The organism is Streptomyces sp. NRRL F-4489 (assembly GCF_001509485.1).
In the GTDB taxonomy this organism is placed as follows: Bacteria; Actinomycetota; Actinomycetes; order Streptomycetales; family Streptomycetaceae; genus Streptomyces.
In genome coordinates this window covers 1-50483 of the sequence record NZ_LLZI01000236.1, presented here as the reverse complement: position 1 = coordinate 50483, position 50483 = coordinate 1, and the positions used below count along the sequence as shown (strand labels likewise).

43 protein-coding genes and 1 pseudogene are annotated in these 50483 nt (G+C 71.2%); 13 read left to right on the top strand and 31 right to left on the bottom strand.

Going from position 1 to position 50483, the window contains the following annotated elements:
* Nucleotides 1-293: 293 nt before the first annotated feature.
* The 3 genes from ADL22_RS21795 to thyX all read right to left on the bottom strand — a co-directional run bounded on the left by ADL22_RS21795 (nt 294) and on the right by thyX (nt 3966).
* Nucleotides 294-1979 (bottom strand): ribonuclease J, encoded by a 1686-nt coding sequence (locus ADL22_RS21795; protein ID WP_066982274.1) that lies wholly within the window; start codon nt 1977-1979, stop codon nt 294-296.
* Nucleotides 1980-2093: 114 nt separating this feature from the next.
* The gene (gene dapA / locus ADL22_RS21790) at nt 2094-2993 is read right to left on the bottom strand and encodes a 4-hydroxy-tetrahydrodipicolinate synthase (RefSeq protein WP_066982271.1); all 900 of its coding nucleotides are present in this window, start codon (nt 2991-2993) and stop codon (nt 2094-2096) included.
* Between the two features lie 226 nt (nt 2994-3219).
* Complete coding sequence (gene thyX / locus ADL22_RS21785) at nt 3220-3966, bottom strand: FAD-dependent thymidylate synthase (protein ID WP_066982269.1); 747 nt, start codon at nt 3964-3966, stop codon at nt 3220-3222.
* Between the two features lie 231 nt (nt 3967-4197).
* On the opposite strand from thyX, the gene ADL22_RS21780 reads away from it, so the two are divergent.
* Both ADL22_RS21780 and ADL22_RS21775 read left to right on the top strand, forming a co-directional pair.
* Nucleotides 4198-4440, top strand: coding sequence for a hypothetical protein (locus tag ADL22_RS21780; RefSeq protein ID WP_066982267.1), 243 nt, complete (start codon nt 4198-4200; stop codon nt 4438-4440).
* A 114-nt stretch (nt 4441-4554) separates the two neighbouring features.
* Nucleotides 4555-5106, top strand: coding sequence for a phage holin family protein (locus tag ADL22_RS21775; protein WP_066982264.1), 552 nt, complete (start codon nt 4555-4557; stop codon nt 5104-5106).
* A gap of 138 nt (nt 5107-5244) precedes the next feature.
* Here ADL22_RS21775 and ADL22_RS21770 read toward each other — a convergent pair whose 3' ends face one another.
* The 6 genes from ADL22_RS21770 to eccD form a co-directional block, all read right to left on the bottom strand.
* Nucleotides 5245-5721, bottom strand: coding sequence for a hypothetical protein (locus tag ADL22_RS21770; RefSeq protein ID WP_066982261.1), 477 nt, complete (start codon nt 5719-5721; stop codon nt 5245-5247).
* A gap of 49 nt (nt 5722-5770) precedes the next feature.
* Complete coding sequence (gene dapB, locus ADL22_RS21765) at nt 5771-6523, bottom strand: 4-hydroxy-tetrahydrodipicolinate reductase (RefSeq protein ID WP_066982257.1); 753 nt, start codon at nt 6521-6523, stop codon at nt 5771-5773.
* 55 nt (nt 6524-6578) lie between these two features.
* A complete protein-coding gene (locus ADL22_RS21760; RefSeq protein ID WP_066982254.1) occupies nt 6579-7958 on the bottom strand; it encodes a M16 family metallopeptidase in 1380 nt (459 codons plus the stop codon).
* Nucleotides 7955-10177, bottom strand: coding sequence for a polyribonucleotide nucleotidyltransferase (locus ADL22_RS21755; protein WP_066982238.1), 2223 nt, complete (start codon nt 10175-10177; stop codon nt 7955-7957). The genes ADL22_RS21760 and ADL22_RS21755 overlap by 4 nt, the downstream gene beginning before the upstream one ends.
* Before the next feature lie 295 nt (nt 10178-10472).
* Complete coding sequence (rpsO, locus tag ADL22_RS21750; protein ID WP_030624900.1) at nt 10473-10760, bottom strand: 30S ribosomal protein S15; 288 nt, start codon at nt 10758-10760, stop codon at nt 10473-10475.
* A gap of 154 nt (nt 10761-10914) precedes the next feature.
* On the bottom strand, nt 10915-12381 hold the full coding sequence (gene eccD / locus ADL22_RS21745; protein WP_066982235.1) for a type VII secretion integral membrane protein EccD: 1467 nt from the start codon (nt 12379-12381) through the stop codon (nt 10915-10917).
* 254 nt (nt 12382-12635) lie between these two features.
* On the opposite strand from eccD, the gene eccCa reads away from it, so the two are divergent.
* Nucleotides 12636-16601 (top strand): type VII secretion protein EccCa, encoded by a 3966-nt coding sequence (gene eccCa, locus ADL22_RS21740; RefSeq protein WP_066982233.1) that lies wholly within the window; start codon nt 12636-12638, stop codon nt 16599-16601.
* Nucleotides 16602-16693: 92 nt separating this feature from the next.
* Here the strand turns inward: eccCa and ADL22_RS21735 are convergent, their stop codons facing one another.
* Nucleotides 16694-17470, bottom strand: coding sequence for a WXG100 family type VII secretion target (locus ADL22_RS21735; RefSeq protein ID WP_066982229.1), 777 nt, complete (start codon nt 17468-17470; stop codon nt 16694-16696).
* Nucleotides 17467-17775, bottom strand: coding sequence for a hypothetical protein (locus ADL22_RS21730; protein ID WP_066982283.1), 309 nt, complete (start codon nt 17773-17775; stop codon nt 17467-17469). The genes ADL22_RS21735 and ADL22_RS21730 overlap by 4 nt, the downstream gene beginning before the upstream one ends.
* A gap of 238 nt (nt 17776-18013) precedes the next feature.
* On the opposite strand from ADL22_RS21730, the gene ADL22_RS21725 reads away from it, so the two are divergent.
* From ADL22_RS21725 to ADL22_RS21715, 3 genes are all read left to right on the top strand, one after another.
* The gene (locus ADL22_RS21725) at nt 18014-18415 is read left to right on the top strand and encodes a hypothetical protein (protein ID WP_066982221.1); all 402 of its coding nucleotides are present in this window, start codon (nt 18014-18016) and stop codon (nt 18413-18415) included.
* 552 nt (nt 18416-18967) lie between these two features.
* The gene (locus ADL22_RS21720; RefSeq protein ID WP_107116360.1) at nt 18968-21214 is read left to right on the top strand and encodes a hypothetical protein; all 2247 of its coding nucleotides are present in this window, start codon (nt 18968-18970) and stop codon (nt 21212-21214) included.
* Nucleotides 21211-22260, top strand: coding sequence for an SUKH-4 family immunity protein (locus ADL22_RS21715; RefSeq protein ID WP_066982216.1), 1050 nt, complete (start codon nt 21211-21213; stop codon nt 22258-22260). The genes ADL22_RS21720 and ADL22_RS21715 overlap by 4 nt, the downstream gene beginning before the upstream one ends.
* Nucleotides 22261-22405: 145 nt before the next feature.
* Here ADL22_RS21715 and ADL22_RS21710 read toward each other — a convergent pair whose 3' ends face one another.
* Both ADL22_RS21710 and ADL22_RS36330 read right to left on the bottom strand, forming a co-directional pair.
* The gene (locus ADL22_RS21710) at nt 22406-22963 is read right to left on the bottom strand and encodes a hypothetical protein (RefSeq protein ID WP_159048701.1); all 558 of its coding nucleotides are present in this window, start codon (nt 22961-22963) and stop codon (nt 22406-22408) included.
* Between the two features lie 170 nt (nt 22964-23133).
* Nucleotides 23134-23577, bottom strand: a complete 444-nt coding sequence (locus ADL22_RS36330; protein WP_066982211.1) for a hypothetical protein — start codon at nt 23575-23577, stop codon at nt 23134-23136.
* 525 nt (nt 23578-24102) lie between these two features.
* On the opposite strand from ADL22_RS36330, the gene ADL22_RS21700 reads away from it, so the two are divergent.
* Both ADL22_RS21700 and ADL22_RS21695 read left to right on the top strand, forming a co-directional pair.
* On the top strand, nt 24103-24459 hold the full coding sequence (locus ADL22_RS21700; RefSeq protein ID WP_234430796.1) for a WXG100 family type VII secretion target: 357 nt from the start codon (nt 24103-24105) through the stop codon (nt 24457-24459).
* Nucleotides 24460-24614: 155 nt separating this feature from the next.
* Entirely contained in the window at nt 24615-25622 is a 1008-nt protein-coding gene (locus ADL22_RS21695) for a PE-PGRS family protein (RefSeq protein WP_066982206.1), read from the top strand.
* A gap of 128 nt (nt 25623-25750) precedes the next feature.
* On the opposite strand, the gene ADL22_RS21690 is transcribed toward ADL22_RS21695, so the two are convergent.
* The 3 genes from ADL22_RS21690 to ADL22_RS21680 form a co-directional block, all read right to left on the bottom strand.
* Nucleotides 25751-26113 carry a hypothetical protein gene (locus tag ADL22_RS21690; RefSeq protein ID WP_066982203.1) on the bottom strand — a complete coding sequence of 121 codons (363 nt, stop codon included), beginning with the start codon at nt 26111-26113 and terminating at the stop codon, nt 25751-25753.
* Between the two features lie 14 nt (nt 26114-26127).
* Nucleotides 26128-27216 carry a hypothetical protein gene (locus tag ADL22_RS21685; protein WP_066982201.1) on the bottom strand — a complete coding sequence of 363 codons (1089 nt, stop codon included), beginning with the start codon at nt 27214-27216 and terminating at the stop codon, nt 26128-26130.
* 73 nt (nt 27217-27289) lie between these two features.
* Entirely contained in the window at nt 27290-27634 is a 345-nt protein-coding gene (locus ADL22_RS21680) for a hypothetical protein (protein WP_066982198.1), read from the bottom strand.
* Nucleotides 27635-27888: 254 nt separating this feature from the next.
* On the opposite strand from ADL22_RS21680, the gene ADL22_RS36325 reads away from it, so the two are divergent.
* Nucleotides 27889-28578 carry an RDD family protein gene (locus tag ADL22_RS36325; protein WP_234430795.1) on the top strand — a complete coding sequence of 230 codons (690 nt, stop codon included), beginning with the start codon at nt 27889-27891 and terminating at the stop codon, nt 28576-28578.
* Between the two features lie 285 nt (nt 28579-28863).
* Here ADL22_RS36325 and ADL22_RS21670 read toward each other — a convergent pair whose 3' ends face one another.
* The 7 genes from ADL22_RS21670 to ADL22_RS21640 all read right to left on the bottom strand — a co-directional run bounded on the left by ADL22_RS21670 (nt 28864) and on the right by ADL22_RS21640 (nt 36520).
* Nucleotides 28864-30213, bottom strand: coding sequence for a S8 family serine peptidase (locus ADL22_RS21670; protein WP_066982193.1), 1350 nt, complete (start codon nt 30211-30213; stop codon nt 28864-28866).
* Nucleotides 30214-30301: 88 nt separating this feature from the next.
* Nucleotides 30302-31837, bottom strand: a complete 1536-nt coding sequence (locus ADL22_RS21665; RefSeq protein WP_066982190.1) for a hypothetical protein — start codon at nt 31835-31837, stop codon at nt 30302-30304.
* A gap of 50 nt (nt 31838-31887) precedes the next feature.
* Entirely contained in the window at nt 31888-32196 is a 309-nt protein-coding gene (locus ADL22_RS21660) for a hypothetical protein (protein WP_066982184.1), read from the bottom strand.
* Nucleotides 32189-33466 (bottom strand): S8 family serine peptidase, encoded by a 1278-nt coding sequence (locus ADL22_RS21655; protein WP_066982182.1) that lies wholly within the window; start codon nt 33464-33466, stop codon nt 32189-32191. The genes ADL22_RS21660 and ADL22_RS21655 overlap by 8 nt, the downstream gene beginning before the upstream one ends.
* Nucleotides 33467-33726: 260 nt before the next feature.
* On the bottom strand, nt 33727-34020 hold the full coding sequence (locus ADL22_RS21650) for a WXG100 family type VII secretion target (protein WP_066982170.1): 294 nt from the start codon (nt 34018-34020) through the stop codon (nt 33727-33729).
* A gap of 129 nt (nt 34021-34149) precedes the next feature.
* Nucleotides 34150-34470, bottom strand: a complete 321-nt coding sequence (locus ADL22_RS21645; protein WP_066982168.1) for a WXG100 family type VII secretion target — start codon at nt 34468-34470, stop codon at nt 34150-34152.
* A 385-nt stretch (nt 34471-34855) separates the two neighbouring features.
* Nucleotides 34856-36520, bottom strand: coding sequence for a type VII secretion protein EccB (locus ADL22_RS21640; protein ID WP_066982167.1), 1665 nt, complete (start codon nt 36518-36520; stop codon nt 34856-34858).
* A gap of 184 nt (nt 36521-36704) precedes the next feature.
* Between ADL22_RS21640 and eccE the strand changes: the two genes are divergently transcribed.
* The 3 genes from eccE (at nt 36705) to ADL22_RS21625 (ending at nt 41792) form a co-directional block, all read left to right on the top strand.
* On the top strand, nt 36705-38078 hold the full coding sequence (gene eccE / locus ADL22_RS21635; protein ID WP_234430794.1) for a type VII secretion protein EccE: 1374 nt from the start codon (nt 36705-36707) through the stop codon (nt 38076-38078).
* On the top strand, nt 38078-38920 hold the full coding sequence (locus ADL22_RS21630; RefSeq protein WP_066982166.1) for a hypothetical protein: 843 nt from the start codon (nt 38078-38080) through the stop codon (nt 38918-38920). Before eccE ends, ADL22_RS21630 begins: the two co-directional genes overlap by 1 nt.
* Nucleotides 38921-39233: 313 nt before the next feature.
* Nucleotides 39234-41792 (top strand): SCO5717 family growth-regulating ATPase, encoded by a 2559-nt coding sequence (locus ADL22_RS21625; protein ID WP_066982165.1) that lies wholly within the window; start codon nt 39234-39236, stop codon nt 41790-41792.
* 80 nt (nt 41793-41872) lie between these two features.
* Here the strand turns inward: ADL22_RS21625 and ADL22_RS21620 are convergent, their stop codons facing one another.
* The 8 genes from ADL22_RS21620 to rimP form a co-directional block, all read right to left on the bottom strand.
* The gene (locus ADL22_RS21620) at nt 41873-42826 is read right to left on the bottom strand and encodes a bifunctional riboflavin kinase/FAD synthetase (RefSeq protein ID WP_079064322.1); all 954 of its coding nucleotides are present in this window, start codon (nt 42824-42826) and stop codon (nt 41873-41875) included.
* Between the two features lie 189 nt (nt 42827-43015).
* Nucleotides 43016-43942: a tRNA pseudouridine(55) synthase TruB gene (gene truB / locus ADL22_RS21615; RefSeq protein WP_066982158.1), complete on the bottom strand. Its 927-nt coding sequence runs from the start codon at nt 43940-43942 to the stop codon at nt 43016-43018.
* Nucleotides 43939-44391: a 30S ribosome-binding factor RbfA gene (gene rbfA, locus ADL22_RS21610; RefSeq protein WP_066982155.1), complete on the bottom strand. Its 453-nt coding sequence runs from the start codon at nt 44389-44391 to the stop codon at nt 43939-43941. The genes truB and rbfA overlap by 4 nt, the downstream gene beginning before the upstream one ends.
* Before the next feature lie 67 nt (nt 44392-44458).
* Complete coding sequence (locus tag ADL22_RS21605; RefSeq protein ID WP_066982152.1) at nt 44459-44752, bottom strand: DUF503 domain-containing protein; 294 nt, start codon at nt 44750-44752, stop codon at nt 44459-44461.
* A 124-nt stretch (nt 44753-44876) separates the two neighbouring features.
* Nucleotides 44877-47942, bottom strand: a complete 3066-nt coding sequence (gene infB, locus ADL22_RS34110) for a translation initiation factor IF-2 (RefSeq protein WP_079064321.1) — start codon at nt 47940-47942, stop codon at nt 44877-44879.
* A 179-nt stretch (nt 47943-48121) separates the two neighbouring features.
* Complete coding sequence (locus ADL22_RS21595; RefSeq protein WP_079064320.1) at nt 48122-48400, bottom strand: YlxR family protein; 279 nt, start codon at nt 48398-48400, stop codon at nt 48122-48124.
* A 126-nt stretch (nt 48401-48526) separates the two neighbouring features.
* The gene (gene nusA / locus ADL22_RS21590) at nt 48527-49519 is read right to left on the bottom strand and encodes a transcription termination factor NusA (RefSeq protein WP_066982146.1); all 993 of its coding nucleotides are present in this window, start codon (nt 49517-49519) and stop codon (nt 48527-48529) included.
* 2 nt (nt 49520-49521) lie between these two features.
* Nucleotides 49522-50064, bottom strand: coding sequence for a ribosome maturation factor RimP (gene rimP, locus ADL22_RS21585; RefSeq protein WP_066982143.1), 543 nt, complete (start codon nt 50062-50064; stop codon nt 49522-49524).
* A gap of 160 nt (nt 50065-50224) precedes the next feature.
* Here rimP and ADL22_RS21580 point away from each other — a divergent pair.
* Nucleotides 50225-50483: pseudogene (locus ADL22_RS21580) on the top strand (hypothetical protein); the annotation flags it as partial.

Sequence of the window (50483 nt, the reverse complement as noted above, 5' to 3'; positions counted from 1 at the left end):
TTTCTCGCGGTTCCGACTTTATCAGATCCTTTTTCGTTCCCGGTCCGCCGCTCGGTGAGCCGCGGGTGGTTCGAATTCGGTTCCGATTTTCGTCGGAGGGGGTTTGTCTTTCGGCTGATCCGACTTTATCAGATTGCTCCGGGTCGGAATTCCGCCTGGCTGGGAGGAGCGGTCCGTACGCACAGGCGTGCGGGGCTTCCCGTTCTGGCGGAGCCGTAAACGTACTGGAGCGGGGCGCCTGGATGCAAATCCGGGCGCCCCGCTCGTGGTTCAAGCGTCGTACGACGCGTCCGTCAGACCTCGACGACCACGGGGAGGATCATCGGGCGGCGGCGGTAGTTGTCCGACACCCACTTGCCGACCGCGCGGCGGATCAGCTGCTGGAGCTGGTGCGGCTCGGCGACGCCGTCCTGGGCGGCCCTGGCCAGCGCCTCGTCGATCTTCGGGACGACGCCCACGAAGGCGTCGTCGTCGATACCGGAACCGCGGGCGTGGATGTTGGGTCCGCCGACGGTCTTGCCGGTGCTGCTGTCCACGACCACGAAGACCGAGATGATGCCCTCGTCGCCGAGGATGCGGCGGTCCTTGAGGTGCGTCTCGGTGACATCGCCGACCGAGAGGCCGTCGACGTAGACGTAGCCGGCCTGGACCTTGCCGCTGATCCTGGCGATGCCGTCGATCAGGTCGACGACCACGCCGTCCTCGGCGATGACGATGCGGTCCTTGGGGATGCCGGTCAGGGCGCCCAGCTCGGCGTTGGCGCGCAGGTGGCGCCATTCGCCGTGCACCGGCATGAGGTTGCGCGGCTTGCAGATGTTGTAGAAGTACAGCAGCTCGCCGGCCGAGGCGTGGCCCGAGACGTGGACCTTGGCGTTGCCCTTGTGGACGACGTTGGCGCCCCAGCGGCTGAGGCCGTTGATCACGCGGTAGACCGCGTTCTCGTTACCGGGGATGAGCGACGAGGCCAGGATGACCGTGTCGCCCTGGACGATGCGGATCTGATGGTCGCGGTTGGCCATCCGGGACAGCGCGGCCATCGGCTCGCCCTGGGAGCCGGTGCAGACCAGCACCACTTCCTCGTCGGGGAGGTCGTCGAGGGTCTTGACGTCGACGACCAGGCCCGCGGGGACGTTGAGGTAGCCCAGTTCGCGGGCGATGCCCATGTTGCGGACCATCGAGCGGCCGACGAAGGCGACCCGGCGGCCGTACTCGTGGGCGGCGTCGAGGATCTGCTGGATGCGGTGCACATGGCTGGCGAAGCTGGCCACGATGATCCGCTTGCGGGCGCCGGCGAAGACCTGGCGCAGCACGTTGGAGATATCGCGCTCGGGCGGGACGAAGCCCGGGACCTCGGCGTTCGTGGAGTCGGTGAGGAGGAGGTCGATGCCCTCCTCGCCGAGCTTGGCGAAGGCCGGGAGGTCGGTCAGCCGGCGGTCCAGCGGGAGCTGGTCCATCTTGAAGTCGCCGGTGTGGACGACCATGCCCGCGGGGGTGCGGATGGCGACCGCGAGGGCGTCCGGGATGGAGTGGTTGACCGCGACGAACTGGCAGTCGAAGGGCCCGAGCCGCTCGCGGTCGCCCTCGGCGACCTCGAGGGTGTACGGGCGGATCCGGTGCTCCTGGAGCTTGGCCTCGATGAGCGCGAGGGTCAGCTTGGAGCCGATCAGCGGGATGTCCGGCTTCTCCCGGAGGAGGAAGGGGACACCGCCGATGTGGTCCTCGTGGCCGTGCGTGAGCACGATGCCGTCGATGTCGTCGAGGCGGTTCCTGATGGACGTGAAGTCGGGCAGGATCAGGTCGATTCCGGGCTGCTCCTCCTCGGGGAAGAGCACTCCGCAGTCGACGATCAGCAGCCGGCCGCCGTATTCGAAGACCGTCATGTTGCGGCCGATCTCGCCCAGGCCGCCGAGCGGGGTGACCCGGAGGCCGCCCTCGGGAAGCTTCGGCGGGGCGCCGAGCTCGGGGTGCGGATGACTCAAAAGACTCTCCTCACCATGCGCGCCACGCTGCCTTCGGGGCACGTGGCGCGCATGACATTCGTGCACTTGCTTGTGTGGCGGTTGTTGGTCCGTATGCAGTTATGAAGTCTGTGTCTACAGCTGTACCCCGCCGGCGGCGAGATCGCGCTTGAGCTGCTCGGTCTCCTCCGGGGAGAGCTCGACCAGCGGGAGCCGCAGCGGTCCGGCGGGCAGGCCCTGGAGGCCGAGGGCGGCCTTGGTGGTGATCACGCCCTGGGTGCGGAACATGCCGGTGAAGACCGGCAGCAGCTTCTGGTGGATCTCCGTGGCCTTGGTGACGTCGCCGGTGAGGTGCGCGTCGAGCAGGGCGCGCAGCTCCGGGGTGACGACATGGGCCACGACGGAGACGAAGCCGACCGCGCCGACCGAGAGCAGCGGGAGGTTGAGCATGTCGTCGCCGCTGTACCAGGCCAGGCCGGAGCGCGCGATGGCCCAGCTGGCGCGGCCGAGGTCGCCCTTGGCGTCCTTGTTGGCCACGATCCGCGGGTGCTCAGCGAGCCGCACCATGGTCTCGGTGTTGATCGGGACGCCGCTGCGGCCGGGGATGTCGTAGAGCATCACGGGCAGGTCGGTGGCGTCCGCGATCGCCGTGAAGTGGCGGTGCAGGCCCTCCTGCGGCGGCTTGTTGTAGTACGGCGTGACGGCGAGGAGGCCGTGCGCGCCGGCGTCCTGCGCGGCGCGGGCCAGCTCGACGCTGTGCCGGGTGTCGTTCGTGCCGGCTCCGGCGACGACGAAGGCGCGGTCGCCGACGGCGTCGACCACGGCGCGGACCAGCTGGGCTTTCTCCGCGTCACTGGTGGTCGGGGACTCTCCGGTGGTGCCGTTGAGGACGATGCCGTCGTTGCCGGCGTCCACCAGGTGGGCGGCGAGCCGCTGCGCGCCGTCGAGATCGAGAGCGCCATCCGCCGTGAACGGCGTGACCATGGCGGTCAGCACCCGCCCGAAGGGGGTCTGCGGTGTGGAAGTCGGAGCCATGGGTCCCACGCTACTCGTAGGGCGCCGCGGGGTGTGCCTCTGGGGAGCCAAGGATGTGGACTCCGGCACTGCCTGCTCGGGGGTTCAAGCAGTGCCGGGTCCGTTTGTTCAGCGTAGATGAACTTCTCAAAATGCCGCAATCCGGACACTTCGGATGGGTATTGCGGGTGCCCCGGCCGGAGCGCGCCCCGGCCGGGAATTCCCGGCGGGGCGGCGCGGCGGCACCCTACGGGGCGATGCGGCCGTTCGCGTTGAAGGCCGCGTAGGTGAGGGGCATCAGCCGGGCCCAGTGGGCCTCCATCTGCTCGCCGACCATCTCGATCTCGCGCTGCGGGAAGGACGGCACCTTCGCCTGCTCGTGCTGGGTGCGCAGGCCGAGGAAGTGCATCAGGGAGCGGGCGTTGCAGGTGGCGTACATCGAGGAGTAGAGGCCGACGGGCAAGACGGCGCGGGCGACCTCGCGGGCCACGCCGGCGGCGAGCATCTCCTGATACGCGGCGTACGCCTGGCGGTAGGAGTCCTCCATGGCGCGGCTGGTGAGCTCGTGCTGCGCGGGGGTGCCCTCGACGAACTCGTACTTGCCGGGGCGGCCCTGCTGGACGAGCTTGCGGGACGCGCCGGGGACGTAGAAGACCGGCTCCAGCTGACGGTAGCGGCCGGACTCCTCGTTGTACGACCAGCCGACGCGGTGGCGCATGAACTCGCGGAAGACGAAGATCGGCGCGCTGATGAAGAAGGTCATGGAGTTGTGCTCGAACGGGCTGCCGTGCCGGTCGCGCATCAGGAAGTTGATCAGGCCCTTGGAGCGCTCCGGGTCCTTCTGCAGCTCCTCCAGGGACTGCTCGCCGGCCGTGGAGACCCGGGCCGCCCACAGCACATCGCTGTCCGCGGCGCTGTGCTTGACCAGCTCGACCGTCACCTCGCCGCGGAAGCTGACGGGTGCGCTCTCGGCGCTGTCGGGGGTGTGGGTCACCGGCGGTTCCTTCCGTTCGATCCTCGTGCGCGTCCAGCCTACGGCCCGCCACTGACAGGCCGGGAAATGCCAGCTGATGCGGCGTTAGCGACAAAACGGACCCCGGTCGCCGCCGTGCGGACGGCGGTTGATATTTTTCACAGAAGTAACGGAAAACGGGCACCAAACGGGCGGCTCAACCGTCTCTACCTGTGACAGTGCCCACTTCGAGGTTCCTAGGAGAGCCACCTCATGTTCCGCCGGCGAGAGCCCGTCCCGTTCGCCTTCGTTGCCGAGGCAGACCGGTTCCGCAGCAATGTCACTCCGCCGCCGCGCCCGCGTCCCTCGCGTGCGCAGCTCGTCGGCCAGTCCCTGATCACACTCACCGTGGTGGGCGGCCTGACGGGCGCCCTGCTGTTCGGGCTGCCCGCCCTGCAGCAGGACACCTCCGGCTCGACCGGGGTGCACCAGTCCGAGGCGGCGCAGCACCGCTGAGCGGCCGGCGGAGCGGGCCACCGGGTGGTTCCGCTCCGCCGCTCCCGATAGCCTCACCGCTCACGTCCGCCGGCACGCCGTTCCGTGCCGGCCAGCCGCGAGTGAGGACCCGCCGTGCCCCTGCCCTTCCTGACGGCCGACCGCGCCCTCAAGGCCGACGGCCGCGCCGACCCCGTCCCCCCGCCGTACGACGGCCCCGACACCTGGCGCCGCCCCTACCGCCCCGGACCGTGGCGGGTGGGGGCGGCGGCGGTGTTTCTGCTGCTCGCGTCCTTCGTGCTGCTCTCCGCGCTGATCATCGCGCTGGCCGGGTCGCCGGACGGTGCCGCGGTCTGCGCCGCGGTGGGGCTGCTGGTGATCGCGCTGGCCCTGCGGCTCGTACGGGCCGGGGTGTGGGTCAGCTCCCAGGGGCTGCGGCAGGCGCGGCTGCTGCGCACCACCACATGGCCGTGGTCGGCGGTCGGCGCGGTCCGCACCGTGCAGCAGCCGGTGCGCTGGCTGGGGCTGCCGCGGACGGTGCAGGGCCAGGCGCTGCGCGCCGAGCCGGTGCGGGGCGAGCCGCGCGAGCTGCTCACCGACCGCGGCGCGGACTTCCTGGGCCGTCCGGAGGGGTTCGCGCGGGCCGCGGACGTCCTGGCGGCGTGGGCGGACGAGTACCGCCCCTGAGGCCCCGGCGCGCCCGACGCCCCTGACGCTACGCACACGACCGCCCGGGCCCGTACGGCTAAAAGCCTGCGGGCCCGGGCGGTCGTCGTCTGCGCTCCGGGAGTCGTACGGGGCCGTCAGCCGGACCCGGTGGGGCCGTCAGCCGGTCCGGGCGGGCCGGCGGTCGCCGGGCACCGGCCGGCCGTCGTGCAGGGCGATGGCGCGCTGCATCGCCTTGCGGGCGCGCGGGGTGTCCCGGGCGTCCCGGTAGGCGACGGCGAGCCGGAACCACGTGCGCCAGTCGCCGGGCGCCTCCTCGGTCTCGGCCCGCCGCCGGGCGAAGACCTCGTCGGCCGCGTCCCGGTCGATCCGGCCGCCGGGGGTGCGGGCGAGGTCGTCGGCCGGCAGGCCGCCCTCCGCCGCCAGCTCCCGGGCGAGGCGGTTGGCGTCGCGCGCGAAGCGGGTGTTGGCCCACAGGAACCACGCGCCCAGGCACGGCAGGACGAAGGCCACCGCGCCCATGCCCATGGCCGCCGGCTCGCCCGTCAGCAGCAGCAGGACGCCCTCCATCGCCACCACGCCGAAGACCAGCACCAGCACGGTGGCGAGGAAGATGTAGGTGATCTTTCCGCCCATGTCCGTCAGTCCGTCCTGCTCGTCAGTCCCGTCGGTCCCGTCGATCCCGTCAGTCCAGATCGAGGAAGTTCTCCAGGCCCACCGTCAGGCCCGGGGTGTCCACCACGCGGCGGACGCCGAGCAGGATGCCCGGCATGAAGCTGCTGTGGTGCAGCGAGTCGTGGCGGATGGTGAGGGTCTCCCCCACCCCGCCGAGCAGCACCTCCTGGTGCGCCAGCAGGCCGCGCAGCCGTACCGAGTGCACCGGGATGCCCTCCACGTCCGCGCCGCGGGCGCCGTCCAGGGCGGTGGCGGTGGCGTCCGGCTGGGGCGGGCAGCCGGCCTCGGCGCGGGCCTTGGCCATCAGCTGGGCGGTGCGGGCGGCGGTGCCGGAGGGGGCGTCGGCCTTGTTCGGGTGGTGCAGCTCGACGATCTCGGCGGACTCGAAGAAGCGGGCCGCCGCCTGCGCGAACTTCATGGTGAGCACCGCGCCGATGGAGAAGTTCGGGGCGATCAGCACGCCCGTGCCGGGGGCGGCGTCCAGCCAGGTGCGCAGCCGCGCGAGGCGGTCGTCGGTCCAGCCCGTCGTACCGACGACTCCGTGGATGCCGTGGCGCAGGCAGAAGCCGAGGTTGTCCATCACCGCGTCGGGCGTGGTGAGTTCGACCGCGACCTGGGCGCCGGTCTCGACCAGCGTGTCCAGGGAGTCGCCCCGGCCCAGGGCCGCGACCAGCTCCATGTCGTCGGCGGCCTCGACGGCCCGTACGGCCTCGGAGCCGATGCGCCCCTTGGCGCCCAGGACGGCCACGCGCAGCTTGCTCATCGTTTTCCGTTCTCTCTCGGGGTGGGCGGCAGCCCGCTGGCGCCGTTCCGCCGGCCTAGGCGACGGCGTCGTCCAGGCGGGCCGCCTGCCGGTCCTTCAGGGGGCCGATGACGGACAGCGAGGGGCGTGCGCCCAGGACATCACGGGCCACCGCGCGGACCTCGTCCGGGGTCACCGCCGATATCCGGGCCAGCATCTCGTCGACCGACATGTGCTCGCCCCAGCACAGTTCGCTCTTGCCGAGCCGGTGCATCAGCGCGCCGGTGTCCTCCAGGCCGAGGACGGTGGAGCCGCGCAGCTGGCCGACGGCGCGGCGGATCTCGTCGTCGGTCAGGCCCTCGGACGCCACCGTGTCCAGCTCGTCCCGGCAGATCTTGAGGACGTCGTGGACCTGGTTGGGGCGGCAGCCGGCGTAGACGCCGAACAGGCCGCAGTCGGCGAAGCCGGAGGTGAACGAGTAGACGCTGTACGCCAGGCCGCGCTTCTCGCGGACCTCCTGGAAGAGGCGGGAGCTCATCCCGCCGCCCAGGGCGGTGTTCAGCACGCCCATCGCCCAGCGCCGGTCGTCGGTGCGGGCCATCCCGGGGACGCCGAGCACGACATGGGCCTGCTCGGTCTTGCGGTTCAGCAGGTCGACCCGGCCGGCGGTGCGCAGGGCGCGGCTGCCGGTGCGCGGGGCGACCGGGACGGCGTCCTGCCGGTCCAGGGCGCCGGCCCGCTCGAAGGCCCGGCGGACCAGGCGGACGACCTTGGCGTGGTCGACGTTGCCGGCGGCGGTGACGACCAGGTGCGTGGGGTCGTAGTGCTTCTTGTAGAAGCGGCGGATCCGGGGCGCGGTGAGCGCGTTGACGGTGTCGACGGTGCCCAGGACGGGGCGGCCCAGCGGGGTGTCGCCCAGCATGGTCTGCGCGAACAGGTCGTGCACGCAGTCGCCCGGGTCGTCCTCGGTCATCGCGATCTCCTCGAGGATCACGCCGCGCTCGGCGTCCACGTCCTCGGTGTCGATCAGCGAGCCGGTGAGCATGTCGCAGACCACGTCGATGGCCAGCGGCAGGTCGGCGTCGAGCACCCGCGCGTAGTAGCAGGTGTACTCCTTCGCCGTGAAGGCGTTCATCTCGCCGCCGACCGCGTCGATGGCGGCGGAGATGTCGAGCGCGGAGCGCCGTTCGGTGCCCTTGAAGAGCAGGTGCTCCAGATAGTGGGTGGCGCCGTTCAGGGCCGGGGTCTCGTCGCGGGAGCCGACGTGCGCCCAGATCCCGAAGGTGACGGAGCGGACGGTGGGCAGCGTCTCGGTGACCACGCGCAGCCCGCCGGGGAGGGTGGTGCGGCGGACCGTGCCGGCGCCCGCGGCGCCCTGGAGAAGCGTTTGGGTACGGGCGACGGCCCGCCCCTCCGAGGAGGTGCGGGCCGTCGTCGTGAACGTACGGGACGTCACTTGGCGGAGTCGTCCTTCGTGGTGTCGGCTGCCGTGTCTTCTTCCTCGATGACCGGGATCAGCGAGAGCTTGCCGCGCTGGTCGATCTCGGCGATCTCGACCTGGACCTTGGCGCCCACGCCGAGCACGTCCTCGACGTTCTCCACGCGCTTGCCGCCGGCGAGCTTGCGGATCTGCGAGATGTGCAGCAGGCCGTCCTTGCCCGGGAGCAGGGAGACGAACGCGCCGAAGGTGGTCGTCTTGACGACCGTGCCGAGGTAGCGCTCGCCGACCTCCGGCATGGTCGGGTTGGCGATGCCGTTGATCGTGGCGCGGGCGGCCTCGGCGGCCGGGCCGTCGGCGGCACCGATGTAGATGGTGCCGTCGTCCTCGATCGTGATGTCGGCGCCGGTGTCCTCCTGGATCTGGTTGATCATCTTGCCCTTGGGGCCGATGACCTCGCCGATCTTGTCCACCGGGATCTTGACGGTGATGATCCGCGGGGCGTTCGGGGACATCTCGTCGGGGACGTCGATGGCCTCGTTCATCACGTCGAGGATGTGCAGGCGGGCGTCGCGGGCCTGCTTCAGCGCGGCGGCCAGGACCGAGGCGGGGATGCCGTCGAGCTTGGTGTCGAGCTGGAGGGCGGTGACGAACTCCTTGGTACCGGCGACCTTGAAGTCCATGTCGCCGAAGGCGTCCTCCGCACCGAGGATGTCGGTGAGGGTGACGTAGTGCGTCTCGCCGTCGATCTCCTGGGAGATCAGGCCCATGGCGATGCCGGCGACCGGGGCCTTGAGCGGCACACCGGCGTTCATCAGCGACATCGTGGAGGCGCAGACCGAGCCCATGGACGTCGAGCCGTTCGAGCCCAGCGCCTCGGAGACCTGGCGGATCGCGTAGGGGAACTCCTCGCGGGTGGGCAGCACCGGCACCAGCGCGCGCTCGGCGAGGGCGCCGTGGCCGATCTCGCGGCGCTTGGGGGAGCCGACGCGGCCGGTCTCACCGGTGGAGTACGGCGGGAAGTTGTAGTTGTGCATGTAGCGCTTGCGGGTCACCGGGGAGAGGGTGTCCAGCTGCTGCTCCATGCGGAGCATGTTGAGCGTGGTGACGCCCAGGATCTGGGTCTCGCCGCGCTCGAACAGCGCCGAGCCGTGGACCCGCGGGATCGCCTCGACCTCGGCGGCGAGCGTACGGATGTCCGTGACGCCGCGGCCGTCGATGCGCTTCTTCTCCTTGATGACGCGCTCGCGGACCAGGGTCTTGGTCAGCGAGCGGTACGCGGCGGAGATCTCCTTCTCGCGGCCCTCGAACTCCGGGAGCAGCTTCTCGGCGGCCAGCGCCTTGACGCGGTCCAGCTCGGCCTCGCGCTGCTGCTTGCCGGCGATGGTCAGCGCCTGGGCCAGCTCGTCCTTGACGGCCTTGGTGAGGGCCTCCAGGACGTCGTCCTGGTAGTCGAGGAAGACCGGGAACTCGCCGGTCGGCTTGGCGGCCTTGGCGGCGAGGTCCGACTGGGCCTTGCACAGGACCTTGATGAAGGGCTTGGCGGCCTCCAGGCCGGCCGCGACGACCTCCTCGGTCGGGGCCTCGGCACCGCCCTTGACCAGCTCGATGGTCTTCTCGGTGGCCTCGGCCTCGACCATCATGATCGCGACGTCGCCGTCGGGCAGTACCCGGCCGGCCACGACCATGTCGAAGACCGCGTCCTCCAGCTCGCTGTGGGTGGGGAACGCCACCCACTGGCCGTTGATCAGGGCGACGCGGGTGCCGCCGATCGGGCCGGAGAAGGGCAGGCCGGCCAGCTGCGTGGAGCAGGAGGCGGCGTTGATGGCGACCACGTCGTAGAGGTGGTCGGGGTTGAGCGCCATGACCGTCTCGACGATCTGGATCTCGTTGCGCAGGCCCTTCTTGAAGGACGGGCGCAGCGGGCGGTCGATCAGGCGGCAGGTGAGGATGGCGTCCTCGGAGGGGCGGCCCTCACGGCGGAAGAAGGAGCCGGGGATCTTGCCGGCTGCGTACATCCGCTCCTCGACGTCGACGGTCAGCGGGAAGAAGTCCAGCTGGTCCTTCGGCTGCTTGGAGGCGGTGGTGGCCGACAGCACCATGGTGTCGTCGTCCAGGTAGGCCACGGCGGAGCCGGCGGCCTGCTTGGCCAGGCGGCCCGTCTCGAAGCGGATGGTGCGGGTGCCGAAGGAACCGTTGTCGATCACGGCTTCGGCGTAGTGGGTCTCGTTCTCCACCAGGAATATCTCCTCGTCTGCGTCCGCTGCCCGTGTGGCAGGGGACCGTCTTCGGTGGAGCGCCGGTGCGGGCCGGTCTTCGATCGAAGCACCCGGGGTGCTGCCGCATGGTCGGGACCATGGGCCGTCCGGGGGCCACTACCGAGGACCGGCGGCCAAAGGGCGCTCTACCGCGTTCGCTTTTGCGATATGGCACCAGACTACAAAGCTTCCGTCCACCGCGCGGTGGTACGGGCGTCCGGTGCGTACGGCAAAGGGAGCGGTCCCCGGTGGGAACCGCTCCCTTTACGCCGTGTTACTTGGCGCCCGCCGCGCCGCGGCGGATGCCCAGCCGCTCCACCAGCTGGCGGAAGCGGGTGATGTCCTTCTTCGCCAGGTACTGCAGCAGGCGGCGGCGCTGGCCGACGAGCAGCAGCAGACCACGGCGGGAGTGGTGGTCGTGCTTGTGGGTCTTGAGGTGCTCGGTGAGGTCCGAGATGCGGCGGGAGAGCAGCGCGACCTGGACCTCGGGGGAACCGGTGTCACCCTCCTTGGTCGCGAACTCGGCCATGATCTGCTTCTTCGTTGCGGCGTCGAGCGACACGCGTACTCCTCGATGATTCCGGTCCATGAGCGCCCCTGGTCTGCTTCACAGGGAATCGTCGGATGACTCGAATGGACCGTCACACAGCGTACCAGCTGGAAAAGGCCCCCCGACCGGGTGGTCGGGGGGCCGCTCCGTCGCAGGTGCCGTACCGCTAGCTGCTGGTCAGGCCGCGCACGGTGCTGTAGACGTCGAGGACCGCCAGGCACAGCGGCACCAGGGACAGCAGGACCAGGCCGTCGAAGATGTCGAAGATCCGGCCCCAGAAGGGGGTGACGCCCTTCTTCGGAACGACCAGGCCGACGCCGACGAGGATGGCGGCGCCCACCGCGATGCTGGCCGAGAACCACACCGTGCGGACGTTCAGCGGACCGGCGTCCTGGAAGCGCTCCAGGGTGATGAAGATGTCCGTCGGCGGGTGCAGCGCGATGCCCAGGATGAGCAGCACGATGGTGAGGATGCCGGCCACGGTCAGGCAGGCGACCTGCGCGGTGTAGTCGAAGAGCCGGGCCCGCAGCATGATCGTGATGCCCGCGGCCATCGCCAGGACCTGGGCCCAGACGTTGTCGGAGAAGCCCAGGACGATACCGGCGGAGCCGACGACCAGGGCGGAGCAGCCGGCGACCAGGCCGAGCAGGAGCTCGTGGCCGCGCTTGGCCTGGTTGCCGATCTTCACGAAGTCCACCGACTCGGTCTCGGACGAACCGGACTCCAGGGCGCCCTTGGCGATCTGGTCGGGCGAGCGGTAGCCGATGGGCAGCCGGGCGAAGCGGGCGGAGAGGCCGGGCAGCCAGGCGACCATGGCGATGGAGACCACGGCGGTGACCGCGGCGACCTCGCGCGGCGCGGCGTCGGTGAGGATCGCGGCGAAGACCGCGAGGGTGCCGATCGCGGAGAGGAAGGCGGCCGCCACGAAGGGGGCGTCGCCGCGCGGCAGCAGCACCACCAGCAGCACCGAGGCGATCAGCACCGTCACACAGCCGACGAGCAGGTGCAGCCGGCCGGGGCCGGAGCCCGGGTCGACGGGGAAGATGCCGGAGCCGGCGATCAGCAGGTGCGGCAGCGACGCCAGGCCCAGGGCGATGGAGGAGGCGTGGTCGTCGTAGACCCGGGCGCGGACGCCGGCCAGGGAGACCAGGACGACGCCGACGACACCGGCGATGATGCCGGGCAGGCGGTGCATATCGCGGTCGACCGGGTTGGAGAACCACAGCGCGAACGCCATCATCACCAGCAGCAGCACGCCGGCGCTGAGGCCGACCACGCGCATCAGGTCGTCGCTCCAGCGGCTGCGGTTCTGCTTGACCGCGGAGGCGATGGCGTCCGAGACGTCGTCGAAGACCGGCAGCGGCAGCGACTCGGCGAACGGCTTGAGCAGCAGCAGGTCCCCGTCGAGGATCTGCTGCTGCGCGAGCGACTGGCCGGCGTCGAGGACCGTGCCGTCGCGGCGTACGAGGTGATAGCCGGTCGGGGCGCCCTCGGCCTGGGACTGCCCGGAGAGCCGCAGGATCTCCGGGTAGATATCGACGAGTGCCACGTCCTCCGGCAGCGCCACGTCGATCCGTGCGTCCGGCGCGGCGACCGTGACCCGGCAGAAGCCGGTGCCAGTGCTCGTGCTCACCTGGCGGTTCCCCCTATCCGTTGGGCGTTTTGTCGCGTCGCGCTCCCTATATATAGGGCCGTCCTCACCGGGCTGTGGCGCGCTCGCGGGGCGTCAGCGTACCGTCCGATCGGGGCCCTGCCCCACCCACCCCTTGACTTGACGCGTAACAGTAGGATCAACGCCTGCGTCGGGCCAAGGACTTGGCTCGGGGGACCGTCGAATCCAACGGGGGCGGTCCGAGACTGCGAGATGCATGAAGGACTGATGCCTCGGTGAGCGTTGTCATCGTCAAGCGCCCGCCCCGCGCGCTACCACCTGAAGTCCCCTCGGAGGAGGTGGTACTTGAGGCGCCTCCGGAGCTGCCCCGCGAGGGCGAGCCGGAGAATCTGCTGATGACCTTCATGCCCATGATGGGCATGGCGTCGTCCGCGGGGTTCCTGTTCATGGGGAACCAGCCGTTCATGAAGATCATGGGCGGTTTCATGGTGGCCTCCACACTGGCGATGGCGATCATGCAGATCGTCAAGGCCCGCCAGGGTCCGTCCGGACAGATGGTGCAGGAGCGCCAGGACTACCTCAAGTACCTTGCGCAGAAGCGGAAAGAGGTACGGCGCACCGCCCGCCGGCAGCGCGACGCGCAGCTGTTCATCCACCCCGACCCCAGCCAGCTGTGGTCGATCGTGGCCGAGGGCAAACGGGTCTGGGAACGCCGGGCGAACGACCCGGACTTCGCGCAGGTGCGCCTGGGGCTCGGCCCCCAGCAGCTGGCCACCCCGCTGCGGGCACCGGAGACCGCTCCGGTCGACGAGCTGGAGCCGCTGACCGCGCACGCGATGAAGGAATTCCTCGACAAGCACGGCCATCTGGAGAACCTCCCGCTGGCGGTGTCGCTGCGCGCCTTCTACCACCTGACGGTCTCCGGTGACCCGGACACCGTCTACGGCGCCTCGCGGGCCATCGTCGCCCAGCTGTGCACCCTGCACTCGCCCGAGGACCTGGTCGTGGCGGTCGTCGCCGCGCCGGGCGCGCAGGCGGAGTGGGAGTGGACGAAGTGGCTGCCGCAGGTGCAGGACAAGACCACCGACGGCGCCGGCACCCGCCGGCTGGTCGTCGGCGACCTCGGTGAGATCGAGGAACTGCTGGCGGACGAGCTGGAGGGGCGCGGGCGGTTCACCCCGCAGGGCCCGCCGGTGACCGACACCCCGCACGTGGTCATCGTGCTGGACGGCGGCGAGGTCCCGATGGACTCGGTGATCGCCGGGGCCGAGGGCCTCCAGGGCGTCACCATCCTGGAGATCGTGCCGGGCGACCTGGACGAGATCCGCGGCGGGCTGGCCGTGCAGGTGTGGCCGGGCAAGCTGGTGCTGGAGTCGGCGAGCGGCGCGGTCTACCACGGCGTGTGCGACACCCTCTCGATCGCCGAGGCGGAGGCGCTGGCCCGCCAGCTCGCGCCGCTGCGCGCCGGTTCGGGCGCGGACGGCGAGGAACCGCTTTTGTCCGCACTGGACTTCACCGATCTGCTCAACATCGGCGACGCCGGTTCGCTGGACGTCTCCAAGACCTGGCGGCCCCGGACGCTGTCCGAGCGGCTGCGGGTGCCGATCGGTGTCGACCGCGACGGCCAGCCGGTCATGCTGGACATCAAGGAAGCCTCGCAGCAGGGCATGGGCCCGCACGGCCTGTGTGTCGGTGCGACCGGTTCCGGTAAGTCCGAGGTGCTGCGCACCCTGGTGCTCGCGCTCGCGGTCACGCACTCCTCGGAGACCCTCAACTTCATCCTCGCCGACTTCAAGGGCGGCGCCACCTTCACGGGTATGGCGGACATGCCGCACGTCGCGGCGGTCATCACCAACCTCGGCGAGGACGTCACGCTGATCGACCGCATGCGCGACTCGATCACCGGTGAGCTGCAGCGCCGCCAGGAGCTGCTGCGCTCGGCGGGCAACTACGCCAACATCACCGACTACGAGAAGGCGCGGGCCGCCGGTGCTCCGCTGGACCCGCTGCCGTCGCTGGTGATGATCATCGACGAGTTCTCCGAGCTGCTCGCCGCCAAGCCCGACTTCATCGAGATGTTCATCCAGATCGGCCGGATCGGCCGGTCGATGGGTGTGCACATGCTGCTCGCCTCGCAGCGCCTGGAAGAGGGCAAGCTGCGCGGTCTGGACACCTTCCTCTCGTACCGCCTGGGTCTGCGGACGTTCTCCGCGGCCGAGTCGCGGACCGCGATCGGTGTGCCCGACGCCTACCACCTGCCCAACGTCCCCGGTTCCGGCATCCTGAAGTACGACACCGAGACGATGGTGCAGTTCAAGGCCGCGTACGTCTCCGGCACCTACCGCGGTCCGGGCGGCGGCGGCCGCGGCGGCAGCGGCGGCGGCCGGAGCACCCGCCTCCCGGTGCCCTTCACGGCCGCCCCGGTCATCGAGCAGATCATCGAGGACCCGACGCCGCTCGAGCCGGACGCGCCGGAGATCGACGACGCGCTGGCCGACACCGTCCTGGACGTGATGGTCCAGCGGATGCAGGGCCAGGGCCCGCCGGCGCACCAGGTGTGGCTGCCGCCGCTGGAGGAGCCGCCCACGGTCAACCAGCTGCTGCCGGCCCTGGCGGTCACCCCCGAGCGGGGCGTGCACGCGCCGGAGTACACCGCGCTGGGCAAGCTCGTGGTGCCGGTCGCGCTGGTGGACAAGCCGTTCGAGCAGCGGCGCGACGTGATGTACCTCGACTTCTCCGCCGGTGCCGGCCACGGTCTGGTCGTCGGTGGTCCGCAGTCCGGCAAGTCGACGCTGATGCGGTCGATGATGGCGGCGTTCGCGCTCACCCACACCCCGTCCGAAGTGCAGTTCTACTGCCTGGACTTCGGTGGCGGCGGCATGCTGACCATGGAGGGCCTGCCGCACGTCGGCGGCGTCGCCTCGCGTCTGGACGCGGAGAAGGTCCGCCGTACGGTCGCCGAGGTCGTCGGCATCCTCAACCAGCGCGAGGAGTTCTTCCGCTCCAACAACATCGACTCGATCTCGACGTACCGCCAGCGGCGGGCGGCGGGCGCCTTCCCCGACGAGAAGTGGGGCGACGTCTTCCTGATCATCGATGGCTGGGGCACGTTCAAGACCGACTACGAGCAGCTGGACCCGGTGATCCTGGACATCGCCGCCCGGGGTCTCGGTTTCGGTGTCCACCTGGTCGTCGGCGCGTCCCGCTACACCGAGGTCCGGCCCGCCCTGCGCGACCAGCTCCTCAACCGCGTCGAGCTGCGCCTGGGCGACCCGATGGAGTCGGAGTTCGACCGCAAGCGCGCGGAGAACGTCCCGATGGGCAAGCCGGGCCGCGGTCTGTCGCCGGAGAAGCTCGACTTCCTCGCGGCGCTGCCGCGCCTGGACGGGATGAGCGACCCGGAGACGATCAGCGACGGCATCGCCAACCTCGTCCAGACGGTCAGCGAGCACTGGCAGGGCGAGCCCGCCCCCAAGGTGCGGATGCTGCCGACGATGCTGCACGCCTCGGATCTGCCGCGCGGCGGGGACTACCCCGAGCACGGCATCGCGATCGGTGTCGACGAGACCACGCTGTCCCCGGCGTTCATCGACTTCGAGACCGACCCGCTGCTGGTCATCTACGGCGAGAGCGAGTCCGGCAAGTCGTCGCTGCTGCGCCTGCTGGCCAAGCAGATCGCCGAGCGGTACCCGTCCGACAAGGCGCTGATGGTGGTCTCCGACTACCGGCGCGCGCTGCTCGGCGAGATCCCCGAGTCGCATATGTACAAGTACTGCGCCGCGGGGCCGCAGCTGCAGGAGGTCATCAGCGGGCTGGCCGGTTCGCTGGGCCGGCGTATGCCGGGTCCGGACGTCACGCCGGAGCAGCTGCGCAACCGCAGCTGGTACGACCTGCCGGACGCGTTCGTGATCGTCGACGACTACGACCTGGTGGCGACCAGCAGCGGCAACCCGCTCCAGCCGCTGCTGGAGTACCTGCCGTTCGCCCGTGACCTGGGTCTGCGCCTGATCCTGGCGCGCAGCTCCTCGGGTGCCGGCCGGTCCTCGTTCGAGCCGGTGATGCAGCGCGCCAAGGAGCTCGGCGCGCAGGGCCTGATCCTGTCGGCCGACCCGGCCGAGGGTCCGCTGATGGGCAACGTCAAGGGCCAGCAGCTGACGCCCGGACGGGCCACGTTCATCACGCGCAAGCGCGGTGCGCAGCTCGTCCAGACGGGCTTCCTGCCGTTCGGCGGCGGGCAGTAGCCGCAGCGCGGGCGGAAAGACGGCGGTGGGGCGTCCCTCGGGGAGGGGCGCCCCACCGGCGTTGTGGGATGCGGGAGTTGGCGTTCCGGGTGTCAGCCGAAGGCGCCGTGCTGGGTGACGTCGGGAGCGGGCTGGCCGGGGGTGTCGGGCTTGGGGTCGGACGTGGCGTCGGCCTTCGGTGCGGGCTTCTCCGCCGGCTTCCCGGAGTCGGGGGCGTCCCCGGCCGGTTTCTGTCCGGACGCCGCCTTCTCTCCGGACGCCGCCTTCGCCTCCCGTTCGTCCGCCGCGCGCTGTGCCTCGGCCGGGTTCGTCCGGACGCCCTTGGCGAGGCCGGTGCCGCCGGGCGTCGCGGCCGCGCCGTCCCGGGGCCCGAACGGGTCCGGCCCGTGGGCGGCGGTGGAGCCCTCCCACTGGTGCCGCAGCTGCGGGACCTGGCTCTGGCCGCCCCCGCCGCCGCCCTTGCCCCGCCGGCCGAACGAGCCGCCGAGGGCGTTGGCGAGCTGGCCCAGCGCCATGAAGCCGTAGGCCATCTCCGGGCCGGACGAGGACTGCTGCGCCACCTGCGGGGCGTTCGCGGAGGCGGCGTCGTGGTCGCCCCCGCCGCTGCCGCCAGGGTGGGACGCGGCGGCCGCGTTGTCCAGGTCGGCGGCGGCCAGTTCGAAGGCCGGCAGGGACTCGTCCACCGTCCGCTTCAGCTGGTGCCACTCGGCGGCGAACGCCTCGCCCGCCGGGCCGTGCCAGTCGGCCGCGGCGGCCGTACCGACGTGCCGGTCCAGATCGCGGACCAGCCCGTCCAGGTGCCGGCCCATGTCCCGCCAGCCGGCCGCCGCCTCGTGCAGCGCGTGGGGATTGCGCCGGGGTTCGGTCACTTGACGCTCCGCATCATCTCGGCGAGCTCGTCCTCGGCCGCCTGGGTGTTGGCCACGGTCTCCTTGATGCCGCCGCCGACCTCGGCGAGCCGCTGCTGGAGCTGGGAGAGCGCGCGCTCGGCCTCCTCGAACAGCTCGCGGTACGGCCGGGCCGCCTCGTCGCTGCCGAAACCGTCCCTGAGCGCTTCGGCGTCCGCGCGCCGTCTGAATGCGCTCAGCTGCCGGCTCAGTTCTTCCGCTCGTATCTCGAAGGTCGTACCGAGCTTGTGCAGCGCCTCGGTACTGAGCCGGACTTCATCGGACATCATTTCTCCCCGAATTGAATGACAGCGACCTGCTGTACATCGTCTTCAGGTCTAGCACACCCGCAATAGGCCCGAAGCCCTTCACGAAGCGGCTTCCGCCCGGAGCGGCGAAGGGACGCGGAGCAATATGCGGCAATACCGACAACCCGCCTTGACGACCCGTTCGCATCCGTCATTAGACTCAGGACGCCGGTGCAGCACGCGCGGTTGCTGTGCCACCACGTACAAGGGGGCAGACATGAGCGATGAGCGGCAGATCCAGGACGAGGACCTGATGGACGTCGCCCAGGATCACGAGCAGGCCCACCGCCTGCGCAAGGCACTGAAGGTGCTCGCGGAGAACCCCAATGTGGGCGGCAAGCTCCAGGAGATGGCCAAGGAAGTGCTCTCCGGCCGGATGGGCATGAAGGAGGCCATCGAGACGCCCGGCTACCTCGACGCCCTGGGCGACCGGATCAGCCAGATCCGGCGGGCGGCCGAGGACCAGACGATGGCCGAGCGCGAGGAGTCCCGCGCGAAGTTCGCCGAGTGGCAGAAGAAGCAGGAGGAAGAGGAGGACCGCGAGCGCGCCGAGCGCGACGGCCCGAGCCTCAACCTCGTCACCGGCCCGCGCCGGGGCGGTGGGCGCGGCCACCGCTGAGCCGCCGGCGGACGCCGTTCCGCCCCGCGGGCGCACGCCGTCCGCCGCTGCGACCGATCGATCCGCTCTTCCGGGCCCGTACGCCGGCCGGGGAGGGCGGATCGTCGCGTTTCCGGGGCGGATTGGCCATTACTGATCTTTCGGCGGCCCGCCGCCGGTCGGCATCCTGTGAAGAATCCGGAGAAAGTGCGGGGAAGTCCCGGGAAGCACGGGGAGCCCGGGGGAATTCCGGGAGTCCCGGCCCGCACGGTGATGACGAAATCCGGGGATTCACCCGCTAAAGCGGATACACCCGGTGTTGCGGGTGAAGCACAGGAAATCCGTTGAAGCGGGTGCAAGGGGCGCGTGGAGCGCGTACGTCCCGCAATGCGTACGCCCCGGAGCGGTCCCCGGGGCCGGGAACGCCGTCCGCGCCGGTCGCCGTGTGTGCCAGTTCCGGAACAGCCGCCCCTCGGCCGTCCCGTCCGCCCGGACCGGAACATAGGATCTACCGGGTACAGGCACGGATCCACGGAAGTGGAGGGCGGGAATGATGTGGGGGACGACGAAGTCATGAGCGCCTCGGACGAAGCAGCCGGCACGGCGCCCGGATACGCGCCGCATCCGTATATCGGCGGCCGCACCGCCGTCCTCAGCGCACTCGCCGCCTGGCGCATGCGGTGGCCGGGCGCGCCGCGCGTCATCGTGCTCACCGGCGACCCCGGCAGCGGCCGTTCGCGGCTGGTCGCGGGCTTCCTGATGCTGTGCGACCCGGAGTACCGCAAGCGCCTGCCGCTGGACGACCTGGACCCGGCGACGGTCCCGCCGGACCTCCCGGCCCCCGCCGTCCCCGACCCCCGGGGCCGGACGGCCGCGCAGGTGCTGTGGTTGCTCGCCGACCACCTCGGGCTGGCCGCCGCCCGCGCCGCGGACGTCTTCCCCGCGCTCGCCGCGCTCGACGAGCCGGTGGCGGTCGTCGTCCCGGACGTGGACCAGGCCGGCCCGGTGCGCGCCGCGAACGAACCGGCGCGCCTGGTCCGGGAGGTGCTGGCCCCGCTCGCCGCGACCCCGACCGTCCACCTGCTCGCCGAGGTCCCCCGGGAACTCGCCGGCGAGCTGGCCGGTGCGCTGCCGCGCGGCCAGGTGCAGGTGATCGACCTCGACGCGCCCGAGTGGGCCGACCCGGAGGGCCTGGTCCTCCAGGCCGAGACGGCGCTCACCCCGGAGGCGGGCGCCCCCGACCTGCCGTTCACCACCGACCCGGCCGCCCGCCGGGCGCTCGCCGAGGCGCTGGCCCGGCGCGCGGACGGCAGCCGGCTCACCGTCCGCCTGGCCGTCCAGTCCCTGTTCACCCGCCCCGAGGGCTTCGACCCGGAGGACGAGGGCCACCTGCCCGCCACGGTGGGCGAGGTGCTCGATCTGCACGCCCGCCGCCTGGGCGCGGACCCGCTGATTCTGCGTCAGATGCTCGCGCCGCTGGCGTTCGCGGAGGGCGACGGCCTTCCCGTCCAGCTCTGGCGCCCGCTGGCCGACGCGGTCGCGGGCCGGGACATGAGCCAGGTGCTGGCCGAGGGGATGCTGCTCGCGGCGCCGTTCATCGAGCCGGTGGAGACCGGGGGCGAGGAGGACCCGGCCGGGGACGTTTCCGGGGACGGGGACGGGGCGCGCCCCCAGGCCGCCCGCACCCTCATCCGCCTGGCGCACCCGGCTCTCGCCGCCGAGATCCGCGCCGCCGTGCCGGACGCCCGCGGCGTCCAGACCCGGATCGCCATGGCGCTGCTGGAGGCGGTCCCCCAGCAGGACTGGTCGCGGGCCGACCCGTACGTCCGCGACCACCTCGCCGGGCACACCCTGGACGCCGGGCTGCTCCCCCAACTCCTCACCGACCCGGGCCTGTTCATCCACGCCGACCCGGTCGCGCTGCGCACCGCCGTCGAGGCCGTACCGCTGGACCAGCTGGGCGCGCCGGCCCGGACGTATCTGCGCACCGCGCCCCTGTTCACCCGCACCGAGGCGCCGGCCGAGGTCCGGGCCGCGCTGCTGGAGAGCGCGTTCGTGGAGGACGGTCTGCCGCCGTACGCGGAGGCGGTGCACGGGCTGGGCCTGGCGCTGCCGTGGCGCACCCTGTGGAGCCTGCCGCTGCCGGGCGTCCTGTCGGTGACGACCGGCCTCGTCCCGGCGCCGGACGCCGCGGACCCGGCCGCTCCGGCGGACCCCGGGGCCCAGGCCGCCCCGCCGCCGTCCGGTGGCGCCGCCCGCCCGGTCGCCGCCCTGGTCGTCCCGGCCGGGACCCCGGGCTCCCGCCCCCTCCCGCCCCCGGAGACGGCCCCGGCACCGGAGTCCGCACCGGCGGACGAGGGGACGGAGCCGCAGGCCGGGACGGCCCCGCAGCCCGCCGCCCTCCTCCTCCACGACCTGCTCCGCCCCGGGTACGTCGACGCCGACCCCGCGCGGGTGCGGCGCCCGTCCGAGGAGGAGCGGGCGGCGTCCCCGTACGCGTTCAGCCGGGGCGCCGACTACCTGCGGGTGTGGGCCCGGGAGAGCGGCGAGGTGGTGACCGCGCTGGTCTCCGACTCCCCGTTCCGCGACGCGGACCTCTCCCCGGAGGGCGTCCTGCTCACCGCCACCGAACGCGGGGTGACGGCCCGTCAGATCCTGGCGCCGGCACCGGCCCCCGCGGCGGCCCGGCCCCCGGCCGGCGAGGCGACCGCCCCCGCGGCCGCCGGCATCCCCGCCCAGTCCACCGGCCCCGCGCCCACCACCGCCGTCCCGGCGCCCCCCGCCGACGCCGCCCACGGCCCCGAAGGAGACCGCTCGTGAACACCCAGGCGCAGGCAGACCCCGCCGCCCAGCCGCCGGTCACCGGACCCGGCAACACCGCCGTGGCGACCTACCAGGACCCGTCCACCGGCGAGGACACCAGCCTCGCCAAGGTCTCCCGCCCCGGCCTGCCGCCCGCCGAGTACCAGCTCCACGACGCGCTGCGGCAGCTCGGCGTGGACGGCGCCGCGGTGCGCGCGGTCCACACCGACCTGCGGCCGGCGATGCTGCCCGGCGGCTATACGGGCGACTTCGTGCTGCGCGCGTTCCCCAACGCCGCGTTCTCCTGCACCGCGGAGTACGGCATGCGCCCCGAGGAGCGCGCCGCGGGCATCGCCGGACTGCTGCGGCACATCGAGACCATGCACCGGCTCGCGGGCCGCCAGGCGCCGCCGCAGCCGTACCGCGCGCCCGTTCCGCAGGCCGTGGCGCCCGCGCCGCCGCTGTCCGGCGCGGAGCTCGGCGCGCACCTCGCCGAGGTCTTCGGGCCCGACGCGGTGCGCCGCGCCGACCCCGGGGCGCTCGCCGCGACCCCGCTCCCGGAGGACACCAAGGCCACCCTGGCCGAGGCCGGGCTCCCCGCCCGCGTCCCGTACTTCTTCACCGCCGACGACGCCGCCAACCCCCCGGCCGGCGGCCTGTACACCGACGTCGGCACCCACCTCCGGGAAGCCGGGACGGACGCCCAGCCGCAGATCCTGGACATCCTCACCGGCTACGTCCGCCTGGGCACCGACGGCCTGTACACCGTCGCCGTGCAGTGCACCGCCCCGGAGGACGACCCGAGCCAGCTCGGCACCCTCTGGGCCGTCCAGCCCGGCACCGGCGGCGCCCGCTTCGTCAACCGCTCGCTGGCCGCCTACCTCCGCTCCCTGGCCCTCCTGACCACCACCCGCCAGGGCCTGGCCACCCAGGACCCCTACGCGGCCGGCGCCACCCTCGCCGCCTTCCAGGAGCACCTCGTCGCCCTGGACCCCTGGTCCCTCGACAACCCCGACAACTGGTGGTCCCTCGTCCTGGAACAGATGTGGCAGGGGCTCTTCTGAGCCCACGGGTCGCGCGCCGGGACGACCGGCCGCCCCGCCCGCAACGCCGGAGAGGCGCCGGCCACAGCGCCGACGCCTCTCCGTTCCGTTTCCGTCCCGTCCCGTCCCGTCCCGTCCCGTTCCGTTCCGTTCCGCGACAGCGTTCCTAATCCCCTTGTCGCATCCGCTCGGTGAACATTTTCGCCAGCTTGATCAGCGTCGGGTCGGCGGTGCCCTGCGCCGTGCTCCCGCGGTACTCGACCGTGCCGATGAACTGGCCCTGGTGTATCACCAGCTTCTGGTCGTCCCGGGTCCAGTCCTTGTTGCCCGCGAACGCCACGCTCTCGGAGCCGAGCGTCTCGGCGTTCAGCACCTGGTACTTGGTCGAGCTGTTCCGTACGTACGGACCCCACAGCCGGAAGGCTTTCCTGGCCGCGGTGTCGCTGCGGTACACGACCACGTGGAACCGCGCGGTCCTGCTCTTGTCGCTGCTCCGGTACCCGGCGTCACCGGCGGCCACGGCGTCCTTGCACCAGCCCCCGGGGGTGTCCGAGAAGTAGCTGCACTTCTTGGCGGCCAGCGGGCGGCTGGACGGCTTGTCGGCCACGGTCCGGAGCTCGGCCGGCAGGCTCTCGCCCGGCGGCAGGACCTTCTTGGCCACGTCGGCACCCCCGAGCTTCGTCCCCGTCCCGCACCCCGCCAGCGCGAACGACATGGCAAGCACGGCTATGCCGACACCTTGCGCCTTCCGGCGCGCTCCGAACCGCACGGCAACTCCTCGGGTCTGGAAACAGGGGCCCCATTCCTATCAGGGGAGGACGACGCGCCCGCGGCCGCCCGTGGTTCCGCCTCACGCCGTCCGGCAAGGACGACCGCACGGCGCGGGCCCGGTCCTCAGGGCAGCAGCAGCCAGTCGGCGGCGATCGCGGCCGCGAGGCCCACGCCCAGCAGCCAGGTCCCCAGCCGGGTGCGCCCGTTCCGGGCCAGTTCGATGACGATGCCGCAGAGGACGAGCGCGGCGCCGTACACCCCGACCACCAGCACCGAGTGGCGCGAGGCGAGGCGGATCACCAGCACGACCGCCACCGCGGCCATCAGCACGGACGCCAGCACGACCCGTACGCGACGGGCCTGACGCGGCGTCAGGCCGGTACGGCCCTCCCGTACCGGGTCCTCCGCCTCGTCGCCAGTCCCCTCCCCCTCGCCCTCCGGGCCGTCCCCTTCGTCCTCCGGGCCTTCCCCCTCGCCCTCCGGGCCTTCGCCCTCGTCCCCGGGAACGGGCTCGCCGGGCCGCTCGTCCCCGGGTTCTTTCCGCGCTGCACTCCCCGCTGCGTCCATGAGCGGAAATGCTACGGGAGCCCGTGATCACGCCGTCCGCCCGCCCGGTCCGGCAGGTCCGGCAGGTCCGGCAGGTCCGGCAGGTCCGGCAGGTCCTGCGGGCCGAACGCGCCGGGACTCGCCGAGGTCGCCGAGACCGGTCGTCCGGGCCGCCGCCCCGCCGTCCGCGCCGGCGTCGATTTCCCCCGCCTCAACTCCCCCGAAAGCGGCCGGATTTTTGGCGCCGAACGCCGTTGACGCCACCCTCCTCCATCCCGGACCGTGGATTACCGGAATCACCCACCCCGTCCGCGCCGGCCTCCACACCGCCTTCGCCATATGTACCCCATTTCCGCACCTCCTCCGATTCCGCGAAGCGAACAAAGGCCACCAAGAGCCCGACCCGCCCAAAACCCCAGAATTCCGATATCCGTTGAGGCGCCCGCGGTCCCTCCTCCCCTACCCGGCTCTCGCCTTGACACGTCTACACTCGGACCGCCTAACCTGTAACCGGTCAGGCGTGACGCACACGATCACGGACACACCGTGAATACTGTGAATACGGGGGCGATGATGGCCGGCAAGGAATTCGACGTCGATCCGGACGTCCTGAAGACGCAGGGCGACGCCTTCGTCCACATCGGCAGCGACTTCAGCAAGGCGTCCAAGAAGCTCCAGGACGACCTCGAAGGGCTCGGCAGCCCGTGGGAGAACTGCGACTTCGGCGACGCCTTCGAGACGATCTACACCCCGATCAGGGACGGCATGTTCACGTCGATGGACTCCCTCGGCGAACGCCTCCAGGGCATCGGCGACAAGCTCCAGGGAATGGCGCGGACGTACTCCGAATCGGACGAGCAGGGCATCCACGTCATCAGCGCGGTCGGCCGCCCGCAGCTCTGACGCCGGCGGCTGCCGCGTCGTGCGGCGGCCGGACGCGGCGGCTCCGGAGGCCGGCGTGATCGCCCCGCCCCCGCCGCCCCGCGCTGTCCTCTCCTTCCCTTCCCCGCCTCTCCATCCACTCCGCATTCGGTCATACCCGCACGGGGGCGAACACTGTGTCATTGCAGCTGCCAGGTGAGCTTGTCTGGATCCTGAACCTACTGGGCTACGACTGGCCCGACGCCGACGAGGACAAGCTCCACGAATGTGCCACGGCCTGGCGCAATTTCGCGCAGTCGGTCGAACAGACCCAGTCCCAGGGCACATCGGCGGCCAATCAGGTGCTCTCCGCCAACTCCGGCGAGGCCATTGACGGCTTTTCCCATGAATGGGGCGAGTTCAACGGCTCCGGGGGCAGCGGCGACAACTACCTCCGCGACGCGGCCGCGGCGGCCGAGGTCATCGCCGTCGCCTTCGACGCGGCGGCCATCGCGGTGCTCGCCGGAAAAATCGCGGTCATCGCGCAACTCGTCATCCTGGCCGCGGAAATCATCGCGGCCCAGGCCGCCGCCCCGTTCACCTTCGGCCTCTCGGAAATCGGTGCGGCCGGCGCCACCCAGGCGACCCGTGTCATCGTCCGCCAGATCCTCGCCAAAATCAGGCAAGAGGTCATGCAGGCGGCCACCAAGGCCATGGAGCACGCCACCATGGACGCCATCAAGAAGCTGGCGAAGAAGGCGGTCTCCAAGGAAGCCCGCCAACTGGCAATGGACTACGCCAAGAAGACGGTCAAGGACACGATCAAGGACACCGTCAAGGAGAAGGTCGTCGACGCGGCCAAGGAGAAGGCCACCGAAGCCGGCACGGAGATGGCCCAGAACATCGTCGAGCAGGGCATCGAAACTCACTTCGGCGAACGCGACGGCATCAAGCTCAGCGAAACCGCGGACATCGGCAAGGAAAAGGCCGGCGAATACGTCGACGGGCTCAAAGAGGGCGCCGACGATCTCACCAACCCCAAGACGTATATCGACCACGCCCGGGAAGACCTCACGAACCGGGGGCTGGACCAGGCCCAGAAGCACGTCGACCAGCGCACGGGCGGCGCGGCCACCCGCCACCAGGGCGTCACCGACGGCGCCAAGGACACCGTCCGGGAGCAGGTCCGCTCGGTCTTCGGCTGAGCCCGGGCTTCTCCCCACACCCCGCCCGGTCGGCTCTCCACCGGGACAAGCGGGCGGCACCGGACCCCCGGTGCCGCCCGCTCCGGCTCATCCGGAGCCGCCCGTCCTCACCTCGCGCCGGCCCGCTATCAGGACCGCGGCGACCGGCTGCCGGAGGGGCCGCCTCCACTCCCCGGCGCCTCGTCCGGGTCGTACTGCCGGACGGCCTGGCGCTGCTGCGGCGACATCGCCCGCCACTGCTCCCGGAGCGGGGCCAGCCCCTCGCTCAGCGCACGGTGCCCCGCGGGATCGTCCAGGACGTCCTTGAGCTGGACCCGCCCGCTGAGCATCTTCTTCGCCAGATCCCGCAACGCGGCGGGAGCGTTCGGATTGTCGCGTACCGCCCGCAGCGTCGTGGTGCGGTGCTCGTTCTGCTCCTCGGTGAGGTCCTTCTCCTCGATGGGATAGTCGCGCTCACCGAGAGCGTCGGTAGGGGAATTGCTGTCGCGCATCGTGGGGATTCCTCTCAGCCGAAGGTGGAACGGGCGCGGTTCTCCTCGGCCCTGCCGGAGTCGGTGGTGGGAGGCGGGGGCGGGGCCGGACGCGGATGCGCCGGACGCTCGTCACCCGAACTCCCCGACGCCGCATGATTGTTGCCCGAGCCGGATCCCGAGCCGCCGGACCCCGGCGCCTCTTCCCCGGCGGGCTCCTTCTCCTTCGTACCGGTCTCGTAGACGGTCTTGATCCCGCCGATCTGCTCCAGTCCCCCGTCCGCTATCTGCTTGGCGCCACCCGAGAAATCCCCTTCCGCGATTTTCCCGACGCCCTGGGCCTGGTGGTACATGCCCATCGCGACCTTGCCGGCGCCGTCGGCCTGGAAGCCGTACTCACCGTTCTCGCCCTTGGTGATCGTGCCGGCGACCGGTTTGAGGGCGGGATTGACCGCCGCCACTCCCAGATCGGTCCAGTTGACGCCGTCCTGCTTGCCCTGGTAAATGGCCTTGCCCTGATTGAAGACTTCCTTGCCGACCGATGTGGCCGTCTCCTTGCCGAGGTTCATGAGCAGTTCCTTGACGGACACCACTTCCCGCTTGGCCAGGGACTCGGTGACCTTCGCGGTGATTTTCTCCGCGGCTTCCGTCAGGGCCCGCTTGACGAGCGCCCGGACCATCACGATGCGGCCGGCCAGGGCCGCTTCGGAGGCGCCGAAGGTGACCGGGGCCGACGCCTGCGCGATGGCGAATTCAATGGCCAGGTCGATGAGCTGGACGATGACGTAGATCTTCAGCGCTACGACGATGATCGCGCAGGTCTCCAGCAGCGCGGCCAGGATCTCGGCGGCGCCGGCCAGCGCTTCCAGATAGCCGAATGCGAGGAGACCGTCTTTGGTGAAGCGGTCCCACGCCTTGGTGAAGCCGTCGATCGCGTCACCGGAGTTCGCACCGCGCACCGTATTGGCGGCGGTATCCCCCTCGTTCTGGGTCTGCTGGACGGTCTGCGCGAAGTTGCGCCAGGCCGTCGCCGCCTCCAGCATCTTGTCTTCGTCGAGATTGGGCCATTCAAACCCCAGCAGGTCCAGGACCCAGTCGACTTCTGCCGGCAGCATGATGGACACGATGTACTCCCCCTGAAAAAGCACCTGTTGATGGGCGAACCGGCGCGGCCGCAGCCGCTGCCGCGAGAAGGGACTAGGCCCGGCCCTGCCCCTCGGACGCGGCCTGGGAGAGCACGGTGACCTGCTCCAGCTCCGCCGCCTCGTAGTCCTTGGCGATGGTGTTGAGCTTCGTACCGATATCACCGAGCGCGTCCTGAAGGTGAGGAAGCGCCATCATGATGACCTTGCTCACCGGCTTGTACCCTTTGAGGAGCTGTTCGACGATTTTCACGCTGTCGTCGCCCCAGCCCTCTTCGCACTCGGTGACGGTGCTCTTGAACTTCTCCGCGGCGCCACCAAAATTGTGCGCAATGTCCGAGAAGTTCTTCCCCTGCTCTCGCAGCACATGCGGGTCGATCTCGTACCCAGAACCTGCCACGGTGCGCCCCCCCTTGTTTCTCGCTCCATATCCCTACACTGCGCCAATAAGCGTACCGTAGCCCCTAATTGCCGTCGGTAATCAAAAACCCAAACCCACCGCGGCCGCCGGACAACCTCTCCCCAGGCAACTTCCCTTCAGCCACAGCCCCGGGGCCTCTGCCAGCCCCCCCCCCGGCCGATTCACTCCCCACCAACCAACCGAAGTGACACACCGACTGACGCCCGGCCCCGCACCGTGCAAGGATCCCTGCCATGTCAGGCCAAGACTTCCCACCCCAACCAAACCCGCAGTACGGCCCGTACCCACCCCAGCCCTACCAGCAGCAGCCGCCAAACCCGTATCAGCAGCCCCAGCCACCCCAGCAACCGTACGGATACCAGCCGACCTACCAGCAGCCGCCATCTCAACAACCACCCGCCCAGTACCCACAGCACCAGAACCAGTACCAGAACCAGTACGAGTACCAGTACCAACCAACTCCGCCCCCGGCACCGGCACCGACCCCAAACATCCCCGAAGCCGTCAGCGAATTCCGCCGCTTCTGGACGAGCACGATCGACGTGATACTGGCCGCGGCCGTCGGCTTCCTCGGTTTCCGGCTCACCGGCAACCCCCGACAGGGCGTCATCACGGGGCTGTGCGTGGCCGTGGCGTTCTCCTTCGTCAACCACGTCCTCCTGACCCGCATCGTCGGCGCCAGCCTCGGCAAGCTCATCACCCGCACGCGCGTCGTCCTTTCGAGCACCGGCGACCGCCCCCGCCTGCCCCGGCTCTTCCGCCGCTGGCTGGCCGGCTACCTCTTCATCGCCTACGCGTACGTCTCGGACTGGTTCCGCCGCATCAACCGCCCCGAGCGGTCGGACCTCCGTATGCCGGACCCGCCCAAGAACTTCTGCGGCATCCGCTTGGTCCGCCGCGACGACCTGAGGCCATCCGGTTGACCCAGCCCCGGCGGCGCCCTGCCCACACACCCCCCTCACCGCAACTCCTCGTGGAGGGGTACGAGAGACAAGAACAACAAGGTCAGGCTTTTCCCGATCGTCGAGCCACAAAAGTCATAAAGACCGTAACGCTCTTACGTATGAGCTCCTTGAAAGGCTGAACGGCGCCTAGTTATCCCTGAACGACTCCGCCGAGCAGCTGATGGCAGAACATAAAAAGAGGGCTGGGCCTGCAGCAGGAAAGCTGCGGGCCCAGCCCTTACATCATTGCGTCCTCGTCAGCCGCTACCGACCGGGCGGCTGCGTGGGCGGCGCCGGCGGATACGCCCCGGGCGCACCCGGCTGCTGCTGATACGGCCCCTGCGGATTCGGCACGAACCCCCCGGGCCCACCAGGCCCGCCCGGCCCACCGAAACCACCGGGCGGCGGCCCGTTCCGCCGGTTCTTCTTCTTGGCCACCAGGACGATGACCACGATGACGGCCAGAAGAAGAACTCCGACGACGGCAATGAGAATGATGAACGGAGCGCTCAGTCCCTTTTGGCTGGTGATCTTTGGGCCTGCCGCGTTGTTACCGGCCGCGCTCGACGGGTCGGACGACGCACCACCCTTCAGCGCCGGAAACGGCCCGTCCTTGGGGCCGGCCGGGACATCCTTGGTCAGGGCGCTGTAGGGCTTGATGAAGCCGTAGCCGTAGTGCGGATCCGGAAGCTGCAGATTGGGCTTGCCTTCCGGGACGCCAGCCGTCTTGATCATACGGTTTGCGATCTGACCGGCAGTCAGGTCCGGGAACTTGGAGCGAAGGAGAGCCGCAGTGGCAGAGACGTAGGCGGTGGCGTCGGAAGTACCGTTGGCCAAGCGGTACTTTCCGTTGACGTCCACCACAGAGCTAGCGGATCTGATGTGCACGCCCGGTGCAATCAGCTTCACATGCGACCCGTAGTTGGACTTATCCCAGACATAACCATGGTCGTCCACGGCGCCGACCGCTAGAACTCCTGGAGCGGCCGCTGGGACACGCGGCGTACTAACCCCATCATTCCCTGTGCCAGCAACGAGAAGAACATCATGCTTACGCGCATAGTCGATAGCTTGCTTTTCGCTGGGCGCCAGTTCCAAACCGCCATTAACGAATGACATGTTCACAACCTTCGCTCCCTGGTCGACCGCGTATTTCAGGGCAGCGCCGAAATCTCCATCACCTGACTTAGAGATCCCATCATTCGCAGCAGGAATAGCGACAGGCAAAATTTTTGCATCTGGCGCGAGCCCTTTGACGCCTTCGGCTCCACCAGGGCCATGCCCATGAGCAGCAATTATCGACGCCATCGCAGTACCGTGGTCTGCGTCATTTCCTGTCCCGTGATCCGCAGGACCAGTACCTGTGATGAAGTCTTTGCCAGGCAAGACATTGCCAGCAAGGTCGGGATGGCTACCATCCACCGGAGTATCGAGAACTGCGACAGTGACGCCTTTTCCTGTTGAAATCTTCCAAATCGACTCAGCGTCGAATTTTTTCAGAGGCCACTGATCGTTTCTCATCTGGTCAGCCGAAGCAACCGGCGCGGTGCCGAAGAGCAGTGCCCCCGCCACTACCGCGCCGCCCACCGCACGCAGCGTCCGCGTGAAGCTCATGCCATTACACCTTCCTCACAGAACTGGGGCCCGCAGCCCGAGAGCTGCGGGCCCCAAGCGTGTCTGCCGATTGCTTGTCCGGCCGGTCCTACTCGATGACCCGGGGAGCCACATTACGCTCCGGAGTCCAGGTCTCCTCGTCTTCCACGAGGTAGTCGGGACGGTTTCCGTTCTGTCCCTTGCCCTCGCCCTTGCCTCCGTGGGCCCCGTGGGCGCCGCCCATCATGCCCGCCGGGCGGCGACCGCCGCCGGAGTTGGCCCCGGCCGCCGTCCCGCCACGGCTGCGGTGCAGGCCGGAACCACCCTGCGCTCCACCACTGGCTTTGCCACCGGATGAGCCGATAATTCCGCCCTTCTGACGCGCCTGGGCACCGCCGGCGCCGGCGCCGGGGCGGCCGCCCGCGCCGCCCTTCCCGGCACCACCGGCGTGCGCACCGCCCATGCCGGGCATGCCCGGACGGCCGGCCCGAGCGCCACCGGTGCCAGGAGCTCCCGCACCGCCAGGGCCGCTCTTCACTCCACCGGGCCCGGACTTCACTCCACCCGTGCCACCGGGGACGCCCTTCGCTCCTCCCGCACCGCGGACGGGCATGCCGCCGCCGGGAATCCCCGGCATGCCGGAGGGACCGCCTCCAGGACCGCCGCCGGGCACATGGACACCGGGACCGCCACCGAGGCCACTGGTGGGAACCTTGACCCCAGGACCGCCGGGGCCACCACCGTGCAGGCCGTCCAGACCCGTCGTGACGTCAGGCATCTTGGGCTTCAGGGAACCGACACCGCCACTGATGCCAGGCGTATTCGGCATCTTGGGCGCTTCGGGCATCTTGGGCGCGGGGGTGGCCTTCATACCGCGCGTGGGGAGCTTGACGCCGCCACCGCCGCCGGCGCCGCCGAGCCCACCGCCTCCCGGCCCCATGGGCATGGGCATGGGCCCCAGAGCAGCGCCATCCGAGGGATCCCTGTGATCGGGGATCCTGTCGTCGACCATGTTCCGTCCCGGCGGCTTCAGCCCAGAAGCCCGCACCACATAAGCCGTCCCCAAGTTCTCCATCGCCACCGCGGCCTCGAGCCGCTTCTTCTGGTGGCCGGAGAGGTTGTCCTTGTTGGCCTCGAGGACGCCCTCGGTGCTCGCGCCCGACTTCAGGACCTTGTTGAGGTCGTCGTCGTCGATCTGGTCCGACCAGGGCATCTCGCCCCAGACGTCATCGCTCCAGTTCCAGCCGTCGTCGATCGGCTTGACCTTGTCGATGGCCTTCTGCAGGTCCTGTGCCGTCAGGCCCATGACCTGAGCGGTGTGGGAGGCGTACGGCGCCCCCGCCCGGAAGTTCTCGCTGATCTCCTGGGCGCGCTTGGCGAACTTCTCCGCCGTGTCGCCGTGCCAGGACTCCAGCACCTTCTTCACGGCGTCCTCGAACCGCTTCTGGATACCGCCGCCGCCGTCACCCGGTCCGACCAGCTGGTCGTGCAGGTCCTGCCAGTGCTGCGCGACGTCCCGGACCAGCTGGACGTTGGCGCCGTCCAGCATGCCCTTGAGGCCGTCGAGGTCGTGCTCGTTGAATTTGGTTGTGAACGTCTCCCAGGTGTTGCCACCCGTGGGAGCGCTGGCCGCGTCTCCACCCATCAGTGGACCCCCTTCTCCTCACCTACCGGTCAACCGGCTTGTTACCAGCGTCACTTCATCGTGTTGTTGTGCTCGGCGTCCGCGTAGGCGTCCTTCGTCTGCTTGGACTTCTTGCCGAAATCGTCGATCAGGCCCTCGATCTTGTCGACGATCTGGGTCTGGATGAAGTCCTTCATGTCGTTGTGGGCCTTGTGCATCCGGTCGCGCTCGGAGAAGCCCTTCCCCAGCGCGTTGTCCGGCAGGTACGTCTGGTTCTTCGCCTTGTCCTTCGGGCCGCCCATGTCCTTCAGGACCTGGTTCAGTTCCTTGACGAGCTGGTCGAGCGCGTCGAGATCGACGCCGTATTCCTTACTAGCCATGCTTGGCCTCCCCGTGTGATGTCAGTCCGGTCTTGCGGCGCCAGTCGCGCAGGGCGACCGAGGAGCCCACGACCGCGGCGACGGCCAGGAGTCCGCCGCCGACGATGTAGATGGCGATGCGGGCGCGCCGCTCCTCGGTGGTTTCGCCGAGGGTGGCGACGGCCGGCAGGATGTTGGAGCCGTCGGCCACGCCGGAGGGCTTGTCGGGCGTGGGCGGCGCGGTGGGCCGGCTGTCGTCGTTCAGGGCGGCCACCGGGTTGACGACGCCCCAGCCGATGTTGTTGTCGCGGCCCCGGCGGACGCGGTCGGCGGTCTGCTCCAGGTGCCAGATGATCTGCTGCGGCCCCCACGCCTCCTTGTCGTGCCGGTGCTTGGCGATCAGGAGGGCGGCGGCGCCGGTGGCGTACGGGGCGGAGAAGCTGGTGCCCTGGTCGACGCAGTTGCCGCCGAGCGGGACGGTCGAGACCATGTCGACGCCCGGCGCGGCGATGCCGACGAAGGGGCCGGGCTGGGAGAAGGGCGCGCGCTCGTTGTTGCGGTCGGAGGCGGCGACGGCCAGGACGTTGTCGAACTCCTGGCTGAACGCGGCCGGGTAGATGTTCTTCTCCTCGCCGCTGGCGCCGCTGTTGCCCGCCGAGGCGACGATCAGGATGTGGGCGTCCTGGGCCCGCTTGACGGACGCCTTGAGCGTGGGCAGGCGGTCCTCGCTCGCCGCCGTCCCCTGCGAGATGTTGATGACGTCGACCTTGGCGGCGACCGCGTCGTCGATGGCCTTGGCGAGGGTGTCGGCGGTGCCGGCCTTCTCGTCGCTGGTCTGCTGGAACGGGATGACCTTGGCCTTGGGGGCGATGCCGTAGAAGCCGGAGCTGGGCGTGCGGCGGGCGGCGATGATGCCGGCGACCTTGGTGCCGTGACCGACCCGGTCCTGGGTGGGCTTGCCGCCGACGTACGACTTGCCGGGTCCCTCGATGGCGTCCTGGAGCTGCTTGTTGCCCGCGTCGACGCCGGTGTCGACGACGGCGACCCGGATGCCCTCGCCCTGGCCGCTCGCCCACATCTGGTTGGTCAGCAGCCGCTGGAGGGACCAGGGGGTCTCTTTGATGTCGTCGGTGCCGAACTTGCACTCGCCGCTCTGCAGCGGAGTGTTGTCGTCCGCGACCGCCGGTGCGGCGGCGGCGCTCGACAGGCCGACGATGCAGGCCGCCGTGACCAGTGCGCCCGTCGCGCGGCGGCGGTGCCCGGCTCGTAGACCAATGGCGCGAGATCCCACGGGTTGTCTGCTCTCCGTAGCGGGTTGAGAAGGGGCGTGAGGTGCGGCGAGGGGCGGGAGGAAGGGAGGAGGGGGAGCAACGGCGGTGGTGTTGCGCCGCCGCTGTGAGGAAAAAGGAGGGGGGGGTGGGGTGCGGGGAGGCGGACGGCAGAAGGGCGAGCGCACTGGTGCAGCGCGCTCGCCCTCATGGACCACTGTGCGAGCCGTCGGGGGCTGCTCAGCCGTGTGCCGTCGTGCCTGCCTCCTCGCGGGACGCGAGGTCAGCCGCCCCAGATGCTGGCGTTCTTGTGCTCGGTGCTCTGGTAGTTCTGCGCGGCGGTGTCCAGCGCCTTGGCGATGGCCTCCAGCGTCTGCTGGAGGTGCGCGGCGCGCTGGTCCCACTCGCGCTGGCGGGCCTGGTAGCCCTCCTGCGCGGCGCCTTCCCAGCTGGCGGCGATCTTCTTGACGCCGGCCTCGAGGTCGTCGAGCTGCTGGCGGATGTTGTTGGCGGTCTGACGCACGTCGGAACTTGCCTGGCTGATCGTCTGGAAATTGACGAGGATCTGGCCGGACATGGGGTCTCCTCAGGAGTTGTTGCTGCCTAGTCGATTCACATACCGCGCGGGCGGGCCGGGAACCGGAACGGTCCGGCCGGGCACGCCGCGGCGGGTGGGCGGATGCGCCGGGTCAGTGGCGCGGCCCCATCATCCGAACGGGGAGGCCTGAGCGGTGACGTGGGAGATCGACTGGGCCTGCTCCTCCTCGGAGGAGGTGTAGTTCTGCGTGGTCTGGTCGATCGCTTCCTTGATCTCGGCCAGCAGCTGGTTGATCCGGTTGCCGTCCTCGTTCACCTGCGACTGGAGCTGGTGGTACGAGGAGGCCGCCTGGCCCTTCCACCCCGAGGTGATGGTGTCGACGACCGTCTGCAGGCGCTGGATCTCGCCCTGGATCGCCTGGTTGACCGAGTCGATTTTGCCGCTGAACGCGACCATCTCCTCGTGCGTGGTTGTGAACTGACCAGCCATGGTCAACGTCCCCCATGAGACTTGTACGTCGGCCGCGCGGCACCGGCGAGGCGGTGCGCGGGTGGCATCTCCTGCTGACGCCTCCTGCCACATTACCTACTCCACACGCCTGTTCCCAACAGGGGGAGCGCGGTTGTGACGGGATCACAACATTGTCAACTGGGCGGCGGAAAGCCGACGTTCAGCGGAATCGGGCAGAGGTGGAGCTTTCGGTCGGGCGGCGGGGGCGGGGCGGTCGTACCGCGTCCCGCCGGCCAAAGCCGCGCCGGCCCTCCACGAGGGTACCCGGCGCGGCCCGGCGGCCATCCGGCGCGGTCCCGTACGGGTACGCAGACGGCCCCGCACGGACGCCCGAAAGCCCCCGTGCGGCCCGCCCGGGCCCGTATCAGGACGCCTGCGGCTGCTTCGCGCTGTTGACGTCCAGGGACGGCCCGGCGGAGAGCAGCTTGGACCACGCCTCGGGCAGCAGCGGCGGGTGGGCGTCGCCGTAGCCGAGGTGGACCTGCGCCTGGTCGACCTCCTGCTTGTCGCTGCCGGCCTTGTTGGCGGAGTCGTTGTTCCGCGGGACCGAGTAGCGCAGGCCGGTGTCGGTGACGAGGAAGAGGCTGCCGGAGGTCGCGGTCGGCGTGGCCACCTGCTGGTAGAGCAGGCCGCTGCCGGGGGTGACGTAGGCGGTGGAGCCGGGCGCGATCTTCGCCGGGTACTCCTTGCCGACCCAGGTGGTCATGTCCGGGATGCCGTTGGGGAAGCCGAGCTTGTCGACGCCCGGGTACTTGGTGGTGGTGCCCTTGTAGACGCTGCAGGAGACGCCGTCCTTGGTGGGCGTGGACAGCCCGCCGGTCTGCGAGCCGTGCGCGAAGTCGTTGGCCGCGCTGACCATCTCCTTGGGCCACGGGTTGTCCAGGTCGGTGTTCCAGACCTTCCCGTAGAACGTCACCGGGTGGTTGGTGGCGTCGAGCTTGGGGCTGACGCTGCCGGTGGCGGCGCTCACCGGCGTGAGCGCCTTGCCGGCCGAGCCGGTCACCGCCTCGGCGTTGGGGCCCTGCTCCAGGAGGTTGGCCACGAAGTTGGAGACCTGCTCGACGCCGTCCTTCAGGACCACGTACTTCGCGCCGTCGCCGACCCGGAGGATCGCGCCGACCTTGCGCGCCTCGGCGGGGATGGCCGGGTTGGAGACCGGCTGGCCGGCGCCCGGGACCTTCGGCATGCTGATCGCGTACGGGCTCTTGATCAGCGTGTTCATGAACTCCGCCGACACCTTCTGGGGTTCGGCCTGGGTGCCGAAGATGATGCGGCGCAGGGCGCGGTCGGCCTCGGAGTCGGTGTGCTTGATGCCGGACTTCGCCTCCATGGCGGCCTGCTGCTCGTCGGCGATCATCTGGAACGCGAAACCGCTCTGGTCGACCAGCCACTTCACGCCGTCCGGGTCCTCGACGTACAGCGCCTGGTGGAGGTCGAGCTTCCCCTTCTTGGGGTTGTCGATGGCGTCCCGGTCCTTGCCGGCGAGGACGAACACCGCCTGCTGGGTCTTGCTGTTCTCGCCGCTGCCGGGGCGGTCGCACACCGCCCAGGTCTTGGGCTTGTCGACGTCGGACGGGCTGGGCAGCCGGTCCGGGGCGTACGGAATGCCGATCGCCGCGCCGTGCGAGAGCTTTCCGTCCAGCTCCGATTCCTTGACCTTGACGACCTGGAACTTCTTCGGGTCCAGAAGGAGTTTGGCGGAGGCCAGATTCAGGATCGGGTGCAGCAGCTTCTGCTTTTTGCCATTGGCGTCGGTGCTTTCGAGGACGACATAGCGGGTGGTGGATTCGTCACCGACAAGGACATTTGCCCCCACGGTGTCCCATCCCGCCGGGGCGACCGGCTTGAGAATGCCGCAGGCCCCGAACCCCACGAGCATCACGACCCCCATCACCACGCTGGGCAACACGGCCTTCAGGGGCTTGGGGGCACTTTCGATCGAGCCGTTCGGCAGCGGCTTCAGAAATGCCGCATTCGTACGCTTTCGAGCAAACGAATACGCATTCAGCTCGTCCCGACGTGATGCCATTGTTGCTTTCTCTCCCCGCCTGTTGGATCCACATCGACCGCCCCCGGCACTCACGCCGTAGCGCCCTCTACTATGCCGTGTATCGATCGAGCCGTACGGTACGGGTGCCACCTTCCGAAGCACCAGTCTCAGCGGCGGCCGATACGCCCAGAGGCACACCACCAGTAGAGGAGCAGGCCGGGGGATGTCCAGCGCCACCAGGGCTCGACGCCGCAACGGGCGGCAACAGCAGCAACAGCCTTCCGCTGCACCGCATTCAACGGGAAATACGGGCCAGAACGGTACAGCTCCGGGCGGCAGGGAAAACGGCGGCCGGACCGCGGCCGGACCGGTCTCGCCGCGGCTGCGCCAGCAGGCCGGCACCATCGGCGGCGTCCGCGTCCAGCAGCTGGCCATCATCGAACTCGCCGCCGCGCTGGTGCTGGTGGGCCTGGCGGCGCACAACGCGATCGTGCTGGGCGTGGCCGGAGTGGTGGCGGTCGTGCTGGTCGTCTTCGCGCTCGGCCGCCGCCGCCGGATCCCGCTGCCCGAGTGGATCACCACCGTGCGCGCGATGAACCGCCGCGGCAAGACCGCCACCGAGAACCTCGCCGCCACCCAGGGCGTCGACCCCGCCTTCGCCCCGGTGGTGGAGTGCGATCCGGCCCTGCGCACGTACGAGTACGTCGACGCCGAGCAGCGCCCGGTGGGCTTCGTCGGCGACGGCACGTTCCTGACCGCCATCGTCCAGGTCGACGCCCGCGACGAACCGCTGCGGCCGCACCGCGGCAGCCACATGGTGCCGCTGGAGCTGCTGCACACCGCGCTGGACGTCGAGGACATCCACCTGGAGTCGGTGCAGTTCGTCCAGTACACCCAGCCCGCCCCGGCGCCGCACCTGCCCGAGCAGGCCGTCGCGGCCCGCTCCTACGCGCCGCTCCAGGCCCAGGCGCAGACCCCCGCGGTCCAGCTGACCTGGATCGCGCTGAAGCTCGACCCGGAGCTGTGCGCGGAGGCCATCGAGGCGCGCGGCGGCGGCATGGGCGGCGCCCAGCGCTCCCTGCTGCGCGCCGCCGACCAGCTCGTCAGCCGGCTCACCGCGCGCGGCGTACGGGCCAGGGTGCTCGACGAGCGCGAGGTGGTGGCCGCGGTCGGCACCGCGGTGTGCGTCAGCCCGCGGGCCGCGAACGGCGCGATGGGCCGGGACGGCCGGGCCGCCCGCCGCACCCAGGAGACCACCCGCGCGATGCGCTGCGACGACCGCTGGCACTCCACGTACTGGATCGGCCGCTGGCCCCAACTCGGCCCGGGCGGCGCCCCGTTGGCCGCCATCATCCAGCTGCTGACCAGCACCCGGGCGATGGCCAGCACCTTCGCGCTGACCGCCACGCACGGCGGCGGCCGGCTGCCGGCCATCTCCGGCTACGTCCGGCTGTCCACCCGCAGCGACAACGAACTCTCCGCCGCGCAGAGCGAGTTGGAGCGCCGCTCCGGCTCGGTCAAGGTCGGGCTGGTGCGCCTGGACCGCGAGCAGCTGCCCGGCCTGCTGGCCACGCTTCCCCTCGGAGGTACCCGCTGATGGGCACTCCCACGTATCAGCCCCGTGTCAGCGTCAGCAGCGACGGCTGGCGCACCCCGACCAACACCGGCGTCTCCGGCGGCCGGCTCTCCCACCAGCCGCGACCGGACGAGCAGCAGGCCGCGCCCACCGGGCCGAAGCCGCGCCCGGGTTACGGGCTGCGCGGCCCGCGCCGCAACCCCCATGTGCTGACCGCCGAATCGCTGGCCGCGCTGACCCTGCCGGTCGGCGACGACGGCGTGATCATCGGCATCGATCCGCAGAACCAGCCCGCGGTGCTGAGCCTGCTGCGCCCGGCGCCGATGGAGGTCGCGCTGGTCGGCAGCATGTGGATGGCGCAGGTGCTGGCGCTGCGCACGGTCGCCACCGGCGCCCGGGTCGCGGTCGAGACCGCCCGCCCGCCGGCCTGGGGCCAGATGGCGCAGGCGGCCGGCGGCGGGCAGCAGTGCGTCTCGGTCTTCGACGTGCGCCAGATCGCGCCGCAGGGACCGTCGGTTTCCAGCCCCGTTCTCGTCGTCCGCGACATGGGCGCGCGGCCGCCGCGCAACCAGCTCGCGCCGAGCCCCTGGCAGACCGTGCTGACCGTGCTGCCGTTCCTCGGGCCGCGCTCGCCGCAGATGCTCAGCCGGGTGGACGTCGTCGGCCTGCAGCGGCTCTCGCCGGAGGAGGCGGAGGTCGTGACGCGGATCATGCGGCTGCCGGAGAACGTCGGGGCGGTGCTGCCGACGCTCAGCGACAACGCGATGCTGTGGTGCCGGCGGGACGGCGGCCACCAGTTCGTCATGACCCAGCCCACCGAGGCCGAGACCAATCTGCTGGGCGGTCCGCGCCGGATGGACTGATTCCGCGCGGCCCCGCCGCACTCTCCGCCGGCTCGGCCCACGGGCGCATCCACGGGTGCGCCCGTCGCCGTGCCGGGCGGGCTCGAAGACGACATGGCATCGACTGCCGTTATGGGCCGACTGTTGATTAGGCTGTGGGGTGAGCCGCAGGAGCACATCACACCGGCAGTGCACGACGGCAGTCGATACGGGGATGGAGACAAGCAGTGGTGGCGCAACCCCGGGTGGCGTGCTCCGACTTCCGTTACATCCGATCGATCCGCCTGTATCCGGTCCTGCCGTTCAGGTGCGTTGCAGTAGACCAGGAGGCACAGTGAAAGACCAGGAGGCTTTCCGCCCGGACGGGAACGATCCTGACGACGACCAGTCCGAGTTCGACCTGACCGGTGAGTTCAAGATCGATTTCGCGGCTCCGGCCTGGTACGGCAGCAACGACACCAGTGGCGGCGCGGGCGCCACCTCCGCGACGCCGTCCGCCGGCGCGCAGGGCGCCGCCCCGCCGGCCGGCCAGCCGCTGTCCGGCCCGTCCCAGGGCGCTCCCGTCCCCGGCCTGCCGCAGCAGGGGGCGGCCGGCCCGGCCGCGCCTCCCGGCTTCCCGACGCTGCGCCCGCAGGACGCGGGCGGCGACGCCCCGGCCGGTGCCGACGCCTCGGCCGGCAACGTCCGTTCGGGCTCCGGTCCGGACCCCTCGGCCTCCCTCTGGGACGACGACGAGGACGACACGGAGGCGGCCGCGGCGCCCGAGCCGCAGTCCGCCGCGGCCCCGCAGCCGGAAGCGGCCCCGCAGGCCGCTCAGGCACCGCAGGCGGCCCAGGCCGCTCAGGCACCCCAGGCACCGCAGGCGGCCCAGGCCCCCGACGCCGCCGCAGCGGCCGCGCAGGCCGCCGCGGCCGCCCAGCCGGTCGCCCAGCCCCAGCCCGCCCAGCCGCAGCCCCAGCAGGCCCCGCAGGCGGCTCAGCAGGCCCAGCAGCAGCCGCCGGCCGCGCCCCAGCAGCCCGCGCCCCAGCAGGGCGTACCGCCGCAGCAGGGGGCGCCCCAGGGCATGCCGCAGCAGGGCGCGCCCTGGGCCGGCGCGGACGGGCAGCCGCTGCCCGCCCAGGGCCAGCCGCAGCAGGGCGGACTGCCGCCGCTGCCGCCGGAGTTCCAGCCCGCTGATCCGCGGATGGCCCAGGCGCAGGCCCAGGCCGGCCACCCGCAGGCCGCCGCGCCCCAGCAGGCACAGCAGCAGCCCCAGCAGGCCGCCTATCCGCAACAGACCCAGCAGCCGCAGCAGGCCGGCTATCCCCAGCAGGCCCAGCAGCCCGCCCCGGCCCAACAGCACCCCCAGCAGGGCGGCTACGGCTACCCCCAGCCCGCCTACGGCTACCCCCAGCAGGCCCAGCAGCAGCCGGCCCAGCAGCCCAACCCCCAGGCCCAGCAGCCCGCGTACGGCTACCCGCAGCAGGGCTATCCCCAGCAGCAGCCGCAGCCTCAGCAGGCCCAGCCGCAGCAGCCCCAGCAGGGACAGCAGCCCGGCTACCCCCAGCAGGCCCAGCAGCTCCCCGGCCAGCAGTTCACCGACCCCAACGCGGCCCAGCAGTACGCCGACCCGAACGCCGCCCAGCAGTTCGGCGACCCCAACGCCGCGGCGAACTACGCCCAGTACTCCCAGCCGGGCCAGCAGCAGCCGCAGCGGGCCACCCCGGGCGCGCCGCTCGGCTACAGCGCCGCGGTCGAGCTGACCTCGGACCGCCTGCTGCGCAATCAGCCCAAGAAGCGCAAGCCGGGCGCCAACGCCCAGCCGTCCAAGTTCAAGCTGGGCGCCAAGAAGGAGCTGGAGGAGCGCCAGCGCAAGCTGGAGCTGATCCGCACGCCGGTGCTGTCCTGCTACCGCATCGCGGTGATCAGCCTCAAGGGCGGCGTCGGCAAGACCACCACCACGACCGCGCTGGGCGCCACCCTGGCGTCCGAGCGGCAGGACAAGATCCTGGCGATCGACGCCAACCCCGACGCCGGCACGCTCGGCCGCCGGGTCCGCCGCGAGACCGGTGCCACCATCCGCGACCTCGTGCAGGCCATCCCGCATCTGCACAGCTACATGGACATCCGCCGGTTCACCTCGCAGGCCCCCTCGGGCCTGGAGATCCTCGCCAACGACGTCGACCCGGCCGTCTCCACGACGTTCAACGACGAGGACTACCGCCGCGCGATCGACATCCTCGGCAAGCAGTACCCGATCATCCTCACCGACTCCGGTACGGGCCTGCTCTACAGCGCGATGCGCGGAGTGCTGGACCTCGCCGACCAGTTGATCATCATCTCCACCCCGTCGGTGGACGGTGCCAGCAGCGCCAGCACGACCCTGGACTGGCTCTCCGCGCACGGCTACGCCGACTTGGTCCAGCGCGGTATCACGGTCATCTCCGGGGTCCGCGAGACCGGCAAGATGATCAAGATCGAGGACATCGTGTCGCACTTCGAGACCCGCTGCCGCGGTGTCGTCGTGGTGCCGTTCGACGAGCACCTCGCGGCCGGTGCCGAGGTCGATCTGGACATGATGCGGCCCAAGACCCGCGAGGCGTACTTCAACCTCTCCGCCCTGGTCGCCGAGGACTTCGCGCGCCAGCAGCAGGCCCAGGGGATGTACGCGCAGGCGCAGATGGGCCAGCAGCAGATGGCCGCCGACCCGTACGCCCAGCAGGCGCAGTACGGCCAGCAGCCGCAGCAGCAGGTGCCGCAGCAGGGCCAGCCCCCGGCCGGCTATCCGCCGCAGCAGGGCGGCTGGCAGCAGCAGCCCGCCGCGCAGCCGCCGGCCGGCTGGCAGCAGCAGCCCGCTCCGGACGCGCCGCTGCCCGAGCACGGCGGCTGGACGCAGCAGCCCCCGCCGCAGTGAGCGAGGGGTGAACGAAGGGGCGGGGCCCGGCAGTTGACTTGACTGCCGGGCCCCGCCCCTTTCCGTACGGGAGAGCCGCGCTACCCCTGGCCGGACTCCGCGATCAGCCCGCGGGCCTGCTTCACATCGATCGCCATCCGCTCCAGCAGCGCGTCCAGGGTGTCGAACTTCTCCTGGCCGCGGATGTAGGCGAGGAAGTCCACCGCGACGTGCAGCCCGTACAGATCGAGCCCGACCCGGTCGATGGCGTACGCCTCGACGGTGCGGACCTTGCCGTCGAACTGCGGGTTGGTGCCGACCGAGACCGCCGCCGGCATCGCCTCGCCCCCGACGTGCAGCAGCCCCGCGTAGACCCCGTCGGCCGGGATCGCGGTGTGCGGCAGGGTCTCCACATTGGCGGTGGGGAAGCCCAGTTCGCGGCCGCGCTGGGCGCCGCGGACCACGACGCCCTCGACCCGGTGCGGGCGTCCCAGGACCTCGCGGGCGCCGGCCACATCGCCCGCCGCGACCAGCCGGCGCACCAGCGTCGAGGAGAACGGCTCGCCGCCGCCCGCGCTGCCGCGCTCGAAGAGGTCGATGACCTCGACCGTGTAGTCGTAGGTCCGGCCCAGTTCGGCGAGCGTCTCGACGCTGCCCTTGGCGCGGTGGCCGAAGCGGAAGTTCGGGCCCTCCACGACGAGCCGCGCGTGCAGCTTGTCCACCAGCACCTTGACCACGAAGTCGGCGGGCGCCAGCTGCGAGAACTCCTTGGTGAACGGCAGGATCAGCACCGCGTCCACACCCAGTTCGGCCATCAGCTCGGCCCGGCGGTGGTGCGGCGCCAGCAGCGGCGGGTGGGTGCCGGGGCGGACCACCTCGCTGGGGTGCGGGTCGAAGGTGACGACCACGGCGGGGACGCCCAGTTCGCGGGCGCGGGCCACCGCCCGGCCGATGATCAATTGGTGGCCGCGGTGCACTCCGTCGTACGAGCCGATGGTGACGACGCTGCGCCCCCAGCCCTCGGGGATGTCCTCCAAGCCACGCCAGCGCTGCACTGTGCCCGCTCCTCGCCCGAACTCTTGTCCGTCCTGCGCCGTGCCACGTCGGCAGGGCGCAGGTCTAAGACTGCCATGCCGCGCGCGCTGCCTCGCGCGAAGGGTGGCCTGGCCGCTGTGGCCCCGGCCACCCCGCGGCGGCCCCCGGCCGGCGGTCACGCGCGCGCTGCGCGAGACCGCCGGCGCGGACTACGCGAAGACCGCCAGGCTCTTGGCCCGGCCGCCCTGATTCTCCACCAGCGCCAGGAACGTCCCGTCCGGCCCGAAGGCCGCCACCGGCCCGTCGCCCTCGAAGAGCGGCATCGGGATCCGCGCGCCGTTGAGCAGCAGCCGGGCCTGCGCCTCGGCGACGTCCCAGCGGGTGAACGCGGCGTCCGCGGCGTCCGCGAGCGGCATGACCGGCAGGCCGCCGCCCTCCGGGTCGTCCACCGCCGCCTGGAGCTGCTCCAGCGTCCGCGCCCGGTCGAGCTTGTACGGCCCGACGCGGGTGCGGCGCAGCGCCGTCAGATGGCCGCCGACGCCCAGCCCGGCGCCCAGGTCGCGGGCGAGCGCCCGGATGTAGGTGCCGGACGAGCAGACCACGGAGACCAGCAGATCGGTCACCGGCGTGCCGTCGGCGGCCTCCGCCTCGTGCACCGAGTGCACCGCGAACGAGGAGACGGTGACCGGCCGCGCCGGGATCTCCACGTCCTCGCCGTCCAGCACCCGCTTATACGAGCGCTTGCCGTCGATCTTGATGGCGCTGACCTTGGACGGCACCTGCATGATCGCGCCGGACAGCTTGGCGACCCCGGCGTCGATCTCCTCCCGGGCCAGGCCGTGCGCCGGCGTGGACGCGGTGATCTCGCCCTCGGCGTCGTCGGTGACCGTGGTCTGGCCCAGCCGGACCGTCCCGACGTACTCCTTCTCCGTCAGCGCGAGGTGCCCGAGCAGCTTGGTGGCCCGCTCCAGGCCGAGGACCAGCACCCCGGTCGCCATCGGGTCCAGGGTGCCGGCGTGCCCGACCCGGCGGGTCCGGGCCATCCCGCGCATCTTCGCCACGACGTCGTGCGAAGTGAAGCCGGACGGCTTGTCGACGATGACCAGGCCGCCCGGCTTGTTGCTCTGCCGCTTCATTCCGCCGCTGCGTCCTCGTCGTCCTCGCCGCCCGGCTTGCGGTACGGGTCCGCCTCACCGGCGTACGTCGCGCCCGAGGACGCCTGGCGCACCTGGGCGTCCGAGGCCCGGGCCCGGTCGAGCAGGTCTTCGATGGTCCGGGCGTTCTCCGGCAGGGCGTCCGCGACGAACGTCAGCGTCGGCGTGAACTTGGTGCCGGCCGCCGCGCCCACCGCGGAGCGGAGCACGCCCTTGGCGCTCTCCAGCCCGGCGGCCGCGCTGGCCCGCTCCTCGTCGTCGCCGTAGACCGTGTAGAAGACCGTCGCCTCCCGCAGGTCGCCGGTGACCCGGGTGTCGGTGATGGTCACATGCGTGCCGAGCCGCGGGTCCTTGATTCCGCGCTGCAGCTTCTGGGCGACCACCTCCCGGATGAGGTCCGCCAGCTTCTTCGCCCGCGCATTGTCGGCCACTGGTCCGTCTCCTTCTTGTCTTCCACAATTGTGCTTCCACCGGCGACGCGCCGCCCGGTCGCGCGGGTCAGTCGTCGTCGCCGTGCAGCCGCCGGCGTACGGACAGCAGCTCCACTTCGGGCCGTGCGGCGACCAGGCGCTCGCAGCGGTCCAGGATTTCGGTGAGATGCCCGGCGTCCCCGGAAACCACCGCCAGGCCGATCCGGGCCCTGCGGTACAGATCTTGGTCCCCCACCTCGGCGACGCTCACCGCGAACTTGCGGTGCAGCTCGGCGACGATCGGGCGGACGACGGAGCGCTTCTCCTTCAGCGACCGTACGTCGCCGAGAAGCAGGTCGAAGGACAGCGTCCCTACATACATGCACGACGGGTAGAGCCACCCGTGGGGCCTTGGGGTGCTTGGGTCATTTCGAACCGTACACGCAACGGCCGGGGCCGATCGACGGAAATACTCTCCGCCGACCGGCCCCGGTCGGTGCTGCGCGTCAGCCGCGCGGCTTCTCCCGCATCTCGTAGGTCGCGATGACGTCGTCGACCTTGATGTCGTTGAAGTTTCCGAGGTTGATACCGCCCTCGAAGCCCTCGCGGATCTCGGTGACATCGTCCTTGAAGCGGCGCAGGCCCTCGATGGTGAGGTTCTCCGCGATGACCTTGCCGTCGCGGAGCAGGCGGGCCTTGGTGTTCCGCTTGACCTCGCCGGACCGGATGAGGACACCGGCGATGTTGCCCAGCTTGGACGACTTGAAGACCTCGCGGATCTCCGCCGTGCCGAGCTCGACCTCCTCGTACTCCGGCTTCAGCATGCCCTTCAGGGCCGCCTCGATCTCCTCGATCGCCTGGTAGATGACCGAGTAGTACCGGACGTCGACGCCCTCGCGCTCGGCGCGCTGGGTGGCGCGGCCCTCGGCGCGGACGTTGAAGCCGATGACGATCGCGTCGGAACCGGTCGCCAGGTCGATGTCGGTCTCGGTGACCGCACCGACGCCACGGTGCAGCACCCGGATGTCGACCTCCTCGCCGACGTCCAGCTGCAGCAGCGCCGACTCCAGGGCCTCGACCGAACCGGACGCGTCGCCCTTGATGATGAGGTTGAGCTGCTGGACCTCGCCCGCCTTGAGCACCTTGTCCAGGTCCTCCAGGGAGACCCGGCGGGTGCGCTTGGCGAACGCGGCGTTGCGCTCGCGGGCCGCGCGCTTCTCGGCGATCTGCCGGGCCGTGCGGTCCTCGTCGACGACCAGGAAGTTGTCGCCGGCGCCCGGGACGTTGGTCAGACCCAGGACCAGGACGGGGGTCGACGGACCCGCTTCCTCGACGTTGTTGCCCTTGTCGTCGAACATCGCGCGGACCCGGCCGTACGCGTCGCCGGCGACCATCGTGTCACCGACGCGGAGGGTACCGCGCTGGACGAGGACGGTGGCCACGGCGCCGCGGCCGCGGTCGAGGTGCGCCTCGATCGCGATGCCCTGCGCGTCCTGCTCGGCGTTGGCCCGCAGGTCGAGCGCCGCGTCCGCGGTCAGGACCACGGCCTCCAGCAGCTCGTCGATGTGCAGACCCTGCTTGGCGGAGATGTCGACGAACATGGTGTCGCCGCCGTACTCCTCGGCCACCAGGCCGTACTCGGTCAGCTGACCGCGCACCTTGGTCGGGTCGGCGCCCTCGACGTCGATCTTGTTGACCGCGACCACGATCGGCACCTCGGCCGCCTTGGCGTGGTTCAGCGCCTCGATCGTCTGCGGCATCACACCGTCGTTGGCCGCCACCACGAGGATCGCGATGTCGGTCGACTTCGCACCGCGGGCACGCATGGCGGTGAACGCCTCGTGACCCGGGGTGTCGATGAAGGTGATGCGGCGCTCTTCGTCGTTGACCTCGGTCGCGACCTGGTAGGCACCGATGTGCTGGGTGATGCCGCCGGCCTCGCCCGCGACCACGTTGGTCTTGCGGATCGCGTCCAGCAGGCGGGTCTTGCCGTGGTCGACGTGACCCATGACGGTGACCACCGGCGGACGGGAGACGAGCATCTCCTCGCCGCCCTCGTTCTCGCCGAACTCGATGTCGAAGGACTCGAGCAGCTCGCGGTCCTCCTCCTCCGGGCTGACGATCTCGACGACGTAGTTCATCTCGTCGGCCAGCAGCTGCAGCGTCTCGTCGGAGACGGACTGCGTCGCGGTGACCATCTCGCCCAGATTCAGCATGACCTGGACCAGCGACGCCGGGTTGGCGTTGATCTTCTCCGCGAAGTCGGTCAGCGAGGCACCGCGCGAGAGGCGGACGACCTGGCCGTTGCCCCGCGGCAGCATGATGCCGCCGACCGAGGGCGCCTGCATCGCCTCGTACTCCTGGCGGCGCTGCCGCTTCGACTTGCGGCCGCGGCGCGCCGGACCGCCGGGACGGCCGAAGGCGCCCTGCGTGCCGCCGCGGCCACCGGGGCCACCGGGACGGCCGGCGAAGCCCGGACGGCCGCCGAAGCCGCCGCCACCACCGGGACCGCCGCCACCGGGACGGCCGGCGAAACCGCCGCCGCCACCCGGACGGCCGCCACCGCCGCCACCACCGGGACGGCCGGCGAAGCCGCCGCCACCACCGGGACGACCGCCGCCGCCACCGGGACGGCCCGCGCCGCCCGGACGGCCGGCGCCGGGACCCGGACGCGGGCCCGCGGCCGGACGCTGCGGCATCATGCCCGGGTTCGGGCGGTTACCGCCGCCGGGACGCGGACCGGCACCGCCGGGCGCCGCACCCTGCGGACGGGGCATCGAACCGGGGGTCGGACGGGGGCCGCCCTGGCCCTGCGGACGGGGACCGGCCTGGCCGCCGCCCTGCGGGCGCGGACCGGGCTGGCCGGGACGCGGGGCGCCACCGGGCCGCGGGGCCTGCGGACGGGCCATGCCCGTCGAGCCACCGGAGGTGAAGGGGTTGTTGCCCGGACGGGGACCGGCCGGACGGGGACCGCCGGGACGCGGCGCCTGGCCACCCGGACGGGGGGCCTGGCCGCCTCGCTGGCCCTGGCCGCCGGACGCCGGACGGGCACCGGGGCGCGGACCGGGCGCGGCGCCCGGACGGGGGCCGCCCTGCTGCGCGGCGGGCGCCGGCGCGGACGGCGGGGCCTGGAACTCCGGCTGCGCGGGGGCGGCCGGGGCGGGCTTGGGCGCGGCGGGGCGCGCCGGGGCCGGACGCGGACCCGGGGTGGGGCCGCCGGCCGGCTTGGGGGTTGCGGGGGCCTCCGGGGCCGCGGGGGCCTCCGGGGCGGCCGGGGCCGCCGGACCCGGCTTGGGGGCGCCCGGCTTCGGGGCAGCCGGACGGGCCGCCTGCGCCGGAGAGGGCGCGGACGGCTTCGCGGGGGCCGACTTGCGCGGCGCCGCGGGCTTGCCGGCGGAACGGCCGCCGCCGCTGCCCGCCTGGAATGCGTCGGTCAGCTTGCGAACAACCGGCGCCTCGATCGTCGAGGACGCCGAACGGACGAATTCACCAAGTTCTTGGAGCTTGGCCATGACGACCTTGCTCTCCACACCGAACTCCTTGGCGAGTTCGTAAACCCGGACCTTAGCCACTTCGCTCCTTCTAGGTCCGGGTGTCCACCGGACCGTCGCTACTTCATGGGCGTACTCATCGCGTACTCATCGAGTGCTCATCGCAATCTCGACCTACTTCCGACTCGCGAGGTACCTGACCGCACGGTTTCTCCGTGCGCTGTGCGTGTCTTGCTGTGCCTTCTTGCCTTGGCGGCTGCTCATTCCGCGCCCCCTTCGATGAACCGGCGCAACTCCGCCGTGTCGAACGGGCCGCGGCCCCGGTAGGCCCGGGGGAACGCCCGGCGGCGAACCGCCAGGTCGAGGCAGACCAGTGTCCGGTGCACATAAGCACCCCGGCCGGGCAGCGTACCGCGAGGATCGGGGACACACTCGCCCTCGATCTCCACGATCCGCAGCAATTCGCCCTTGGCCGCTCGCTCCCGGCAACCCAGACATGTGCGCTCAGGGCATGCGCGGGCATGCGTCCGGCCAGACACTGCTTAAGTCTACCTCCCCACGGGCGCTCCACCCCGATGGGGTAAAGACCGATCCGTGCTCAAGAATTCCCCGCGGGGCGCCGCGGCACCACTCTTTTTCGGCCACCGCGCCCCGCCGTGCGGCGCTCAGCCCTGCGCGGGCGCGTGCTCGGTGTCCGGGCGGATGTCGATCCGCCATCCGGTGAGCCGCGCCGCGAGCCGGGCGTTCTGCCCTTCCTTGCCGATGGCCAGTGACAGCTGGTAGTCGGGGACGGTGACCCGCGCGGAGCGCGCGTGGAGGTCCACCACCTCGACCTTGCTGACCCGGGCCGGCGACAGCGCGTTCGCCACCAGCTCGGCCGGGTCGTCCGACCAGTCCACGATGTCGATCTTCTCGCCGTTCAGCTCGGCCATCACGGCCCGCACCCGGCCGCCCATCGGGCCGATGCACGCGCCCTTGGCGTTCAGGCCCGACCGCGTCGAACGCACCGCGATCTTGGTGCGGTGGCCGGCCTCGCGGGCGATGGCGGAAATCTCCACCGACCCGTCCGCGATCTCCGGCACCTCCATGGCGAAGAGCTTCTTCACCAGATTGGGGTGGGTGCGCGAGAGGGTGACCGAGGGGCCGCGCACGCCCTTGACGACCCGGACGACGTACGACCGCAGCCGCGTGCCGTGCTTGTACTCCTCGCCGGGGACCTGCTCCTGCACCGGCAGGATGGCCTCCAGCTTGCCGATGTCGACCAGGACGTTCTTGGGGTCCTTGCCCTGCTGGACGACGCCGGTGACGACATCGCCCTCCCGCCCGGCGTACTCGCCGAACGTGATCTCCTCCTCGGCGTCCCGCAGCCGCTGCAGGATGACCTGCTTGGCGGTGGTCGCCGCGATCCGCCCGAAGCCCGAGGGGGTGTCGTCGAACTCGCGCGGCTCGGCACCCTCCTCCAGGTCCTCCGGGTCCTCCTTCGCCCACACCGTCACATGCCCGGTGCTGCGGTCCAGCTCCACCCGCGCCCGGCGGCGGCTGCCCTCGGTGCGGTGGTACGCGATGAGGAGGGCCGACTCGATCGCCTCGACCAGCAGGTCGAACGAGATCTCCTTCTCCCGCACCAGACCCCGCAGGGCACTCATGTCGATGTCCACGGCTACGCCTCCTCCTTGTTCTCGTCGTTCTGCTCGCCCTGCGGCGCCCCGTCCTGCCCCGTCCGGGCGGGCCTGGGGTTGAATTCCAGCTCGATGCGCGCCTTGGCGATCTCGTCGAACGCGACCCGGCGGCCGGTCGGCTTGCGCCCCTTGACGCCCGGCACCTCGAGATCCAGGCCGGTGTCGTCCATGGCGATGATCCGTGCCACCAGGTCGCCGCCCTCGTGGAGGCGGGCCTTGATCAGGCGGCCGACGGCGCGGCGATAGTGCCGCGGCTCGGTCAGCGGCCGGTCGGCGCCGGGCGAGGACACCTCGAGGGTGTACGGGGCGCCGCCCATCACATCGGAGTCGTCCAGGACCGCGGATGCCTCGCGGCTCAGCTCGGCACACTCGTCCAGCTGGACGCCCTCATCGGAATCGACCACGATCCTCAGCACCCGGCTCCGGCCGGCGGGTGTCACCTCGATCTCTTCCAGATCCAGATCTCGCGCGGCGACGAGCGGTTCAAGCAGTCCGCGCAGCCTCTCGCTCTGGGTGGTGCTCATCCGGGTGACTCCTCGGCCGCGTGTGCTGTTGTGGTTAGGTCGCGTGTCGGGTCAAAGCCTATCGGTTCCGGCGGGGTACTGACGATTCGGCGGGTGGTCGCGGATACCCTCGCCTGCGGTGATCACGACGGAAGACCCCGGGAAGTGCAACGTGCCGAATGTGGCGCTCACACGCAGAACGACCCTGCTGGCCGGCGCCGCCCTGGGAGGCGCGGCCCTGCTCACCGGATGCGCCGGCGACGGCGGCGACCCCGGCCCGCCCCCGGCCGAGCACACCGCGGCCGCGGAACGCACCCGCGCCCGCGCGGCCCGCGACAGCCGCGCCCTGCTGGCCCGCTACGACGCCACCCTGGCGGCCCACCCCGCTCTCGGCCCCCGCCTCCACCCCCTGCGCGCCGAAGTCGCCCGCCACGCCGAGG

Bases quoted from the DNA above. Each gene is read 5' to 3' on its own strand.
- ADL22_RS21670 (WP_066982193.1), bottom strand. From the start codon at position 30,213: ATGAGCTTCACGCGGACGCTGCGTGCGGTGGGCGGCGCGGTAGTGGCG.
- ADL22_RS21725 (WP_066982221.1), top strand. From the start codon at position 18,014: ATGAGCGATGAGCGGCAGATCCAGGACGAGGACCTGATGGACGTCGCC.
- eccE (WP_234430794.1), top strand. From the start codon at position 36,705: ATGTCCAGCGCCACCAGGGCTCGACGCCGCAACGGGCGGCAACAGCAG.
- dapA (WP_066982271.1), bottom strand. From the start codon at position 2,993: ATGGCTCCGACTTCCACACCGCAGACCCCCTTCGGGCGGGTGCTGACC.
- ADL22_RS21780 (WP_066982267.1), top strand. From the start codon at position 4,198: ATGTTCCGCCGGCGAGAGCCCGTCCCGTTCGCCTTCGTTGCCGAGGCA.
- ADL22_RS21665 (WP_066982190.1), bottom strand. From the start codon at position 31,837: ATGGGTGGAGACGCGGCCAGCGCTCCCACGGGTGGCAACACCTGGGAG.
- ADL22_RS21720 (WP_107116360.1), top strand. From the start codon at position 18,968: ATGAGCGCCTCGGACGAAGCAGCCGGCACGGCGCCCGGATACGCGCCG.
- ADL22_RS21770 (WP_066982261.1), bottom strand. From the start codon at position 5,721: ATGGGCGGAAAGATCACCTACATCTTCCTCGCCACCGTGCTGGTGCTG.
- ADL22_RS21640 (WP_066982167.1), bottom strand. From the start codon at position 36,520: ATGGCATCACGTCGGGACGAGCTGAATGCGTATTCGTTTGCTCGAAAG.
- ADL22_RS21690 (WP_066982203.1), bottom strand. From the start codon at position 26,113: ATGCGCGACAGCAATTCCCCTACCGACGCTCTCGGTGAGCGCGACTAT.
- rimP (WP_066982143.1), bottom strand. From the start codon at position 50,064: ATGAGCACCACCCAGAGCGAGAGGCTGCGCGGACTGCTTGAACCGCTC.
- ADL22_RS36325 (WP_234430795.1), top strand. From the start codon at position 27,889: ATGTCAGGCCAAGACTTCCCACCCCAACCAAACCCGCAGTACGGCCCG.
- ADL22_RS21730 (WP_066982283.1), bottom strand. From the start codon at position 17,775: ATGTCCGATGAAGTCCGGCTCAGTACCGAGGCGCTGCACAAGCTCGGT.
- ADL22_RS21630 (WP_066982166.1), top strand. From the start codon at position 38,078: ATGGGCACTCCCACGTATCAGCCCCGTGTCAGCGTCAGCAGCGACGGC.
- ADL22_RS36330 (WP_066982211.1), bottom strand. From the start codon at position 23,577: ATGGACGCAGCGGGGAGTGCAGCGCGGAAAGAACCCGGGGACGAGCGG.
- ADL22_RS21650 (WP_066982170.1), bottom strand. From the start codon at position 34,020: ATGTCCGGCCAGATCCTCGTCAATTTCCAGACGATCAGCCAGGCAAGT.
- truB (WP_066982158.1), bottom strand. From the start codon at position 43,942: ATGAAGCGGCAGAGCAACAAGCCGGGCGGCCTGGTCATCGTCGACAAG.
- ADL22_RS21645 (WP_066982168.1), bottom strand. From the start codon at position 34,470: ATGGCTGGTCAGTTCACAACCACGCACGAGGAGATGGTCGCGTTCAGC.
- dapB (WP_066982257.1), bottom strand. From the start codon at position 6,523: ATGAGCAAGCTGCGCGTGGCCGTCCTGGGCGCCAAGGGGCGCATCGGC.
- ADL22_RS21605 (WP_066982152.1), bottom strand. From the start codon at position 44,752: ATGTATGTAGGGACGCTGTCCTTCGACCTGCTTCTCGGCGACGTACGG.
- ADL22_RS21660 (WP_066982184.1), bottom strand. From the start codon at position 32,196: ATGGCTAGTAAGGAATACGGCGTCGATCTCGACGCGCTCGACCAGCTC.